This is a genomic window from Campylobacter sp. RM19073, assembly GCF_024723495.1.
GTDB classification, from domain to species: Bacteria; Campylobacterota; Campylobacteria; order Campylobacterales; family Campylobacteraceae; genus Campylobacter; species Campylobacter porcelli.
Genome location: NZ_JANQCT010000002.1, coordinates 56,685 through 114,355, shown reverse-complemented (window position 1 = coordinate 114,355; position 57,671 = coordinate 56,685). Strand labels below are relative to the sequence as shown.

Below are 57,671 nucleotides of genomic sequence, written 5' to 3'. Positions count from 1 at the left end.
CAAAAAATGATATAGATGGCAATAACGCAAAAGGCGATGTCAAAGCTATCGGAGGGGGATTTTATATATCTGGAGTGTTTGATAGTGGTTGGTATATAGATGCTATTGCAAAATATACTAGAAATAACCATAAAATGGATTATAACTTCCCAAATATGAGCTTAAGCTTTCTAAATACAGATTATAATACAAACTCACTCTATTTAGGTGGGGAATTTGGCTATAGGTTTGATTTTGATAATTTTTATTTTGAGCCACAAGCTGAGTTTGTATATCTAAATAATAGCGGAGCGACAATAAAAAATCAAAATGGCTTTGAGATGGATATTAAGGGGTCAGACTTGCTTGTAGGAAGGGCTGGATTTAACTTCGCAAGAGAGATTTGGCTAGGACATATCAGAGCTTACGCTCTTGGAGGGCTTAGCTATCAATGGGAGATGATGAAAAACTCAGAGATAGTTATAGATGGCGAGAGTGCTAAATATAACGACAAAGACTCTAGAATGCTTATGAATTTGGGTCTAAATATGATAGCTAGTGATAATCTAAGGATTGGCTTAACCTTGGAAAAATCAGCTTTTGGTGACTATGATACAGATTTAGCTGTGAATTTAAATGCTAGATATTCATTTTAATTTTAATAAGCGGAGTTGGATTTATTAACTCCGCTTGAGTTAAGAGCTAAAATAGTAATTATTAAGAAAAATTAAATTTTTAATAATTTTTGCTGGGTTGCCTACGACTATTTGGGACTTTGCAACAGAAGCGGCGGCTATTATGGCATTAACGCTGATATTTTTACCAAGCCTAATGTAGTGCCAAAATCTGTATAAAAGGGCAAATTTACAATCACACTCTCATCAACCTTAAGCTAGTTATGGCTGATAAATATGGCGTATCTTATCACGAGCAAGATACGCACCGCTTAGTTTTGCGACCTTTTCTCTATTTATTTTAACTAATTATTTAATATGATTAAAAAGCTCTGTGTTTGGCTTTATGATGCCATCAAATTTTATCATTTTACTACCTTTATCTCTACATTTTTTGAGTTTATAACTGCGTTGAAATCGCCATCAAATCTACCTAAGCGGATAATACCTTCATAAAAGGGCTGATTTTTGTAATAAATCACAAAATTACCCCACGGCGCAAAATACGAAATATCGCCCTTTTTCCCATCTGTGCTTGGCTCATCTCTTATATCAAGCGGTCTTGCTAATTTAGCGTATTTTTCAGCCACAGCGTAGTCTTTAAGCTCAATTTTTAATGGCAAAAGAGAGTAAAAATCCCTTGATATTTTGCTATCATTTAAAGTGGCAAAAACCTTGCCACTTTGGGTTATAAATACGATTTTCATCTCATTTGCTTTTAAATTTAGCACCAAAATCAACGCAAAAATTATGCGAAATATTACGAATTCATTTTAAAAAATTGCTCAAATTTATCAAATGGAATTTTGCCAGTAGTGTTATCATAAAGATCGGTATGAACGGCATTTGGGATAATTACAAGCTCTTTTTTATCGCCATTTATAGCACTAAAGGCATCTTGACTAAAATATAGAGAGTGAGCATTCTCTCCTGCTACGATTAAAGTAGGTGTATCAAGCTCAGAGATATAGCTTAAAATCGGCATATTTATAAATGGTAGTGAGTTTGTGATAGCCCATGCTCCATTTGAGTTTATTGAACGCTCGTGAAATCCACGCTTTGTTTTGTAAAACTGCGAATACTCAGCTACAAATTTTGGTGTTTTGTCAGTGATATTTTCTGGGCTAATTAGATGAGTTTCTTTATCTCCAAGTGCGATCACGCCTGTTTTTGTATCAATAAATCTTTGCTCATTCATCGCTTTTTTCATCTCTTTACGCTTATTTTTATCATCATTTGCGTCGTTATAACCTTTTGCCATAACTCTAGTCATATCATACATTACGCTTGTTGCAACTGCCTTTACTCTTGTATCTAAAATAGCAGCATTTAAGGCAAATCCGCCAAATCCACAAATACCCAAAATTCCGATTTTATCCCTATTTACGATATTTAAATTTCCAAGATAATCAACTGCTGCACTAAAATCTTCCGTGTTTATCTCTGGACTGCTGATATTTCGTGGTGTGCCACCGCTCTTTCCAGTAAAGCTAGGATCAAAAGCAAGTGTGATAAGACCACGCTCGGCTAGATTTTGGGCGTAAATTCCGCTTGATTGCTCTTTAACTGCACCATATGGACCGCTAATAGCTATCGCACCAGCCTTGCCATTTAAATTTTTAGGCACATAAAGGTTGCCGACTAAAACAATGCCATAGCGATTTTTAAATGTAACTTTTGCGTGATTAATCTTATTACTTTTAGTGAAAATTTTATCCCATTTTTGAGTTAAGGACACTGGCTCTAATGGGGATTTTTGTTCATATTTTTCATTTGCATTTGCTGAGATTAAAGAGGTGCTAAGCACGAAAGGCAAGGCTAGCTTTGTAAGTTTTTTATATTTTTTCCTTCAAATTTTGTATGATAATTTTACCTATTTTTATTCAAGAGATAGTAGCCTAATTTTATAAAATCCTTGCGATTTTAGGAATTTTGTGTGAGCTATCGGCGGCAAGCCATACATTCTAGCATACTCACGGCTAAATTGTGCCCAGCTCTCATAGCCCACCATCAAAGCCACGCTATGAGCATCAAGATTGCTATTTAGGAGTATATTTTTGGCCTCTTCAAGCCTTAAATGCTTTATAAACACAAGCGGGCTTACGCCTGTTATCTCTTTGAAATTTGAGTAAAAAGATGATGATGAGATATTAAAATTTCTTGCTAAATTTTCTATATTTATCTGATTTTTATAATTCATTTTTATCTCATTAATGGCTTTTAAAATAATATTTTTCATACTTCCATTTTGCGTATATGAGCGTAAAAAATCTCCCCCATCGCCACTTAAAAGCAGATATAAAATTTCTTTTTTTATTAAATTTGCTCTGAATTTATCGCTATTTTCAAGACTGATAAGTCTAAATATCGCATTAAGCAAATTTTTATCTAGCTCTCCAAAAAATAGCCCCAAATCTTTTGTATTGTTAAATTTATTAATGCCAATTTCTTTGATTATCTCTAAAATTTCATCTACACTAAATGCGATTTTAAGGGCAAGATATGGTGTTTTTGTGATTGCTGATTTGGCGCTTAGATACATTGGGGCTATTAAGTAGCGACTATTGTCATAATAAAATATCTGATTTTTTATCAAAACCTCCTTTTGTCCGCTTAAAATCACGCAAAATGATGGCTCATAAAATGTGTGGCTAAATTGGCTTTTTTATTAATTTTATAAAAATATAGCCACTCAAATTCACTACTAAATACGCCATTTTGCGGAAATTTATCATCTAAAATATTACAAATTTTATCCATCATTACAATGCCTTTAAACATAGATATATTTAAAATAATAAAATTACTTATACAATATATTGTAAATTGGTTTAATTCATTTAGTATTAAATTTATTTTGCTAGACTTATGGGTAAATTTTTATTGGAGGAAAAATGAGTTTATATAATAGAAATCTCTCATCACAACAAAATGAGTTTAGTCGCACTTATGAGAGTGAGCAGTCTATTAGTGCTAGAGCGACATTTGTTAAGCAGACTTATCAGCTTCTTAGTGCTTCGCTATTAGCTGCGACTGTGGGGGCATATATCGGCGTTGATTATGTTAAAAGCTTTAGCTGGATGCTTTTAATCCTTGAGCTTGGAATGCTTTTTGGTCTATTTTTCACACGCAAAAATCCAACTTTAGCTCTATTTTTGCTATTTGGATTTACTTTTGTAAGTGGTCTTACTTTAGGTCCAGTGCTTAATACCTATATAGGTGCTGGTATGGGGCATATCATCACTCAAGCATTTTTGATGACTACTGTGGCTTTTGGTGGGCTAACTCTTTTTGCTTTTAATACCAAAAGAGATTTTTCATCAATGGGTAAAATGCTATTTATCACACTAATTGTGATTGTGGTGGCTGGACTTTTAAATTTATTCTTTCAAAGTGCAGTTTTAGCCACTGTAATTTCAGCAGTTGGTGCGATACTATTTAGTGCTTATATCCTTTATGATACTCAGATGATTTTGCGTGGCGGATATGATAGTCCGGTGCTTGCGGCGGTTTCTTTGTATCTTGATATTTTAAATTTATTTATTTCACTTCTTAATCTTCTTGGTATATTTAATCGAGAATAAACTTAAGCTGCCTAGATGGCGGCTTAACTAAATTTTTAACTTTTTTTGCTATAATCACGGGCTAATTATACTATCAATCAAAGGATACTCGTGAGTTCAATTCTTCTTATTATTCAAGTTTTATTAGCGGTGATTTTGACTATTGTCATATTATTGCAAAAGAGTGCTTCTATGGGGCTTGGGGCTTATAGTGGGAGCAATGAGAGTTTATTTGGTGCTAAGGGGCCGGCTGGATTTTTAGCTAAATTTACATTTTTTATGGGCTTTTTATTTGTTATTAATACACTAGCTCTTGGTTATACCTATAATCAATCTTTGCGTGATTCGGTAGTAGATAGTGCTAAATTTGACTCGTTTAAATTGCCTGAGGCAGTGCCTACAGCACCATTAGCTCCAGTAATAGATAATAATACAACAGCCAACTAAAAGGATAGATATGCTAAATGAAATTTATAATAACCAAAAACAACACAACGATAAGGCTTTAGAGGCTTTAAAGCGTGATTTTACCACACTTCGCACCGGCAAGGTAAGTATTAATATTTTAGATCATATTCATGTGGATTACTATGGTAGTCCTACGGCGTTAAATCAAGTTGCTACTATCTTAACTACTGATGCAAGCACAATTACTATAACTCCATGGGAAAAGTCTATGCTAAAGACCATAGCCGCAGCTATCCAGGCTGCAAATATCGGAGTAAATCCAAACAATGATGGAGAGAGCGTTAAGCTATTTTTCCCTCCGATGACAACAGAGGATCGCCAAAAAAACGCTAAAGAGGCTAAAGCTATGGGCGAAAAAGCCAAGGTAGCCATCAGAAATATTCGCAAAGACGCAAATGATGATATTAAAAAGATAGAAAAAGATAAAACCCTAAGCGAAGATGAGATCAAAAAAGGCTATGATGAGGTGCAAAAAATCACCGATAATTACATCGCTAAAGTGGATCAAATAGTAAAAGATAAAGAAGCAGAGCTTTTAAAGGTTTAATATGAATTTAGAATCAATCTATAAAGAGGCTGGAGCATATCTACAAGGGCATTTTTTACTAAGTAGTGGAAATCACTCGCAGTTTTATCTCCAAAGTGCAAAGGTCTTAGAAGATCCGATTTTAACAGGTGTTTTGTGCGATAAATTATTTAACAAAATTTCTCAAGCTGGGGTTGAATTTGATAGTGTTTGCTCGCCTGCTCTTGGTGGAATTTTAGCCGGATATGAGCTAGCTAGAGCTGGTAAAAAGAGATTTATCTTTACTGAAAGAGTAGATAGCGTGATGACTCTTAGGCGTGGTTTTAGCGTGAAAAAGGGCGAAAAATTCATAATATGCGAAGATATAATCACAACTGGTGGTTCAGCCTTAGAGAGTGCTAAGATTATTGAGAGTTTAGGTGGTATTGTAGTGGGCTTTGCAGCGCTAGCTAATCGTGGATTTTGTGCGGTTAGTGGATTAAATAATGAGAAAAAAGATAGTTGTAAATTGCCAGATGATAAGCCGCTTTTTGCTCTTGGTAATTTTGAATTTGAGATTTACCCACCTGAGTCTTGTCCATTGTGTAAAGATGGCTCAAAAGCTATTAAACCAGGGAGCCGTGGCAACGCATGAGTAGGGCCATAGCCGCAAATATTTTTAGCAGAGTAAAGGCCTTTATCATGGATATGTTTTTTATCGCTGCTCCGCTTTTGTATATTATGACTTATGCTATTTTAAGTGGTAAAGATGAGTTTCAAAGCAATCAACTAGCCATCTTTTTAGTTTGGCTAGTTTTTGGTCTTATCCAATCTCTATTTTTTGCTTTTAAAGCACAAAGCCCAGGATATAAAGCCCAAGGGATCTATCTAGTTGGTTTAAATGGCAAGAAGGCGAATTTGATTATATACTTGCTTAGATATTTTTTCTTTATTACTACATTTATTTTTGGTGGATCGCTTTTTTGTTTTTTTAGAAAAGATAAGCGAAATTTGCACGATATATTAGCAGGGACAATCGTAGTTCAAAAGAGTTATTAAGAGTTTATTTATCTTAATTTGATATTATTGCACTTGCAAATTTAATTAAGGATTATGATATGTCAGTAACTTTCAAAGGTACAGCAGTAGAGTTAGAAGGAAAAGGTGTAAATGTAGGTCAAGTAGCTCCAGAAGTTGAGCTAGTAGGTAAAGATCTATCTACTATAAGCGTGGGCGGAGCAAGTGGCAAATATCAAGTATTAATAGTCGTTCCAAGCCTAGATACTGGAGTTTGTGCTACTGAAGCTAGAACATTTAATCAAAAAGTAGCTAGCAAAAGCAATGTAGAAGCTACAGTTATATCGCTCGATCTTCCATTTGCTATGGGGAGATTTTGCTCGACTGAAGGGATTGAAAATTTAAGAGTAGCTAGTGATTTTAAAGGTGCTAAATTTGGCAAAGAGTATGGCGTTTTACTAGCTAGTAGCCCACTTGCGGGGTTATTAACTCGCTCTATTTTCGTGCTTGATCCAAATGGCGTTGTGGTCTATAAAGAGCTAGTTAGCGAAATCACAACTGAGCCAAACTACGATGCAGCATTAAAAGCTATAGGCGGTGGCTGCGGCTGCGGTTGCTCTCATTAAGTAAATTTTAAGCGTGATTAAATTTATCATATCACGCTTTTTGGTGAAATTTTAAGTTGTGTATCGCTTTTAAATTTCACCATCTATCGCTATTTTTAAATCCATTTTCTACTATTTTGCTATTTAAAGATTTTTATTATTGTATAATTTTGACAATGAACTACCCTATAAAAGGAAAAAGATGAATTTAAGCCTTAAATTTAGACCAACTAAAATTGAGAATATGGTAGGTCATAAGGAGATTAGAGAGATTTTTGCTAAATTTATAGATAATAAAAATATCCCACATAGCCTATTTTACGGCACGGCTGGAAGCGGTAAGACCACTATGGCTAGGATCATTGCCAAGCAGATGGATTATGAATTTTTCGAGCTTGATGGGGCGAATTTAAAAAGCGAGGATATACGAAGGATTATAGCTAAATTTGACGGGTCGCTCTATTTGCCGCTTATATTTATCGATGAATTTCACCGCCTTAGCAAGACTCAGCAAGAGACTCTTTTGATCCCGATGGAAGAAAGAAAGTGTATAATAATAGGCGCCACAACTGAAAATCCAAAATTTATAGTAAGTAGCGGAATTCGCTCTAGAATGATGATATTTGAGTTTAAGCCGCTATCATACGCAGATTTAGAAGAGTTATTAAATGATATACAAAAAAATATCTATTTTACTATAGATGAAGGTGCTAAGGAGTATTTGATTAGCTCAAGCTCAGGCGATGCTAGAAGTATGTTAAATCTACTTGAATATGCCATAAGCGTGGATAAAAATATAAATTTAGATACTTTAAAAACATTGCGATGCTCTAGCTTTAGCGAAGGAAGTAGTAGCAAGGATACCCACTATAGCCTAATAAGTGCGATGATAAAAAGCTTAAGGGGTAGCGATGTTGATGCGTCGATATACTACCTTGCAAGGCTTATAGCAGCTGGTGAGGAGCCTGAATTTTTAGCTAGGAGAATGGTGATTTTCGCTAGTGAAGATATAGGAAATGCTAACCCAAATGCCCTAAATATCGCTACAAATGCTATGCTAGCAGTATCTAAAATAGGCTATCCAGAAGCTAGAATTATCCTAAGTCAATGTGCTGTTTATCTAGCTAGTTCGCCAAAATCAAACTCTAGCTATAAGGCTATAAATTTCGCACTTGATTATATAAGTAAAAATCCATCAATGCCGGTTTTACCATATCTTATCAATACAGATGTGGCTAAAAAAGATTATTTGTATCCGCATGATTTTGGTGGTTGGGTAGAGCAAAAATATATGCAAAAAGATATTAAATTTTATAATAGCAACTCTATTGGGTTTGAAAAAACCTTAGATGATTGGCTTTTAAAAATTAAAGGAAAAATTTAAATTCCAATAAAGATTAATAGGGTTTTTATAATCTTAATTTAAGTTTTGATTATGATTAAATTTGCTAGAATAGCCAGTTTGTAAATTAATTGGGGGGGGGTAGAGGTTGCATAGAGAGCTATTTTATATCGCTGGATTTGATCCTAGAAGTCCAAAATACTACTACTCCATCTTTAAAAATAATATAAATAAAACAAGCGCAATAGAGCAAGATCAACTAAATTTAGGCAAACTAAAAAAAGATGAGCTATTCTATTTTGATATAGAGTATAAAGGGTGTAAGACTAGATATAATTTTTTAGCTTGGAATGATATAGCTAGTAAGCATTTTTGTAAGGGATTTTTAGATATTTTTAATGCACTTTTTGCCTCTTTGGTTGGACATCTTTTTTCTGGTGTATCACGCATGGTGGCTAAGCATTCACGCACTCAATTAATCGCTGGATACTACCCTATACTCTCTATTTTATCTATATATTTTTTTATTGGATTGATCTGTTATGTGCTTAGCAATTTTATAGAAAGTGTGATTTTATGGCTAGTAATCTCTATTTTTATACTCTATTTTAGTAGTAAAGCGATATTCTATCTTGGTAATAAAGCTGGGATATTTTGGCTACTTAGTATATATAGATTTTGCTATAGATATGCTAAGGGCGAGATTGATGGCATTGAAGCAAGAAATGAGAGCTTTGCTAATGAGATTATAAAGAGTTTAAAAAATAGTCAAAATATTAGTAGCGAGATTATGGTTGTAGCTCATAGTGTTGGGAGTATTATAGCTATTAGTAGCGTAGCTAATGTGATAAGAAAGTGTAAAGCCCTTGGAGTGGATATATCAAATTTAAAGCTTGTATTAATCGGTGGTTGCACACCTTTGGCATCTTTTCATAACCATGGGGATAAATTTAAAAACGATCTTGAAGTAGTAGCAAACTCTGGTATTACCTGGCTAGATTTTAGCTCTAAGATTGATGGGGCGTGCTTTTTTATGGTTGATTATGTCAAGCTTTTAGATAGAAGTGTTAAAAATTCGCCAAATTTAATATCTGTAAGATTTTTTAAAATTTATGATAAACAAACATATAAAAATATAAGGTATAAGTGGTATGAAGTGCATTTTTTATATCTTAAGGCGACTCAAATTCGTGGTGGATATGACTATTTTTACTTAGTTGCAGATCCTAACAAACTTGAATATAAGAAATTTTAAAGGAGCTAATATGGGAGTATGTCCATTTCATCCAAAACCACATAATAATAAGGCTGGATTGATAACGACCTTTTTGCTTAAACGCAGATCATGGCTAGATGGGCTTTATGTCAAGAGCTATAAGATGAGATCTGGTAGAGTGAAGATGCCTGGATTTGATCTATTTGTAGTAAATGACCCAAATGAAGTTCGCAAAATTATGATTGATAATGTCAAGGAATTCCCAAAAAGCGATCTACTTCACGAGCTTTTAAAGCCACTTTTAGGCATGAGTATCTTTACTACCAATGGCGAAGTGTGGAAAAAGCAAAGAGAGCTTTTACGACCTAGCTTTGAGATGACTAGGATTAGCAAGGTTTTTGATCTTATGAGTAGTGCGGCTGCTGATATGATGGATAGATTTAGGAAGTATGAAGATGGCTCTATTATCGAAGTTGATGAGCATATGACTTTTGTAACTGCAGATGTTATATTTCGCACCATTATGAGTGCAAAGCTTGATGAAGAAAAAGGTAAAGAGATCTTACACGCATTTGTAACATTCCAAGAAGAGACCGCTAGAACGGCTATTAGGAAGTTTTTTTGTGTGCCACAATGGCTATCAAATATACTTGGAGAGAATAAAAGAATGAAAGCTGGAGAGATAATAAGGCAAAATCTCTCAAATATTATCAAGCCTAGATATGATAATTACGCTAATGATACGCATTGTGATATTTTATCATCGCTTTTACACACTATCGATGCTGATAGTAATCAAAGATTTAGCTTTGAAGAGATTTTAGATCAGGTTTCCATGCTATTTTTAGCAGGTCATGAGACTACAGCTAGTTCGCTTACATGGACGCTATACTGCTTAAGCCTTGATCAAGATGCACAGCAAAAGGCGTATAATGAGGTAATTAGCATTAATAAAGATGGCAAATTTAGCATCTCTGATATAAAAAATATGAGATATTTAACTAATGTTTTTAAAGAGGCACTTAGGCTATATCCGCCAGTTGGCTTTTTTGCTAGACAAAGCAAAAATGATACTAAAATTAGGGATAAGGTATTAAAAAAAGGCTCTGGCGTGGTTGTGGCACCATGGCTTATTCATAGGCATGAGGATTTTTGGGATGCTCCACATGAGTTTAGACCAGATAGGCATAATGATGATATTCCAAAAGAGAAGTATATGCCATTTGGGCTAGGTGAGCGAATTTGTATCGGACAAGGCTTTGCTATGCAAGAGGCGATTATAATTTTGGCTAATATTTTAAGAGAATTTAAATTGGAGTTAAAAGATGGCTTTATCCCTGATGTGGTTGGTAGGCTCACTGTGCGTTCGGCTAATGGCATGATGATTAAGATGACGCGAAGGCAGTGAATTTGAGATTAAAGGAGAAGATAGTTGGGACGGCACTTTTGTGTGTGCTTGTCCCGATGGCTATAATTGGGTATATTTATATTGTTATTGTTGGCACTTTTGGCGATCCAACTCGTGCTAGACAAGGCGTTAGAGCACTTGATCACTTCGTAAATGCTACTATATTTAATGGCTATGCTTGGGAGTCCGTATCTAGCCATGCGTGGAGAATGCGTCATAAAAGATGGGCTAAAATAGTGATATTTATCACAGATAAATTTCAAAAAAACCACTGCCAAAGAGCAAATAAAAGAGAGCAGCCAATTATCGATTTAATGCTAAGCAGAAGACTAAATGAGCAAACAATAGGTAAAAGAAAATTTGATAAAAGGCGTTGATTAGCCATTTATTAATCGATTTTAATGTAGAATTATAAACTACTCAAATTTGGAAAGATTATAAAATGAAAAGATTATTATTAATTTTAGCTATTTTTACAACTTCATCTATAGCTGCGGTGCAAACAGAATCTATAAACTCAGCAAATTCGGTAGTTTCATCTACTCAATCATTTACTACAAATACACAAGATTTAAACCAAACTACATATAATTTTCAGCCGGTACAAACCGTGTTTGGAGAGAATTTATTTAATGGCAATTTCACGATGGTTAGTCAGCATATCTATAATCCTGATTATATTTTAGCCATTGGAGATATGGTAAATGTGAAGCTTTGGGGGGCGTATGAGTTTGAAAAACAACTTACTATAGACTCTCAAGGAAATATATTTTTGCCAAAAGTTGGCGTTATCAAGCTTTTGGGCGTGAAAAACTCAAATTTAGTCGCGACAATCTCAAAAAGCGTAAAAAAGGTATTTAAAGAGAATGTCCATGTCTATGCTGATATGGGAATTTATCAAAATGTATCTGTATTTGTAACTGGCAATGTCAATAGACCTGGTCTTTATCAAGGGCTTAGCTCAGATTCACTTATCCAATTCATAGATAAAGCTGGTGGCATAAATCCGCAGTATGGTAGCTTTCGTGATATTATAGTTGTTCGTAATAATCAGCCTTATAAAAAAGTGGATTTATATGATTTTATGGTTGATGGCAAGATAGAGATGTTTGCGCTTAAAAATGGAGATGTGATATTAGTAGGTAGCGTTGGGGCGTATATGAGTGCTAGTGGCGAGGTGCTTCGCTCATATAGATTTGAGGCAAAAGATAAGACAATGAGCTTAAAAGAGTTAGCTAGATTAGCTGGTATTAAACCAGTTGTTACTCAAGCGATTGTAAGAAGTCATGCAGATAATAGTCAAATTCAAATCAATAGCTATCCACTAGCTAAATTCGATTCTATTAACTTAAGGGCTGGAGATGCGGTTGAGTTTATGACTGATCACTCTGCTAGTGAAGTGCGTGTAAATATAGATGGAGAGCATAGTGGCTCTCGTGCGATAGTTATGCCAAAGGGTGCTACTCTTGGAGATTTGATGGATAAGATCGGCTTTAATCCACAATCAAATATAGACGCACTTCAGCTATTTAGAAAAAGTGTGGCTAAAATGCAAAAAAATTTGATTGATTCACACCTAAGAGAGCTAGAATCCATAGCCCTTACTACCTCATCAGATACAACCCAAGAAGCGCAGATTAGAGCGACTGAGGCTAAGGCAATTTTGGATTTTATAGAGCGTGCTAGAATGGTTGAGCCTAAGGGTCAAGTGGTGATTAGCAATAAAGATGATATTTATCAAATTGTATTACAAGAAGATGATACCATCTATATACCAACAAAGGATAATATAGTAATTGTCCAAGGCGAGGTATCAATGCCAGGAGCATTTACTCATGTGGCTAACTCTGATATTGAAGATTATATCAAGATGGCTGGGGATTTAAGCTCTAGGGCTGATAGCAGTAGAGTTATACTAGTTTCAGCCAATGGTAAAGCTGGTAAATTCAAAGCCTCTAGCGGAGAGGATGTCTATCCTGGGGATTCGATTTTGGTTTTACCAAAGGTAGAGACCAAAATGCTACAAGCTACAAGTATTTTAACTCAAATTTTATACCAATTAGCCATAGCTGCTAAGGTGGTTATAGATTTGTAAAAACTATAAATAGAATAAATTTGATTTATTCTATTTAATTATCTTTATTATTCAGGATCATCTGTAAATGGGTTGTTTTTATATATTATAGTATATCTACCAACAAAGATTAAAAAGAGCAATCCAACTAATATAGCTGGAATTGTAATATAAAAAATATCCCAAATTTGGGCTAAAAATAGCTTTGATATAGTAGCGATGGCTAGTAGAATAATTCCTATTTTACCACAGATTGGTAGGTTTAAAGTTGCTTGTCCGCTATGTCTAAGCGATGATACATTAAATACAAAAAAGATAAATCCTATAGTGCTCCAAATGGTAATCCCATGTAATATTGTGCTGGTAAAATTAAGCCCAAATAGCAAATCAACCCCCAAAGCTAGATATATTAGCCCGCTTCCAAATAATAAAATATAGTATATAAATGTATAATGTGTGCTTAGAAATACTCTATGATGCCATTGTGATATTTGACTTAGGATAATTAATCCAGCTCCAGCACAGATAAATCCAGAAGTAGTATTATCTAATCTTAAAATATCGCACAAAGCAAGGGCTAAAAGAGAGATATAGGAGATATTTTTTAAAATTGGATTTGGGATAAATATATATGAATTATCTTTAAATTTTCTATCTAAAGCCAATCTAGCAAGCACAGTACTAATCCTAAATCCAATTAAAATAATTCCACCCATAAAGCAGTGTATTAATGCATAGGGCTTAGGCTCGTAAATAACCCCATAAAATTCAATAAAAGCAATAAAACAAAGAAGAAAAATCAAGCTAAAATTATCATAATTCTTAGCTTTTATCAGCCAAATTAAGGTCGTTATAGCTATAAAGCTCCATAAAAATGCTATAAAAATAGAGCCATTAAAGCCTAAAATTTGAGTTGATAAAGCTAGAATTAATAATATAAATCCAATTACGCTATAAGGCAACAAACTCCCCTTATAATCAGCCCAATCGCTCACAGCAGTAAGCAAAAAGCCCACAAAAGCACTAGAGACAAAAAGCTCTATAAATATAAATTTATGAAATGATATAAAATCGCCAATATTAAATATCAGTATAATTGTCCCAAAAATAGCAAATAATCCACTCATTATAAAAAATAGTCTCATAGGGTGGATAAAAAAATCATAAATTAACTCTTTTAAACTACTAATCAAAGTAAATTCTCCCTTTAAATTCGCTATTAAAAAGCTCTTTTATAAATTTTTCATCTCTATTTTTTTGATTTATTTTTAGAGTTTTTTCTATTTGCATTTGAGTTTGTGATAAAAAAATTATAATATCAGATAGCTTACAAGCCTCATAAGCATCATGAGTAACTAAAATAGCGGCTTTATTATTTGATTTTATGGCTGAATTTAATTTCTCCATTAATATTTGACGCATGGTAAAATCAATACCACTAAATGGCTCATCAAGCAATATCAAATCCCCATTATAAGCCAAAGCTCTAATAAAAGCTACCCTAGCTCTCATACCGCCACTTAGTTCATTGGGATATTTTTTAGCATCTATTTTGCTAAGACCTAAATCGCTAAGGTTATCATATATCCACTTTGGATCTGCTCTTTTCATCACTAAGGCGATATTTTCATAGACGCTTAAACTATCAAAAAGGCGGTGCTCTTGAAATATATATGAGATTTTGCCACTATGATTTATAATTCCATCTTTTGGTTTTAAAATAGAGCTAATTAGCCTTAAAAATGTGCTTTTTCCACATCCAGAAGGACCAAAAAGTGTTACAATCTGACCTAAATTTAGACTTAAGGAAAAATCTTTAATTATAGGCTTTTGAGCTATATAATAGCTTAAGTTTTCAACTCTTAAAATACTCATCAACTCTCCTTAAGCCAAGGCAGAAATATAATCTTTATAGGCTTTATAAAAAGAAAATTAAATAGCAAAATAAACCCAATCATAATCGTAACATAAGCTAAAACTTCAGTAGTATCTAGGTAAGTTCTAGCATCTGCGATTTTAGCCCCAACTCCATCGCTAGCACCAAGTAGCTCAGCCATAATCATAATCTTAATTCCCATAGCAGTTATGATATTTAGCGAATTTAAAAGATATGGCAAGATATGTGGCAGATAGTAGGCTTTTAATCTTTTGAATAAATTTAATTTATAAGCGATACAAACTTCATCTAGCCTATCATCAAGAGTAATCACACTAAGCATAGAATTTGCAAAGCTTAAAGGAAAAATTGCTATAAATACAGAAAAAATCACACTCACACTTCCAATCCCAAACCAAAACAAACTTATAACAATCCATATAATTGGTGGAATGGCTAAAAATATATCCATCAGTGGTTTAAATAATCTAGCTAATGTCTTAAAGCTTCCAGCTATTACGCCTAAAATCCAGCCAATAATAAAGGCAAAAACTATGCTAATAGTTGTTCTATATATTGTTAGTAAAATTTGATTATCACTACTTGCGATAATCTCAAGTGAGCGTTGAAGGACATTAAGCGGGGCTGGTAAGATAAATTCCCCACTAATCTTAGAGCCAATATGCCACACTCCTAAAAATAGAGCTATGATTCCAAGCCCACTAAGTCCTTCTATTAGGTAGTTGCTAATTTTATGAAAAGCGTTAAGTCTTATGGCGTTACCATCTTGTGTTATCATAAATATATCTCTTTGCTAGGCATTTTTCCACCTATGAGTTTTGGATTTATATCATAGATTATGCTAAAAAATCTATCTAAATTATCAGAAATATCTTTACATCTATCCACTCTCAAATTGGCATAAGCTATAGCCTCTTTTATCGCTGGTTGTGGTACAAGTAGGTATTTAGAGCCAAATTGTGCTGCTAGGTCAGGACTAGAGTTTATCCATATTAAAGCATCTTTTAAATCTTGATGAAAAGTATTGAAAAATTCTATATTTTTTTGATAAAAGCTACCATTTACTATCAATCCAGCTTGCGGAATTATAGGGGCTTGCTTAAATGTATCAGCCCATATTTTTTGTATATCTAAAGCTCGTTTTATATCAACTCCATTTTTCTTAGCTGCTAAACCCATTGCCGATCCCATAGGCTCAGATATAAGGATATTATCAAAATCTTTTTTTAAAAACATCATCATCGCTTCAGGTGGAGTTTGGACATATGTGATATTGATTTTGTCTAAATTTATGTTATTTTTTATACATAATGATCTAAAAACAATATCTGGCAAATCATTTTTAAATGCCATAATTAGTTTTTTACCCTCTAAATCCTTTAATGAGCTTAAATTTTTATCCTTGCTAAATATGTAGTTTAATCCATTTGTTAAGATATTTAGCATCTTAATATCAAGTCCTTGATTTGCCAAATTTAGTCCTACATTTACAGGTGAGCTTGATAGCAAAAACGAATCACTTGCAAATCCAGCTCTTAATTGATCAGGATTTCTCCACTCTTTATAGTTTAGGTTTATTAAATCTTTTGCCATTCCTTGCTTTATTGCTACAGCCACAATAAGCGATATAATCGCAGGCGCATTCCAAATATCAACTCTATTTTTATTACCAAAGAGTAAATTTGGAATACTCAAAACACCCAAAGACCCAAGAGCTAAAATCGAACTTTTTTGTAAAAAATCTCTTCTATTATTCATCATTATCTCCTAAAATTTGCCATTAAATGAAACATAAAATCCCCTACCTGGTGCATCCACTGCAGATGGCTCTATGGCTTCTACATGCGAACCGCTAATATATTCACTATATTTTTTATTAAAAATATTATTAACACCAAATCTGGCTTCCCAATTACCCTTAATAGCAATACTTGCATATAGATCAAATATAGCAAATCCGCCTGTTTTATTATCTATACCAAGACCGCTATTTTTATCAAAATCACCTCTATTTTGACTAGCCACAGCTCTCATGGCAGCACCTATAGAGTATTTGCCAAATTTGGTATAATTTTGATAATCTAAATTTAAAGTCATCTCAAGTGGTGCTATTTGATAAAGAGGTCTATTATCGCTTTTATTTTCTCCGTAATTATAATATATATTTGTTTTAAAACCAAAATTTTCTAAAAAATTATAGCTTAGATTTCCATTAAGGCTATATAGCCTCGCATCGATATTCCTAGATATTACATTGCCTTTTGTGGCTATGGATTTACTGCGATCTAAAATTATAAAATCATTAGCCCAATCAGCGATAAAATGCCCTCCAATTTGCCAAGAATCATTATCAAATTTAGAACTCATATAGTCTATGAAATTGCTATTTTTTAGTTTAAATTCAGTTTTTATTCTATTTCTACGCTCTGGATTTAAATTTGGGTTTGATGCCCAGCCTTGAGCGTTTGCGCCATTTAAGGAGACAAATCTCTCATCATTGCTAGGAATTCTCTCAATGCTTTCTAAACTCAAAGAGTAAATTTGAGTATCATCAGGGGTAAAATCATATCTAGTAGCCATACTTAAAGCGTCTTGATTTATATCTCCATCAAATATATCTCCATAGTGGTTTTTCCATATAATTTGTGGAGTTATATTAATCACACCATTACTTTGGACTACATCATTTAAGGCTTTGATTTTTGCTTTATTATAATCATATTCTAATCCAATTGATATAGCGTGAGCTGGCGAAATACTATATTTTATTGTATCAAATAGATTAAACTCATCTACTTCTATATCTGGAAATCTATAGCCGTTAAATTTAAATTCACTCCGATTATTTGCTTTGGCGTATCGTTTTGCTATGTGATTATCATGCGTGTAGCCAATTCCAATTAGATTATGAAAGCTTAAAATATCTTTATCATATTTTACACTAGTATTAAAAATATCCCTATCTACTCTCATCTTTACTTGATTTGCGTTATTTTGACGATTTGAGAAGTTATCAGCTTCTCGATCTAATTTAATATAAGAAAGATCAAAATTTAAAGTATCAGATAGATCATTAAACCCAAATCTATAATTAATCTTAGAAACATAACGCCTTGTATATAGTAGATCCATCGTATGTTGAGGTTGTTTATCATTTTTTATATTATCTTCTAAAAAGCTAAATTTAATCTCATTAAATGGATCAAACACATAGCCTAATATTAAATTTACTCCATCTCGATTATAACCAAAATTAATCTTATCTCCATTAGCACTTCTATATGGGGTGGCATTGGTTGTGTGAGCATTTAATGTAGTATAGAGATTAGACTCTCTAGCTCTTAATAATATGGTGCTATAATTTTTTATGATCAAAATACCCGCCACTTATATGAAATAGATCTAAGGATTTATCAATTATATCTGTAACTCGGTAATATGAAGTGCGAAAAGTTCTATCAAATCGATTCTCTAGATAGTAGCCAAGAGTGATATTTGGATTGATTAATGGCGGTGGAGAGAATTGCTTTAAAGGTGTTATTTCTTTAGGATTAGCTAAATTTTCTGCTTGTAAATTTAAATTTGCAATCATAGTTAAAGCCAAGCAAGAATAGCCTAAATTTTTACTCATTTTTATACCTTGAGAATTAATATTAAAATCAAATTCTAGCTTAGTTAAACTTAATTTAATATAAAAATTTAGATATTTCATCAAAGAAATTTAATAATATCTTAAAAAAAAGAATTTATATTTTTATTAAATTATAAATTTAATTTTTATTCTTATTATGCTAGAATTTAGCAATCAAATTTATAATTAGGCGATCAAATGTCCTCTAAACAACTCTCACTCAAAGCTCTTAGCGTTCCTATATTTTTTGAATTATTTTTGCGGTATTTGTCGCTTATTATCAATACCTTAATGGTCGCAGCATACTCAAATTTCTTAGTTGGGGCTATGGGTGCTGGAAATCAAATTTTAGATATTTTTATCACGATTTTTACATTTTTAAGTATTGGTTGTTCGGTTGTAATATCTCAAGCTATCGGTGCTAAAAACAGCTATTTAGCCTCTAAGGCGATACATCAAAGTTTATTTTTAAATTTCATTTTAGGTTTAGTATGTGGGGCTGGGATATTGTGGCATGGGGAGTGGATTTTAGAGCTTATGAATGTCCCACAAGAGCTAATGAGACAAAGCACAATTTATCTATATATGCTTGGAATTTGCCTATTTTTTGATGCAGTTGGGATCGTGCTAGCTTCTATAATTCGTGTTTATAATAGAGCTTATAGTGTTATGTTTGTGACTGTTTTTATGGATGGAGTTACATTAATTGGGAACTTTTATGTATTAAATTTTACTCAAAGTGAGCTTTTTGGCGTAGGGCTATCTACTATAATAGGGCGAGTTTTGGCTATATTAATTTTGATATTTATACTCATTTATATAGTTAAATTTAAGCTAAAATTAATCGAATTTGTCACAATTGAACGAGAAGTAATAGCCAAAATTATGAAAATTGGCGGCTGGTCAGCTGGCGAAAATCTGCTTTGGATCGTGCAATATACAATAGCTTTTGGCTTTGTAGCTAGTCTTGGCAAGGAGAATTTAAGCGTCCAAACCATATATTTTCAAATTTCCTTATTTATAATGTTAATTGGTCAAGCAATCAGCGTCGCAAATGAGATAATAATTGGCAAATTAGTAGGTGCTAAAAAACTCCAAATCGCATATAAACACACTTGGAGAGCGTTATATATCAGCCTTTTAGCCTCATTTTTAGTAGCTCTTAGCAGCTATTTAGCACAAAATCAAACTATGAGTATCTTAAATTTAAATGATATTTTAAAAGAGATTATGATACCTCTATTTGCTCTTTCTATATTTCTTGAAGTCGCTAGAACATTTAATATTATAATGGTAAATTCACTTCGTGCTAGTGGCGATGCTAGATTTTGCTTTTTTAGTGGGGTGATATTTATGTTTGGGATTTCTTTGCCTGTTGGATATGTTTTATGTTTTTATTTTGGACTTGGAATTGTGGGTGTTTGGATTGGATTTTGTGCTGATGAGGCCTTGCGTGGTATGACAAACGCATTAAGATGGAAGAGCAAAAAGTGGCAAAATAAGGCCGTAGTATAAAATAAGATAAAAATTATATTAATCAAATTTAAACTAAATCTGCGTAAAAATATGCTTGAAAGATTGCTTTCAAAATATGATAAAATCGAAGTTTAAGTTTAATTTTATTGACAAAAAAATTAAAATTCATTACAATTTCATTTAACATTTTTATCTTTTTGGGAAGGAGGATAAAGTGCAAGGTAATAGTAATAACTCTACATTTATGTGGTTTTTAGTTGTTGTAGCGATCATTATTGTGGCTGCTGGATATACTTTTTACAATGCTAAGGGTATGTCTTATTTTAGCGATGATAGTGCAGCCTGTAATAACTGCCATGTTATGAATGATGTATATGCTAGCTGGCGTAAAAGTGCCCACTCAAGAGAGATAAACGGCAAGCCATTAGCAAGCTGTAATGACTGCCATTTACCTAATGAATTTGTGGATAAATGGATAGCTAAAGCTCAAAGTGGTATATCACACGCTTATGCATTTACCTTTAAATTAGATGATTTACCTCAAAATTTCACTGCAACTAAAATGAGTAAAAATATGGTACAAGCAAACTGCGTTCGCTGCCACTCTCAAATGGTATCAGTAGTGGTAAATCCAACAACAACTATAAATCACGCTAATGAACAGCTAAGCTGCGTTAAATGTCACGCTAGCGTAGGCCACACTCGTGGGTTCTAAGATTGATTTTAGTAATAGAGTAAATTTAACTTTTATAGAAAGGATAGGAGTATGAAAAAGGCTCTTTTGGCGGTATTAGCCATCATTGTTTTGATCGGCTTTGTTTTATTTAACAAAGACATTTCAAACAAAAAAGCTCAGCCTGATATGGCTGGTGTAGTCTCTAAAGATGTGGTGAATATGAGCGATGATGATCCACGCTTTAATGTTTGGGGTAAAAATTTCCCTGAATATATAGATATGTATCAAACAGTTGAAACTGAAGCTCCGTTTGAGACTGAATTTGGTGGAAATCACTCATATTCTAAATTGATTAGATACCCACAACTTACGGTTTTATGGGCTGGTTATCCATTCTCTATAGATGCAAATGAAGAGCGTGGCCACTTCTGGATTCAAGTAGATCAAATGGATACAGCAAGAAACAATAAAGATTTCTTAAATTCACATGGTTTTCCTGCTTTTAACGGTCAGCCAGCTGCCTGTATGAATTGCCATAGCGGTTGGACAAAATGGCTAGAAAATAACGCTGCTTTAGGCGATACGCCTCGTGAAAAATGGGTCTCATTTAATAGTGCTAAATACTGGACAATGATCAAAAATGTCCCAGCATTAGAAGGCATCACAGAAAATAGCCCAGAACACAGTGGCCCTCATGGCGGTAAAAGAATGGGTGTTGCCTGTGCTGATTGCCATGTGCCAAATACAATGGAACTTCGTGTAACTCGCACCGCTTTAATCAATGCTTTGACAAAATGGAGAGGCTATGAGCCAGATCCTGTAACAGGTGTGAAAGCTACTAGAAGTGAGATGAGAAGCTTAGTTTGTGCGCAATGCCATGTTGAGTACTATTTCCGCCCAACAGGTGAAAAAGTCAAAACTATCGGTGAATCAATCGCTAATGATACAGATAAAAAATGGTGGAACGGCACTCAAAAAACTTATGATGAATTTGATAGCTGGAGAGATGGTAATAAAGCTACTGAAATTGAAGTTGATGGTATTGAGCTAGTATTCCCATGGAAACAATGGGGCAAAAATAAACCATTTAGAATTGAGATGTTTGATGAGTATTACGATGAAGATGTAACTCGCTCTATATTCCCACAAGATTGGGCTCACAAAATTACAAAAGCACCAATGCTAAAAATCCAGCACCCTGAAACAGAGCTATACTCAAGCTCAGTCCATGCTGCAAATGGTGTAAGCTGTGCTGATTGTCATATGCCATATGTGAGAAAAGGCTCAAGCAAAATGACAAATCACAATGTAACATCTCCGCTTAAAGATATTAACGCTGCTTGTAAAAGCTGCCATACTCAAAGCGAAGAGGAGCTAAAAGCACAAATCAAAGATATACAAAGATCAATCGCATTTGATCTAAGATCAGTAGAGTATGCTACAGTAAGCCTAATAAACGATATTAAAAATATGCGTGATAGACTAGGCGCACTTCCTGAGTTTCAAACAGATGGCAAAGCAGATGACAAAAAAATCTCTGCAGTGTTAAAAGAAGTTTTAGAATTACATAGAAAAGGTCAAATGAGAGGCGACTTTGTGGGTGCTGAAAACTCAACTGGCTTCCATAGCCCAAGAGAAGCTAGTAGAATGCTACTTCAAGCTTTAGAAATGGCTAGAATGGGTCAAACCAAACTAAGCGAAATAGCTCTTGAATATGGATTTAGTGATTTTAAAACTAGCAATTTAGGTTTTGAGGATATTCAAAAATTAAATCCAGGTGAAATTCGCTATAAAGTGGATCTAAATGACGCTCGTCAAAGCACAGGTAAAAACCATAAAGCTGGCGATCGCTATTATGAACACAGCAATATAAATGATAACCCAGATGCTAAACTTCTAGAATTAGATAAAAATAACAAACCTTATAACCATAAGGTTCTTGACTAATCCTAGATTTACAAGGTGGGGCTTACGCCCTACCTTTAATATTATCTCTTAGATACAAATATTTAAAATTACTTTTATCCAATTAATATACTTTTAAGTACTATAAATTTAGGTTAATACTTAATTTATAATTTAGCTTTCACTATCTTACCCTTAGTTATTATAACTTTTTAGCGATATTTTAGGCTCTGACACAAGGAGATATACGGTTTAAAAAGGCGGAGTGGTGATTTACGATTTTATTAAATGATAGCTAGTATTGTGTGATTATCGCACTTTATCTTATAGTATATTATGCTAAATAAAAATATCTATTAGCTAAATTTGATGAGAATTTATGTTTATATCTATAAATTTGCTATTATTTTATTTTTAACCAATTGATATATAAGCAAACTGCCTTGTCGCTTTAATTTAGTTATTATCAAATTAACAAGAAGTTAGGCAAATTATATGTAAGTTTAATTTATACTAAAGTGACTAAGCGTGGCGAGACAATTTATTTTAAATAAAAATTAAAATATTAAAAATTATAAGATTATAAAGTATAATTGCTAATTTTAATCAAAATAGTAAGTAAAATCATTTGATTAGTTAAGATTATAAAATAGGGGGGGGATAAATATAAAGTGGCTCCGGATGCTGGATTCGAACCAGCGACCAATCGGTTAACAGCCGACTACTCTACCGCTGAGCTAATCCGGAATATTGTATAAATGAGCTGGAATTATATCTAATAATTTAATATTTGTCAATTAAATTTAGCTTAAATATAAGATATTTATTAAATTCTATAAAATTTCATTCCCGCTAAATCGCATTCTATCACTTTGCCTTGATTTATTAGGTTTTGTAAATTTATTTTTGCATTTTGCGTGAAATTATTTTCTATATCATATAGGCTTTGAGGGCGTAATTTAAGAAGCTTTTCTAGCTCATCTTGACTATAATCAAATTTAGATTTTAAGGGCATTTTAGAAGCGATATTTACCGGTGCTGCGTCTATGAAAGTAGATAGATGGTGTAGCTTTTGGCTACTTACGCCACTAGCGTTATGAGCTGGTGGGCGATCTATGGTGCTTATATCTATTCTATGGGGTGAGATCTTTTTAAAGGCTTTATTTAATGCTATAAACTCATCATCGCTATCATTATAACCAGCCACAACCAAAACTTCCATAATCAGCTCACCTTTAAATTTCATCCTAAATTCGCTCATTAGCTCTATTAGATTATCTGTATCGATCTTATCGATGCTCCTATCTATTTTGCGAAATGTCTTTGGATTAGCACTATCAAGGCTGAATTTAACAATGTCAAGCTCTAAAAGGGTGTTTGATATTTTAGGGTTTAAAACGGCACTTCCATTGCTAAGAATTAATGATTTTTGCGTAGTTTTAAGTAGATTTATTTGAGCAATTAAATTTGATAAATCGCTATATAGACTAGGCTCTCCATTAGCCGTAATAGTGATAACATCAATATCTTTAAATTCGCTAAGGGCGTCTTTTAGCTCATTTATTATCTCGCTAGTGCTTGGCTCATTTGCTATGGTGCGGACAACCTTGGCTTTAGCTAATTCGCAGTATAAGCAGTCAAAATTACAACTTTTTTGCTCTGGGCTTAAGTCAATCCCAAGTGAGCTACCAAATCTGCGGCTACTCACTGGGCCAAATATGAATTTATACTTCATTATTTTGCATATTTTGCGGATTTTTCTTGGACAGATTTGATAAAGTATTTGGCATTTTCAACTGGAATATCAGGCAAAATACCATGGCCTAGGTTAAAAATATGCCTTTTGCCACCCATAATTGATAAAATTTCATCTACGCCATCATCTATCGCATCTTTGCTATATAGTCTTGCTGGTTCCATATTGCCTTGTAGGACATATTTTTTACCTAGTGAGTTTTTGACGCTTTTAAGCGGAGTACTCCAATCCACACCCAGCACATCAAAATTACCGCTAATATCTTCTAAAAATCCGCCAATCCCTTTAGGAAAGACAATCACAGCTATATCAGGAAAATTGCTTTTTAAGTAATCTACAATCTCATTAATATAGCTAAATCCAAATTCCATATAAGCACTTTTTTCTAATGCTCCAGCCCAGCTATCAAATATCTGAACGGCATTGACCCCAGCTTTAATCTGCTCTGATAGATATAGTTTGAGTGCGTTAGTTACTTTACGCAAAATAGCGTGTAAAAATTGCGGATTATCATATACCATTTTTTTGCAGATATTATAGGTTTTGGTGCTACCGCCTTCGATCATATATGTAGCTATAGTCCATGGAGCACCGCAAAAGCCTATTAGAGCTTTATCTTGTGGTAATTTTTCTCTAGTTAGTTTAATGGTATCATATACATAGCTTAAATTTTTAATAGCTTTATCGCTACTTAATCTATCTAAATCCTCCATCGTGGCAATTGGTTTAGGAAATAGCGGCCCTTCGCCTTTTACAAATTTAAGCTCCATACCCATCTCCATAGGAACAACCAAAATATCGCTAAAAAGAATCGCCGCATCTACGCCTAAAATATCCACAGGCTGAAGTGTAACCTCACTAGCTTTTTTATAATCTTTACAAAGTGATAAAAAATCCCCCGCTTCAGACCTTACTTTCATATATTCAGGAAGGTATCTACCAGCTTGACGCATCATCCAAACTGGAGTATAAGGTGTTGGCTTACCAAAACACGCATCTATAAAAATCATAAATATCCTTTATCCTAATGTTTTGAGCTTTTATGTAAGAAATATAGACCCAAGCAAAGAGCTAAAATCGATAATGCTAAATATACCATTTCAAGCGGTGTGGTAAATTTAGCATGTAATACACGCTGAAAGAAATTTACCACTAAAACCATCACAATAACCTTACCAATCTTATCTTTGAGCTGGTCTAAACTATGAACTTCAAGCACTCTAGCCTGTCTGGAGTTTTTAATTGTATCGATTTGACTAATGAAAAGCTCATAAATTCCAAAGCTAAATATAAAAAATACAAGCGCCATCAAATATAGATCTATCGCACCGATGATAAGCCCCACGCCATCACTATGTAAATCTATACTATGATCGCCTAATACTAGGTAATTCCAAGCATAGATAAATACTTTTATAATATCATAACTAGCTACAATAAACATTACAAAAGCTCCTAGTAATCCAAATATCACAGGAAGCAAGGTAACCATTCTAGACTTCCATAAAAGCCCTTCAAATAGCCTTTCTATCTTGTTTTTTACACTATCCATTTTGCTCTTGTAGCTCTATCCATTTTTGTGCTATTCTAACCGCATTTGTAGCAGCGCCAACTCTGATTTGATCAGCTACGCACCATAGGTGAAGTATGCTCTCATCGTAATTATCACGTCTAATCCTACCCACATAAGTATCATTTGTATCACTAGCGTGGATTGGCATTGGGTATAGATTATCTTTTGGGCTATCTTGGACTACTACGCTTGGAGCGTTTTTTAGAATTTGAGTTGCTTTTTGTGCGTCAATTGCTGTTTGAAATCTGATAGTGATACTCTCGCTATGACTTCTAAGGACTGGCACACGAACGCAAGTAGCACTAACTTGTATATTTTTGTGAAGGATTTTTTGGGTTTCATTAACCATTTTCATCTCTTCTTTTGTGTAGTCATTTTCTAAAAATATATCAATATGTGGGATTACATTTAGAGCGATTTGATGCTTAAAAGCACTTGGCTCACACTCATCAAGCTTGAATTCAAAAAACTTTTGCATCTGTAAAACTAGCTCCTCCATACCCTTTTTACCAGCTCCGCTTGTAGCTTGATATGTGCTTACATCCACCCTTTGGATACCAAAGGCATCATCAAGAGGTTTTAGGATTTGAACCATTTGGATTGTGGAGCAATTTGGGTTGGCTATTATACCTTTATTATGCCACTGAGAAATATCCTCTGGATTACACTCTGGCACCACTAAAGGCACTTCTGGATCCATTCTAAAGTGGCTAGTATTATCGATAACTACAGCCCCGCTAGCCGCAGCCAGCGGTGCAAAATGAGCAGATATACTTCCACCAGCACTAAAGAATGCTATATCTATCTCATGCTCTTCAAATACAGTATCAGTAAGCTCGACAATAGGATAGCTCTTGCTTTTAAATTCAATCTCTTTCCCAACGCTTCTAGCACTTGCAAGTGGCAATATATCGCCAACTGGAAAATTCATCTCTTCTAAAACACGAAAAATCTCTTCGCCTACAGCCCCAGTAGCTCCGACTACTGCTATACTATACTTTCTCATACTACGCCTTAGATTTAAATTTAACTCGCAATTTTATCTAAATTTAACTTAATATAAGGCAAATTTAGATAGCAAGGTTATTTTTTAGCATAGATGAATAGATCTTCTTTGCTAATGTTTTTTTCTTCGCTTAATATCGCAGCACGCTCGACAATGCTAATAAGCTCTCTTATGTTTCCAGGATAATTGTAATCTAAAAGCTCTTTAATGGCCTCTTTGCTAAACTCTTTTTGGCCTAGTTCATACTCAGCACAAACTCTTTTTAAAGTCGCAGCGGCTATCCCTTCGATCTCATCTTTACGCTCTCTAAGCGGTGGAATTTTAAGCGGAATGGTATTTAATCTATAAAATAGATCTTCTCTAAACTCTCCATTAGCTACCTTTTGCTCTAAATTTGCATTTGTAGCACTAATTATCCTTACATCTATTTTGATAGGCTTACTAGCTCCTACGCGGACTATTTCACGCTCTTGAATAGCTCGTAGTAGCTTTGGTTGTAAATTTAGTGGCATTTCGCCTATTTCATCTAAAAATAGCGTTCCGCCACTAGCAAGTTCAAAAAGCCCCTTTTTAGTCGTTGTAGCATCAGTGAAGGCACCCTTTTCATACCCATATAGCTCACTTTCTAGCAGATTTTCAGGAATGGCTGCCATATTTATAGCCATTAGTGGATTATCTTTTCGTTTTGAATTTTCATGGATATATCTGCTAAATAGCTCCTTACCAACTCCACTCTCTCCCATTATCATTACGCTTACATCTGTTTGAGCTGCCTTTTTGGCGATATTTAAGGTTTTATCTAAATTTGCAGACGCTGATAAGAAATTGCTATTTTTAATCTGTGTTGTGATATTTGGCTTTTTGGTTTTTTGAGTGATTAAAGTTGTTCTTTTAATAGCTGTAGCTAAAGTGTCAATATCAAATGGCTTGGTTAAAAAGTCCTTTACTCCAAGTCTAACGCTCTCAATAGCTCTATTTAAGGTAGCATTTCCAGTCATAATTATAACATCATATTTTCCATTTAACTCTTTGATAAACTCTAGCCCATCCATGCCAGGCATATTTATATCAGTTACGATTATATCAGTATCACTACTTAACTTTTTAAGGGCTTCTGTGGCACTTTTGTATGATTTTACGCTAAATTCTTCATAATCTCCAAGAGCTATTTCAAGAGATTTTCGCATATTTATATCATCTTCTACAATTACAACATTCATGATTTACCTTATGATTTTGCTTATTGTAGCACTACCTGGCTTAAATTCCACTATAAAGCGAAGTGGAATGATGGTTAATTCTGTGGTGTAATTAGCAGAATTTAAATTAGTTATTGAATTTTCTAAGATTTTAACTTGCTCTTTGATAAAGCACTCAAATAGCTCATCTTTATGTAAATTTAAATACTCTAATGAGCTTAAATTTGATGGTTTATCAGATTTAATGGTGCAGATAATTTGCTTACTATCATAGCCCTTTACCATAGAGCTTGAGATAGCGATATTATCACTACTAATAACCCCATTGGAGACGATGAGCTTAGCCCAAAAGATAAACTCATCACTTCCAAATAGAGTATTTAGAGTAATTATTAATAAGCAAAGAGCTCTTGCCACTTTTCTTGATCTATTTTTAGCTCCATTTCAACCCTGTATAGACCATCTTTAAAATCTTGGTTGATTACTGAAGCATTTTTAATTAGTCCTAATACTCTAGCTTCGATCACAGAGCTTTGTAGCATTGCGTCTTTTACGGTCTCTTTAGCGTTGATTTTAACGCCATATAGTTTGCCAGCAAGCTGTCTATAACCATCTGTTATAGCTGAACGCTTAGCTAGAGCTCTAGCTTGAGCTGGGCTAACTGTATCCATAGGCGGAATTCCTTCTCCTACAGCCGTAAATACAGCTTCACTATCTAAATCCATAGTAGGAAGCATCTTGTCGTTTTTGATAATATCTCTAATATCATCTTTATCCACTTTTTGCACTACTACCTCTGTTGGCTGCTGATTTAAGCTAGAGATAGTATTTGCACAACCACTAAGCACCAATCCTACAATTAATACTGATAAAACTCTTTTCATACCTTACAACCTTTTAAATTGAATTCTAAATTGATTAAAGCAAATCTCATTCCACTTCTGTGATTTTAGCCATCTGTTCGGCTATAAAATCATCATCAATGATGTCAAAATCCTCATCATCGCTATCTTCTTTTGGGCATCTTGCTATGCTTACTACATCATCGCCATCTACATTTACAACGATTACGCCACTTGTATTGCGACCTGCTTTCCTAATGCTTTGCATATCTACTCTAATCATCTTGCCACTACTTGTTAGAGCCATCAAATCCATACTCTCATCTACCATTACTACGCCGACTAGATCTTTGGTTTTTGATGTTAGCTTCATACAGATTACGCCTTTACCGCCACGGCTTTGGAGTCTATATTCATCTGCGGTAGTGCGTTTGCCTATACCTTTTTGACTTACGCTTAGTATCTCTTGAGTATCATTTTCTATCACTACAGCACCTACGACTTCATCGCCTTTTTCTTTAAATCTAATGGCAGTTACACCACGAGCTACGCGACCAATTTGCCTTACCTTGCTTAATGGGAATTTGATACACATACCTTTTTTAGTAACTACAAATAGCATTTTTTCATCATTTGACTCAGGCAGCTCATCAATACTATCTAAGATATGCTCTATCTCGCTCTCTTTAAGCTCAGATATGGCTTCTATATCGCTATCAACTACCTCTTCTAAGGCGTAATATCCGCTCTCTTCAACCTCATTTTCTACTACAATATCTGGATTGTTATTTAAATTTGAGCTTTCATAATCTTGGCTTGTAGCGATCACAGCAGTTACTAACTCATCATTTTCATCTAAATTTATAGCCTTTACACCAATACTTCGTATATTTTGGTATTCGCTTAAATTTGTCCTTTTTACTAATCCATTTTTGGTGAAAAATGCTAAAGATTTGGTTTGTGAAAAATCCGTAGTCGGGATAATAGCTTTTATCTTCTCATCTGGTTGGAGATTGATTAGATTGACTACTGCTTTTCCTTTGGCGGTGCGACTTCCTTCTGGGATTTTATAGACTTTTAGCCAGTATAATTGACCGCGGTCAGTTACAAACATCAGCGTATCATGACTCATACAAGTAAAGAAACTCTCTATAAAGTCATCATCATATGTAGTTACTGCTACTTTGCCCTTGCCACCACGCTTTTGCTTTTCATAATTTTTGCTTGGGACGCGTTTGATATAGCCTCTATGTGTGATTGTAACTACCATATTTTCATTTGGTATAAGATCTTCAATATCGATATCATCGTAATCATCGACTATCTCAGTAATTCTAGGGCATTTAAATTTAGACTTAATCTCTAAAAGTTCATCTCTAATGATATTTTCTATTAGTTCTTCGCTTTTTAAGATCGCATCTAATCTCTCTATAAGCTCTAAAATTTCTTTTAATTCAGCTTCTAGCTTTTCACGCTCTAAGCCTGTAAGCTTGCTTAATCTCATATCCAAGATTGCATTGCTTTGTAACTCACTTAAGCCAAATTTGCTCATCAAGCCATCTCTAGCACTATTTGTATCGGCACTTGTTTTGATTAAAGCGATTACATCATCTATATTATCTAAAGCTATTTTCAGCCCTTCTAAGATGTGAGCCCTAGCTCTTGCTTTTTGCAAATCAAAGATAGTTCTTCTGATAATTACCGTTTTTCTATGATTTAAGAATAATTTTAATAGCTCAATTAGCGAAAATATCTTTGGTTCTTTATTATTAATCGCTAGCATAATCACCCCAAATGTAACCTCCATTTGGGTAGATTTAAATAGATTATTTAATACAATATCGCTCATCGCATCACGCTTAAGCTCGATAACAAGGCGAATTCCATCTCTATCACTCTCATCACGGACTTCGCTGATGCCTTCTATTTGCTTATCTTTGACTAAATCAGCTATATCAGAGTGGAGTTTGCTTTTATTTACTTGATATGGCAATTCATCTACGACTATTACATCTTTATTTGGCTTTTTTTCTATATGTGTTTTAGCTCTTAATTTTATCCTACCCCTACCGGTGCGGTAAGCCTCCATTATCCCTTTTTTACCAAAGATTATGCCGCCAGTTGGAAAGTCTGGCCCTTTGATATGCGCCATTACATCTTCTAATGTAGCACTTTTATCATCTAATAAAACCAAAAGACCATCTACTAGCTCATCTAGACTATGTGGCGGAATATTTGTCGCCATACCCACTGCTATACCGCTTGAGCCATTTAGTAGTAAATTTGGCACTCTAGCTGGCAATACATCTGGCTCTACCATGCTATCATCGTAGTTTGGGATAAAATCAACCGTATCTTTATCTAGATCTTTTAGTAGCTCTTCAGCTAAGATTGTCATTCTAGCCTCAGTATAACGCATCGCAGCAGCATTATCACCATCTACTGAGCCGAAGTTTCCTTGTCCATCTACTGCTGGAACTCTCATAGAGAAGCTCTGAGCCATTCTAACAAGTGCGTCATACACAGCTGTATCGCCGTGTGGGTGGTATTTACCGATTACATCACCTACTATACGGGCTGACTTTTTATATGGGCTGCGACTTCCTACGCCTAAATCATTCATAGCATATAAAATTCTTCTATGGACTGGCTTTAATCCATCTCTAGCATCTGGTAATGCACGACCTATGATAACGCTCATAGAGTAGTCTAGGTAACTAGCCTTTATGGAGTCTTCTACATCTATAGCCGTAACATCTTGATTTGAGTTAAAAATATTATCTTCCATTGTTTTCCTTAGAAAGTCTGGGTATTATTTTAGCTTAAATTTAATAAATATTAGCTAAAAAGGAGATATTTACTCAATTTATCTATATTTTAAAATCCTTCAAGCAAGATTAAATATAACGATTTTATAGTGTTATCATCTAAGTGGGCCGTAGATCCTGTAGATAGGAATTTCATAATATCATCTTTGTTTAATATGTATTTATTAATGCATATTGGGTGAGCGGCTAAAAATGCCCTACCAAGGCTAATCTCATCGCTTAAAGGATTATCGCAGATAAAGCAGTAGTTATCTAGATGCAACCGACCTTCGAATTTCAAAATCTTAGCATATGCCTCAAGTATCACTCTAATAGGGTTTTGGCGATGAAATTTCTTCGCACAACTCTCAACTAATTCAAAATAAAACTCATCGCTATCTTCCACATCACGCAGATGATCGGCTAAAAGCCTCATAAAATTTTGCCAAATCAAGAGCTTTTCTCTATCGATTAACCAGCTAAATCCCAAATGCATAGTCGAGCGAAGGTGCGGTAAGAATGCCTTACTCTCAATTAGCTCAAAATCAAGCTTGAAGCCTTGAGTGATAATAGAGTGTCTAGCCCCATAAAATCTATAGCATTTTATCTGTTTGTGTGATGATAAAATCGTAACTAGACAATCCTCATCTTTGACTTTTTGAACCTTTAAGATATAGCCTTGCATGGATCAAAAAACTGCTCAATTTGCTCTTTCATCATATCTATTGATTGAATTTGATTTACACTAGATCTAAACTCACTAGCGCCACTAATCCCTTTGGAGTATTCGTGTAAATGCTTACGAAATATGCTAATAGCGTGTTTGCCGTAAGTTTTTACCATTAATTCAAAATGCTCTTTTACTATCTCTTTTTTCTCATATGGGCTTATGCTTTGATTATTTTTTATCTCTTGAAATATCCAAGGTGAGCCGATACTAGCACGACCGATCATCAAGCCATCGCAATTAGTTATCTTTAAAACCTCTTTATAATTATTTATATTAATATCGCCATTAGCAATAACTGGGATATTAGTAGATGATTTAACCATTGCTATGGCCTCATAATCAACCAAAGCACTATATCCACCAGCCCTTGTGCGACCATGAACGCAGATGAAATCAGCCCCAGCATTAGCTAGATCTTGTGCTATCTCATGAGCCATTTTGGTATTAAATCCTAGGCGAATTTTAACTGAAGTGTAGCGTTTATTTGATCTATTTTTGATCGTTTCTACAAGGGTGCAAAGCAGTTTTGAGTCATTTAAAAGAGCTGAGCCGGCATTTTGCTTGACTACTTTTGGCACAGGACATCCGCAGTTTAAATCTATCCCATCTATCCCATCAAATTCATTTAAAATATCCACAGCCTTCGCGATTATATCCTTTTGGCTTCCAGCAATTTGGATAATATATGGGGATTCTAGTGGGGATTTTTCGATCATTGATAGGGTCTTATCATGCTCATATACAAGGGCATTAGAGCTAATCATCTCACTAACAGTACAATCACACCCAAATCTCTTAGCTAGAGTGCGAAGTGGCAGATCAGAAAATCCAGCTAATGGAGCTAAAAATAGCGGTTTAGAGCTAAAATCTATCATTAATAAAATAGATCCGCTCTAGTGATTTTGCCGTGATCTCTTAAAAATATTAAGGTTTCTATGCGTTCAAATTTGCTATTTTCACTTGCTATAATCTCTCTTAATTGATCTATCATTCCAAAGTCATAAAGTAGATATAAATACGCTTCAAGCGCAGATGGCTCTTCATTTCTTAAGCGATCAAACATTGATATTAAAAGATCAGGCTCAATTTTGCTTTTTAAAATTTTAGCAATTTGAATATACTCATCTGAGGTAAATTTAACCTTGCTAATAGTAGCAAAAATATCATTTGTACTAATCTCAAAATTATCCTTAACATATCTATTTATTAATATAAAAATATCGCTATTTGTGTAGGTTGGATTAAATTTAGATAGCTCTAAAAATGTGCCATTTTCAATCAAAGCATTAGAAGCTGCTGATATGAGCTCATCATTTGTCTCTTTACTAGAAAGCACACTAATAGCGTATTTATAATCAGCTTTGATCTTATTTTTCTCATTTTGGATATAAAGCGGATTTGTCTTTAAAAGCTTAAATTTCTTTAATTCACAAACCTTGCCACTTTTAACATCGCAATAAAGCTCATAAGCAAGTCTTAAATCATCATTTTGTAAATTTGGCTTACCTAAATTTAGCCATGGAGATAGCGATTTTGTAACTTCGCTAGAGGCGTTGAAAATATCTGTTTTAAAATCCTTATTTGACTCTAAACCAAGATAAATCTCTTTTGCTAAAGTGTTATAAATTTGTGCGTCATTTCTCATTGCTCTACCATCTAAATAGATCTTAAATCCATAATAACTCATATGGAAAAGAGCTAAAATAGCAAATAGCACTAAAGGCAAAATCACCCAAGTTGCAATAGGAATATCAAGATTGTATCCAAACAAATTTACGGCGTAATTTTGATTAACAAATGAAAAAACAGCTAGCCAAATCAGTCCAATATAGATAATCGAATATAGAAAAAATCGCCTAGTTTTCATATTATAGCTCCTATTTTATTATCGTTTTTTCAGCAATTTCACGACATGTGATACAATATCTAGCATGTGGTTTGACCTTTAGACGCTCAATATCAATATCATCTTCACACATATCGCAAATTCCATAAACGCCAGATTCTATTTTGTTTAAAGATTGCTCTATCTCGTTTAACTCTTGTTGTTGCTTGATTGATATAGAGTGCTCTAGCTCCTCATCAGCACTAATACTAGCAAAATCAAACTCATCAGTAGCACCGCTTTGTCTAAGCCCATCAATCTCATTTGCTGCATCATTGATGTTTTTTTGAATTTGCTCTTTTCTTGCTAAAAGCAGCTCTTTAAAATAATTTAACTCGCTTTGTTTCATATAACTCCTTTATTTATGATAAGGGTGGTTGAAATTTATACACAGAGCACGAAAAATCTGCTCATATAAAACAAGCTTAGCAATCTTATGGGCTAAAGTTAGCCTAGAGAGACTTACAAGCTTATCCATTTTATCCCTTAAATTATCGCCCAGACCATAAGCCCCACCGATAAAAAATGAAATTTGAGTTTTGTCTTTTAAGAGTTTGGCAAACTCAAAACTATCAAGCATATCCCCACGCTCATCTAACCCAACGCAATAGCCATTTAAATGTGGAGTATAAGCATCTTCATAGGCTTTATATGACGCCATTTGACCTTGAGTTTGAGCTTTGGCAATTTGAGAATTAAATTTATTAATCTCTTTGATATTAGCCCATTTGCTACTCATTTTTATATAATCTTTTAATGAATTATCATCATCAAGTTTTTGCAGGCAATGGACTAAAATTTGCACTAAATAGCCTCATTAATCGGATTATAAAAGCTATCATTTTTCATAAAAAATCTTATCATATCGCTAAGATATTTTTTAAGCTCATCTCTAGGGACAATAGCATCAATTAACCCATGCTCAAGTAGGAATTCCGCCCTTTGAAAGCCCTCTGGCAAACTAGCTTTAATGGTTTGTTCTATCACCCTTTGACCAGCAAAGCCAATGAGCGCCTTTGGCTCAGCAATTATCAAATCTCCAAGCCAAGCAAAAGAGGCCGAAACTCCACCCATCGTAGGATCTGTAAGCACTGAAATATATGGCAGTCTATTATCGCTTAAGAGCTTTAAGGCCGCACTAGTTTTACTCATTTGCATAAGACTAAATGTGCTCTCTTGCATTCTAGCTCCACCACTAGCACTTACTATGATTAGCGGATTTCTTTTTTCTATGGCTCTGCGAACTGCACGAGTAATCTTCTCCCCTTCAACAGAGCTTAAGCTCCCACCCATAAAGCTAAAGTCAAACACCACAAGTTGAATTTTTTGTCCATCAATGGTAGCTTCTCCTGATATGACTGAGCTTGTTTTGCCGTTTTTGCTTTGGCTCTCTTCAATTCTCTTTTTATAAGATTTTTTATCTACGAAATTTAGTGGATCAATAGGCTTTAAATCTGCATCAAATTCAATAAAACTTCCAACATCGCTTATTAATTCTACTCTTTTTTGAGCGCTAAGTCTCATATGATACCCACATTTTGGGCATACATTATAGCAAGCTTCAACCTCTTTAAAATACATCAAAGAGCTACAGCTATTACACTTTACCCAGTGGCTTGGTGCCTCGCTTGGGTGGGATTGCTTTTTACGCATTTTTGAAAAAAAATCACCTAGCATTTTTTTCCTTTGATAAAAAATTGGGCGATTATATCAAATTTTTCTTTAAATTTATATTTTTCTTAATCATTGTATATTATTTTATCCGCATTTAATTATAGTTAAATTTACAAAGATACAATTTCGCAATTCATAAAAATTATTAAGGAGATTTAGTATGATAGTTACTAATAAAGCACCACAATTAAGTGGTACAGCAGTTCTAGGCAATGGTCAAATTGAAGAGAATTTCGACCTATATAAAAACATTGGACCAAAAGGTGCGGTTGTATTTTTCTATCCAAAAGATTTTACATTTGTTTGCCCAAGCGAAATTATAGCTTTTGATCACAGATATAGAGAATTCAAAGAAAGAGGCATTGAAGTAATCGGCGTTAGCACTGATAATGAATATTGCCACTTTGCTTGGAGAGAGACTGATGTAAAACAAGGCGGTATCGGTAGAGTGCAATTCCCTCTAGTAGCTGACCTTAAAAAAGAGTGGGCAAGAGGATTTGATGTATTATTTGATGAAGCAGTTGCTCTAAGAGGTAGCTTCTTATTAGATAAAGATGGTACAGTTCGCCACGCTGTTATAAATGACCTTCCACTTGGTAGAAATATCGATGAAATGGTAAGAATGGTAGATACAATGCTATTTACAAATGAGCACGGCGAAGTTTGCCCAGCTGGCTGGAATAAAGGCGATAAAGGTATGAAACCTACAACCGAAGGTGTAGCTAGCTATCTATCAACTGATGGTGATAAACTATAATTTATCTAAAGCTCCATTTGGAGCTTTAAAACTTCTTTAAATTTAAATATTTATTCCGATATTAGTAAATTAATATAGGAGTAATAGATGCAAATCAATCCAATAGGTATAACTTCGCAAGATTTTAGCAATACAAAAAAGATTTCAATTAATAAAAAAGATGGTAATATGGATACTCAAGAAAGTAAAGGTCCAACTGCTATGATTCAAGAGACTATAGAGCTTTTAGAGGAGCAACTAGAGAGATTAAAAAAGCAATTATCTAAGGTTGAAGGAAAAATAAAAGCTCTATCTAGTATTCCAAATGAGTATGCTAAAAATATGCTAATGAGTTTAACAGAGCAAGCTACTGATTTGATAACCAAAATCACAACTATAAGTGCTAGGATTTTAGAGTTACAAAAAGCGCTTGCTTAGGGTAGTTTATCCGTGTGTTCTTTGGAATTCTTTCATAAACTCACATAGGGTTTGGACGCTTTGTATGGTTAGGGCATTATATATAGAAGCCCTTAGACCACCTAAGATTCTATGACCTTTTAGGCCTATCATCGCATTTTCTTCAGCTAATTTGACAAATTTCATATCTAGCTCAGCGCTAGGCGTAGCAAAGCTAACATTCATTATACTTCTTGAGCCTGGTTTAGCAAATGCGGTGTAAAAATCAGAGCTATCGATCAAATCATACAATATGGCGGCTTTTTTCTGATTTATGCTATTTATAGTATCCAATCCACCTTGATCTTTTATCCAATCCAAAACCAAATCAAACATATAAATCCCAAATGTCGGCGGGGTATTTGATAGCGAATTTGCCTCGATTTGTGTAGTATAGCGAAGTGGTGTTGGGACGCTATCTTTGACACGATTAGCTAACTCTTTTTTGATAATTACTATTGTAATTCCAGCTGGGCCAGCATTCTTTTGCGCTCCACCATAAAATAGCCCAATATTATGTGCTTTAAAATCAATATTGCGACTTAAAAGATCAGAGCTACTATCGACCACCAAAGGGCATTTAGGGCTTGGTAGTGTGGCGTATTGAGTGCCATAAATTGTATTATTTGAGCAGATATAGCCATAATCAGCATCATCGCTAAAATTAAAATTTGGAATGTGGTCAAATCTGCTATCTTCGCTACTTGCTACGACCTTATAATTGATATTTTGGATTTTTGCTTCTTTTATTGCTTTTTGCGTCCAAACGCCTGTATTTACATACTCAGCCACGCCGCCAGTGTATAAATTCATAGGAATTTGAGCAAACTGCAAAGTTGCCCCACCTTGTAAAAATAGCACCGCATAATCATCGCCAATATTGTAAAATTCTTTTACCTTAGCAATTGCATTATTGTGCAACTCTTCAAAAACCTTGCCTCTATGGCTTACTTCCATAATGCTATATCCAAAGCCGTGATAATCGGTAAATTCAGCCTTAGCTCGTTCTAATACAGGTAGTGGAATCGCACTTGGTCCAGCACTGAAATTTAAAACTCTACTCATTTTATCCCCTTATTTTATGATTGCTTCTTTGTATAAATCTTGTGAAATAATAGTGATTTCATCTTTGCTTTTAAGCTTAGATAGTGAAACTATTTTTGAATCTTTTACTATTTGTGCCATATTTTTTGTTACTTTATAAAAGTGCTCTTGTTTTTTTAAAATCAACTCAAATTTCTCAATTTTCGACTGAGCTAAATTTAACTTTTTATATAAAAAATTATCCAAATTTGACTTAAATTTATCTAAAGTCAAAGTAGCTAGATTGAGTTTTTGCTCTATGGCTTTGGATTTTATCTGTGCTTTGGATAGATTTAAAAAGCCCTCATATCTACTAAATTTGGCTGATATTAAAGATATTAAGCTATTTTGGATAATATCAAATTTTTGATAAAGCTCATTACTATCAGGAAGTAGATCGACCATCGCAGCAGTAGGAGTAAGTGATCTATGATCAGCTACAAAATCGCTAATGCTACAATCAATCTCATGCCCAATAGCTGAAATAATAGGAGTTTTGGCCTCATAAATTGCATAAGCCAACTTCTCATCATTAAAGCACCAAAGATCCTCTCTTGATCCGCCGCCCCTAGCAATTACAATCGCATCAAGATTCATATTATCAGCGATATTTAGCATTTTAATGATATTATCTGCGGCTTTATTTCCTTGAACTAGGGAATTAAATAGATAAAATTTAGGCAATATATATCTATTGCTAATTACCCTTTGCATATCAGCAAATGCCGCAGAGCTCGCACTTGTGATAATCCCAACTCTATTTGGATATTTTGGTAGTTGCTTTTTATGTGCTGGGTCAAAAAGTGGCGATAGACGCTCTTTTAGCTGATTAAAAGCAAGCTCTAACTCTCCAACTCCAATTGGCATTATGCGATTAGCGATAAATTGATAGCTCCCATTTGGGCTATAAATTGATAATTTACCAATTAGAGTAACCTCCATTCCATCTTTGATATCAAATTTAATATTTTGATTAGAGAATTTATAAATCACAACGCTAATGGCTGATTTTTCATCTTTTAAGGTAAAATACCAATGACCGCTACTATGCTTAGTAAGGCGGCTAATCTCGCCTTGAACCTCTATAGAGTTAAAGTGGGATTCTAATAGAGCCTTAGCTGATTCATTTAGATCGCTTACGGTCATATATTTTTTACCTTTTTAGCAATAAACATTGTGCTAATATTCATGCTAAATCCCTTAACCATAACGATCTCAAAGCCGCTATTTTTAATCTCAGAGCAAAACTCATTAGAGTCCAAAAAGCCATCAATACTTCTTGGCAGATACTCATATGCTTCTTTATTTTTACTTATCATTCCGCCGATTGTAGGTAAAATTTTATGGAGATAAAAATCCCTAATTTTGGCTATTAGACCACTTTTTTGTCTTTTGGTAAATTCTAAAACTACCAAATATCCCCCAATTTTCAACACTCTATTAAACTCACGCAAAGCATGTGTCCTAGCTACTACATTTCTGATGCCATAGCTAATGCTAAGTATATCTTGAGTGCTTGATGGGATATTCATTTTATCAGCTTTAGACTCTATAAATTCGCAATTTTTAATCTTCTCTTTGGCTACTTTTAGCATTTCAACACTTGGGTCTATGCCAGTGATTTTGTTAATAGTTAAATTGGCTTTTTTAGCGCTATTTATCCAAGCCTTAATCATATCTCCAGTCCCACAAGCCACATCGATAATATTTAACGAAGAGTTGTAATTCTTTAGCACTAAATCACACGCTGTGCTTCTCCAAGAGGCATCTATCCCAAAGCTTAAAATTTTATTAGCCTTATCATATGTAGGGGCAATTTCATTAAACATATCTATAATTTTCTCTTGATTTTGCACTTATATTTCCTTTTTGTAGTGTGGTTTTAGCTTTTTAGACATTTTTGATAATTTTTTATCAAATTTTTTAACTTTTTTCTCTAATTCTTTTTTTAAAGCCACCTTAATATCTCTTTGATTAGCGTTTTGATATTTGGATTTTAGATTTATAATTTTGGTTAATTTCAACTCAAATTTACCCATATTAAAAAGCTCTAAAAATATGCGAGTAAGAGTTAAAAGCTCTTGGAATAAATCTGATTTTATGCTATCTCTAATGCTTTGCCTTAAATTCACAATCTTTTTACGAATCGCATATGCAGCACAACTGGGTATTAAATCATCTAAAACGCAGTAAAATGAGTGCGTATCATACAAAAAAATCTCAAATTCAAAGCAAAGCGATTCAAATTTTTTATCAAAATAGCCTTCGATTTGAGTTAAAAGCTCTTTAAATTTAATATCTTGTTGATTTTCACTGCTCTTAATCTGGCCAAGTAGTGATAAAATCTCACTTAAAAGCTTACTAAATTTAGCCACAATGAGCTTATCAAAGATAAAATCAAAGCTATTAATGAGTAGATTTATGGTTATTAGGTTCTCATTAATTTTGATTAATAATCCTATATCTCTATCTTTTAAATATAGCTTTCTAAGATTATCTATCAAAAATAGTCTTTGCAAAATCAGCAATCTAATGCCATCATAAGCAGTAATATCCACGCCGAAATATAGCTTTTTACTGCCTAGCTTGGGGAGTTTAGAAGTTATCTCTAAGTAGCTGATATTTTGCAAAATTTATCCTTAAATAAAAGTGGTAAATTTTACACTAAAACTACTAAAATATAGCTTTAAAACCCCTATATTAAAACTTTTAAATTTAACAACACTTCGAGCAATTTGAGATATTTGCTACAATATTTAATCTATTAATTAAGTTGCCAATCTTTTGCTCTAGGTGGGTTTGGTATGAGAGCATTTGTGCGTCATTAGCACTAATATCTTCAATATTTCCACAATTGCTACACACTAGATGGATATGCGGACGCTCGTAAATATCGTATTTTGCCTTTTGATTTGGGCTATTTACCTCTATTACTAAATTTTCATTTATAAGAGTATTTAAATTTTTATACACAGTCGCAAGAGATATAGATGGATATTCGACTTTTATCTGCTCATATAGCTCTTCTATAGTTGGATGTGTGTGGTTGCTTAATATCTTTAGGACGCAAAGTCTTTGTGGGGTAGCTTTTAGCTTGGCTTGTTTTAAAAGTTCTATGCAATTCATACTTTTTTCCTCTTAATTCAAATGGGATAATTTTATCAAAAAAATATTTAAATTTAACTTTATTAATTAATATTTTTTATCTTTTAAACTATTTTCAAGTGTAATTTTTTCAGCAATCTTTTGAACGCTGATATCAAGGCTATCTTCTACTAAATTTGTAGCTCCGTGCGTGATAAATTTATCTTCATACTCAAAGCTAGTAATGCTAATGCCATTAATGCCATTTTCTTGTAAAAATCCAGCCAAAATCTCACCCACTCCACCACGCTTAGCACTATCGCTAAAGATATACCACTTTTTATGCGTTTTGGCAAGATTTAAAAGCATATCTTTATCAAGCGGTTTGATGAATATAAGATCTATAATTGTAGGATTGATATTTAAAATTTCAGCCGTTTTAAACGCTTTTGCTACTGCGTTGCCATACCCGATAAATGCTATATCACTATCATTTTGCGATAGAATTTGAGATTTTCCAAGCTCTATTTTAACTGGCTCAAACTCATCACAAAGCCCAAAATTGCCCCTAGGATACCTAATAGCAAGAGGGGAGTTAAAATTATATGAGAATTCCATAATCTGTCTAAACATCGCCTCATCTCTTGGGGCAACTAAGCTAAAATTTGGCACGGCATTTAAAAAGCTAATATCAAAAGCCCCTTGATGAGTTTCCCCATCTTCGCCGACAATCCCAGCCCTATCCATACACAATACAACAGGCAAATTTAAAATCGCACAATCATGGATAACCTGGTCATAAGCCCTTTGCATGAATGTAGAGTATATGGCGATATATGGCTTAAATCCCTCTTTTGCCATTGCTGCCATAGATGTAACTGCGTGTTGCTCTGCAATGGCCGTATCCCAAAATCTATCTGGAAATCTCTCTATCAACGCTCCAAGCCCCGTCCCACTAGGCATCGCAGCAGTTACACCAACGATATTATCATACCTACTAGCAAACTCTAAGAGTAGATTGCTAAAAATTTCAGTAGCACTCTTTTGGGTGGATTTTTTCAAAGATATTCCATTTTGTGGATTAAAAGGACTTACTCCGTGCCATTTCTCTTGCGGGCCTTCAGCGATTTCATAGCCTTTGCCTTTTATCGTTTGGACATGCACTATTACTGGTTTTTTCATATTTTTGGCTACATTAAAAGCTGAGATTAAATCCTTGATATTATGCCCATTTACTGGTCCGATATACTCAAGTCCAAGCTCTTCAAAGAACATTCCAGGGGTTATAAGCCTAATTCCTTCTTCTAATCTTTTAGCCATATATGCTGCTGAGTCTGGCATAAGCTCTAAAAACTGATTAATCCTGCTTTTAAATTTTTGATAAAATGGCCCAGCCATCATCTGTGATAGGTATTTACTCATCGCACCAATTGGTTTTGAGATACTCATTTCATTATCATTTAAGATAATAACGCATGGGTATTTAAGATCTCCTAGCTCATTTAATGCCTCATAAGCCATGCCAGCACTTAGGGCGCCATCGCCGATTAGAGCTACTGGGAGGCGATCTTCATTTTTTAGCTTAATAGCCTTCGCAGCTCCAACAGCAAGGCTAATAGAAGTAGAGCTATGACCGGCGATGAAGTAGTCATACTCACTCTCACTAGGCTTTGTATATCCGCTAATACCGCCAAATTTACGCAAACTATCAAATTTATCCCAACGCCCACTTAGGAGTTTGTGAGTGTAGCTTTGGTGGCTTACATCAAAAATAAATGGATCGCTTGGGGGATTAAAAACATGATGCATCGCAATGCTAAGCTCCACAGCTCCCAAATTTGAGCTTAAATGCCCGCCATTAGTGCTTACAACGCTTAATATTTTCTTTCTAATATCATCTGCTAGAGTCTCTAACTGGCTTAGTGTGAAAGACTTTATATCCATGTTATTCGCTCAATATTTTTTTGATTTTATTAAATCTAGCCATCACGCTACCATCTATATTGCCTATATCGCTTAATACTATTACCCCACCAGCCAAAACCGCATCATCGCTAGTAATCTTAATGTGAGATTTTTGAGTGAAATTTGATTTTAAAAACTCATAATCTTTTGGGCTAACCTTAATCTCTATAGAGGTGGCTTGACTTAGTTCGTCTATTAGGCTTTTGGCGATATTTGAAGCGATTTGAGCGGAGCTATCTTTGATCTCTTTTAATACCACCTCTTTGGCAATATCAATTGCTGTAGCAGCTATCTCGCCTTGGCTTGAGCTTAAAAGAGATTCAAGCTTTGAGGTCTCTTCATCAAGCTTTTGAATTGATGAAGTGTAGTTTTTGCTATTTTCATTTAGTAGGGTTTCATATTGAGCTTTGGCTTGTTCTAGCCCCTCTCTTAACCCCTCTTCTTTGGCTCTTATAATCTCATTTTCTAAGCGAATTTTAAACTCATTTTCTTGATTTTCTATTTGCATTTGGAGTTTAACAATATTACCGCTTAAATCATCAGTTTTTTTCAAAAGCTCTTCTATAAATGTGGATTCTACGCTATTTGGTGCTTCATTGACTGGATTTATTTGTGGCTCTAAATTTACTTGATCGATCACTTCATCATCGCTATTTGACTCTATAGGCGTTGATATTTCTTTGGTTATCTCTTTTGGTTCAACCGAGTGAAGTGCTAAGACTTTAAATCTATATGGCTCTACTGTGTGTTCGCCTTTTGTCTTGTCTATTATGCTACTTAGTATCATTCTATCATCTCATCGCTTACGCCTACTTGGAATACCCCATCTTCGGCTAATTTTTGGACTAATTCTACAACCTTTCTTTGTGCATCTTCAACCTCTTTTACACGCACCGCACCTAAAAACTGCATCTCTTCTACAAATGCTTCGCTTGCTCTTTGGCTCATATTGGATAAGAATTTGCGTTTTAGCTCCTCTCCGCTGCCCTTTAAACCAACCATCAAAACCTTTTTATCAACAACTTTGATAATCTCTCTAATAGCGTTATTATCAAGTGAATTTATATCTTCAAAGGTAAACATAAGCTCTTTAATCATTGTAGCAAGGCTTGGGTCATTTTTCTCAATAATATCAATTGTGGATTTACTAGCTTTTTGACCAAGGCGGTTTAGCACCTCTGCAACAGCCCTTGGACCGCCGACTTCGACTTTATAGCTTGTAAGGCTCTCTAGCTTGGATTCAAGCACGGTTGATACCCGTTTAACCACCGAAGGGCTTATATCGCCTAAATTTGCCATACGGATTATAACTTCGCTTCTTATATCATCTGGGAAATAAACCAAAGTTTCAGCTGCGCTAGTTGCGTCCATATGAGCTACTATTAAGGCGATGGTTTGAGGGTGCTCTTTTACGATAAAATCAGCAAGTTGTTGAGGTCTAACCTGACCTAGATAGCCAAATGACTTGGTAGTCTCCATAGATTTTTGTAGCTTATCCATAATCTTTTGCGCTATCTCTGGGCCAAAAGTTCTAAATAAAATCTCTTTAGCATACTCAATACCGCCACTTCGTAGATATTGATTGGATTGGCTAACTGCGTAAAATTCCTCCAAAACAGCAGCCGCTACGCTCTTATCGATTGTTTTGGCCGTGGCTATGTATTTTGAAATTTCAGTGATGACATCAATCTCCATATGAGAAAATAGCAAAGTGGTAATATCTTCGCCTAATTGAATAAGCAATATAGCTACCTTTTCAGCCATACTAAGATCATCAAAAATCATCTTTTGTTGTTCATTTAATTTCATTAAAAATCCTTACCGGAGTTATATCCGCTATCATTTTTAAGCATAGTTTGTAATAAAGTAGCGATCTCTTCGCTCTTTTCGCTTGCGATTAATTTGAGTTTTTCTAGCATAACTTCATATTTAAGCTCACTCTCATCGAAGTTATCTCCAATGCCAAGCTCATCTTCAACCCTTTTTCTAGCAGCTTTAAATTTCTCTAGTGTATCCTCTGCTTCTTCTTGAATATTTGGCTCATCTGCTATAGGCTCAAGATCATCATCTTTGGCATCTTCGAGCATTTTATTAAGAAATGGAGTAATAACTTTTTTATAAAATAGGTATAAGATAAGTAGAACTATTAGATATTTTAAAATTGGCATAATTGGCTTAAAGTATGTATCTACCACTCTTTGGAATGGGCTTAATTGTATGATTGTGCCAGTATTTCTAAATTCAAAATTACTTACTGTAACCTCATCTCCTCTATTTGCATTATAGCCAATGGCTTGTTGGACTAGGCTTTTGATGGAGTTTATTTCATTTTCATTTAGTGGAATGTAGGTTAGAATATCAGATTTTGAGCCATCTTCAAGTGTTTGAAACTCATATTTTCCATCTACGACTACAGCTGCGGTTACTCTTTTTATCGTGGCGTATTGGTCTTTGACTTTTATAGTCTGTTTTGAAATTTCATAGTTAGTATTGGCTACATTTTTGGAGTATAGCTCAGTTGGTTTATTATCTTCTATACCTTGAACTGGACCAATATTGCTAACAGCCCCAGGCACTCCACCTACATCTTTTGGCTCTTTTCCTTCTCGTTTTTCTTCGATATTTTGCTCACTTCTAATAACTGAGTTTGGATCATAAATTTCATTTATACTATCTTTAGTTGAAAAGTCAAACTCAATACTAACTTTAGCCGTAACCTTATCTTTACCGCCGATAAATTTGCCGATCATATCGATAATTTTTTGCTCATATGAGTCTTCAAATTCACTTCTATATTTAATCTGTGCTGCTACAAGCTCATTTTCTAATGCTATATCATCATCGCCTAAAGATACTCCATCTTGAGTAACTATCTTGACATCTTCTAATTTTAAATTTGGCACAGATCCAGATACTATTCGTTTTATCCCTTCAATTTGTCTGCGATTTAGCTTTGAGCCATCTTTTATTTTTACAACGACTGAAGCAGTAGGAGGGACTTGACGCTCGGTAAATACGCTATCTTTTGGGAATGCGATATATACACTAGCCCTTTCTATCGGCTCTAGGCTCTCTATGGTTTTTGATAATTCACCTTGAATAGCTCTTTGAAATTTGACTCTTTGCTCATTTTCAGTAGCACCAAAGTCTTGAGTATCGTAAATTTCAAAGCCCTTTTTATTATCCATTATGCCAAGGCTTGCTATTGCGATTCTTTGGCGATAAACATCATTAGTTGGCACTAATATTGTGCCTTCATTTGCTAATTTATACGCAATTCCTTGCGTCTCAAGCTCATTTATGATTTGAGCTGATGTGGCTGGGTCTATATTACGAAATAATACGCTATAGCCTTCAAATTGTGCCTCTGGGTCTTTGTTGCTGCTATATAGTGTCAAAAATACCAAAAATCCAATCACTAAAACAATAGAACTAGCAACTACTATTTTTTGCTTTAGGCTTAGATTTTGGACTACTTGACTGATTTGCTGAAATAGAGCTTTAAAATCCATAATCTATCAAATTTCCTTTTTAAGTGCTTCTAAGACTTTTGTATTTTGCATACTTGTGCCAATTGTGATGCGAATAGCGTTTAAGCCATAGCTTTGCAAGTTACGCAAGATTATCCCCTTTTTTAGGAGATTATCGCAAATTTGAGTTGAATTTTTGCTATTATCAAATATAAATGTTATGAAATTTGTATAGCTTGGGATAAACTCTATATCATTATCTTTAGCAAATTTCTCATATACGCTCATCTCTTTTAGATTGTTTTTTAGAGTTTGAGCTATGAAGTCTTGATCTTTTATAGCTGCTATAGCCGCAGCTAGGCTTGGGGTTGTGATATTAAATGGTGCTCTAAGCTTACTAATTGCGGTGATTATTAGCTCATTTGCAATCCCATATCCAACTCTCATTCCACCAAGTCCATAAGCTTTAGAGAATGTGCCTAGGTAGATCGCATTTGGCAAGGATACTATATCTTTTGGATTTATGGCTTTTTTGCTATCTTTGAATTTAGCAAATTCCATATAAGCCCCATCGATTACTACTAGCGTATCCTTATCCACGCTAGAGATAAACTCATAGACATCACTAGCATCTAAGCACTCTCCAAGTGGATTATTTGGTAAGCATAAAAATATAACTTTAATCTCATCTTTATGCTGATTATATAGCTCTTTTAGCTCATTTATATCGTGTTTGTGGCTTTGAGTTTTATATATTTTTGCTCCTATATGTTTAGCATAAATTTCATACATTGCAAAGGTAATTCCAGCGCACAGCATAGCAAGGTTAGGGTTTAATTTAGCATGCATTATAAACTCTATTACTTGATCGCTTCCGCTTCCTATGACGATATTTTTGCTATTTATATTATATAAATTTGCTAAAGAGTCCTTTAACTCATAGTAGCTATCATCTGGATATAAATTTGCTTTTTGTATCGATTTTTCCATAGCTTCTAAGGCAAGTGGCGAGCAGCCTAGTGGATTTTCATTACTTGCTAATTTGATTATATCCTTTGGATTTATACCAAATTCTCTAATGACTAACTCAATTGGCTTTCCAGCTTCATATATTGGTAAATTTGATATTTGTGGGTTGAAATTCATTCTTGTCCTTCTTGATTTAAGTAGCTACCTAGCCAGGTGATCTCATGGCCGTTTTTACTAGCATTTTTTAAAACAGAATTTACATTATCATCATCTATATGACCTTCAAAATCGATATAAAATATGGTTTTAAAATCCTTTTGCTTTATCGGTCTGCTCTCAAGCTTAGTTAGATTTATTCCGCCATCTTTAAACATATTTAAAAGCTCTACAAGTCCGCCTGGGCGATGAGCCGTGAGTGCTAAAATGCTGGTTTTATCGCACCTACTTTTAATGTTTTTAAAATCACTTAATACAAAAAATCTTGTTTTATTTGCTAGATTATCTTCAATTTTTTCAAACATTATTGGTATTTTGTTTATATAAGCAGCTATTTTGGAGCAAATGGCGGCTGAATTTGGATCTTGCGAGGCTAAAAGTGCCGCTTGAGCCGTTGATTTAGTCGGTATAAACTCAACTGAAGTTAGAGTATGATCATCTAAAAAATTGTGGCATTGATTGTAGCCTTGCGGATGGGAGTAGATTTTATTTATACTGCTTAAATTTTGGCTTAAACTAGCAAAACTATGGTGAATATCCATATAAATTTCAGCTACAATCTTGACATTTTCATACTTTCTAAGGCAATCAAGGGTAGCTCCTACTGCGCCTTCGGTGTTATTTTCTATCGGCACAACTCCATATTTTGCCTCTTTATTGCTAAGCTCTCTAAAAACCCCTTCAATGGAGCTGATAGCCACATAGCTACTAGTTGCCCCAAATCTGCTTTGAGCTGCTTGATGAGTGTAGGTTCCAACTGGGCCTAGGAAGGCTACCTTTTGAGGTAGCTCAAGATTTCTACTAACAGAGAAAATCTCTAGATATATAGCATCAATTGCCTTGTGGCTTAGGTTGTTTTGGGGGTTAGATTTTAGCCTTGTTAGTATGGCTTTTTCACGCTCTGGGCGGTAGATTGGTGTGTTTGAGTTGATTTTTAATTCACCTATTTTTTTTACAAATTCCATTCTTTGATTTAATAAGCTTAAAATTTCATCATCTATCTTATCAATACTAACTCTTAAATCATCGATACTCATCGCACAATCTCCAAAATTTGGCTTACATCATCATAGATATTATCGATTTTATCACGATTTAAATTTGATATATTATCTTTGCTTATCTTACCACTTAATACTAGGCTAGTTTTCATATTAAGCTCTTTAGCCCCATATAAATCCCCAGTTGCGTCATCGCTTATTATAGTGATATTTTTAAATTCTGCTTTGCTATTTTGTGCTTTTAGTAGCTTAAGTGCAGCTGTATAAAATCCCAAGCTTGGCTTACCAATACTATCAAAATTAGCCCCAGTAGCATAAGAGACCATAGCAGCAATGGCTCCAACACCAGGATATAATCTCCCATTTTTCTTATAAATGCTAGTTTCATGCATTGCAATGATTTTAATGCCTTTTAAGGCAAGTTCATTAATAGTAGCAAAATCATCAAAGCTAAATTTATCCCAACTAGCAATCAAAATCGCTTTTGGGCTATTTTTATCTTGAGTGTAGCCTAGATTTTGCATAGTATCTATAAATTCCATAGCGCCAAATAAAGCGACATTACAAGGCGATATACTCTCATTTAGCACGCAAAATGGATCTAGATAGGCGCCATCTTTTATAGCTAAGCCTTTAGCTCTTAATGAGCCTAAAAACTCATCGCTTTTAACTTTAGTATTATTTGTGATAACGACATATGGAATTTGATTTAAATTCAAACTCTCAATCAGCTTACAAGCACCATTAATAGGGCTTTTATCGCTATCGCTAATTAATGTACCTTGCACATCTATAAAATACATTATATAAATTCCTTCTCACTTCTTATCATATCTTCAAAGCTCTCTCTTTTGCCTATTAAGCGATCTATGCCATTTTCTATAGCAATTTGTGCGGCACGACCTCTTGTGTTGTAGTTGCTAGACATTGAGTATCCATATGCTCCAGCTGATTTGATAACTAATAAATCGCCGTGCTGTAACTTTGGAAGTTCTATATCCTTAGCTAGAAAATCCCCGCTTTCACAAATTGGGCCTACCACATCATAAACTCTCTTTTCTCCATCTTTTAAGGCTACTATCTCGTGATAAGCATCATATAGACTTGGGCGGAGTAGATCATTCATCGCAGCATCTACGATGAGAAAATTTTTATCTACATTGCTTTTTTCATATAATACGCTAGTGAGTAATTCGCCGCTATTTCCTACTATAAATCTACCTGGTTCGCAGATTATTGTGGTATCTTGTCCTTTTAAAGCGGCTAAAATCCCTTGAGCGTATTCATATAAATTTGGCTCATTTTCATCTTTATATCTTATTCCTATCCCTCCACCAATATCAAAAAATTTAATATCTATTTGAGCTACTCTTAACTCGCTAAGCAAGCTGCTAACGATATTTGCCGCTTCTATAACAGGGCTTATATCACTTAACTGACTTCCTATATGGCAGTGGATACCAACTGGGTCTAAATGATCGCTTTTATGGGAGTGTAAGTAGATTTTTCTAGCTTCATCTATGCTAACGCCAAATTTATTTTTATTTAATCCTGTGGAGATATATGGGTGGGTTTTTGGATCTACATTTGGATTTACTCGCACTGAAATTCTAGCCTTTTTATTTAACTCTTTAGCTATTATCTCCACCCTTTGCATCTCTGCGTAACTCTCTAAATTTATCATTAAAATATCTAAATTTAAAGCCTCTTTGATCTCTTCATCGCTCTTGCCAACGCCACTATAGATTATCTTATAGTTACTAGCACCTGCTAATAAGGCTCTTTTTACTTCTCCGATACTTACGCAGTCAAATCCGCCCCCAAGGGTGGCAATATGCTTTAAAATACTTAAATTTGAATTAGCCTTTACAGCGTAGCAAATGAGCGACTTTCTAGCGTTAAATTCCCTTTTTAGCTTATTATATTGAGCGGTAATATGATCAAAATCATATATATAAAGTGGAGTTTTATACTTTTTAGCTAGTGCCAAATAATCCATATCTAATCCCTTGGAAATTTTAGAATTTACAATATTATCTAATCTTGGCTTAAATTTAAGACCAAATCTAATATATAATTGTAAAAAATTAATCTTTTTAAATCAAATGTGGATTTTGGCTTAAATTTACCATCTCTTTAAATGAAATTAAGATTTTAAAATTAATATTATAAGCAATCAATTATCTAAATTTAGCTAAAATGCAAAATATAAATTTTCAAGGAAAATTATGGCAGTTAAATTTTATTTTATTTCGCAAATATCGCTTAAATAGATGTATTTAAATTTGCTAACTACCATAGTCGTTTTTGCTTTGCAAACGGCTATTAATTTCTTTTTAACCCCGTATATTTTAAAGGTTTTAGGCGATGAGGCGTATGGATTTTTAGCTTTGGCAAATTCGCTTGTAAATTACGGATTTATCCTTACTCTTGTAATCAACTCCGTAGCTAGTAGATTTATCGCTTGTGAATATCATAAGGGCAACTTCATCAAAGCTTCTAAATTTTATAGCTCTGTTTTGATGGCTAATTTTGGATTTAGTCTTATTATAGCTTTTATATCAATTATATTTTTGATTGAAATTCAATCCATAATAAATATCTCAAATGCTCTTTTAAGCGATGTTAGAATGACTATGGCGATATATTTTGTCAATTTTAGTATTGGGTTATTTAATGCTATTTTTAGCGTTCATGCCTTTATCAAAAATCAGATGTATCTAATCTCGATTAGAAATGCGATCTCTACGGCTATATACGCCGTTTTTGTTCTTGGGCTATTTTGGCTATTTGATGCGATGATATATTATACTGCGGTGGCGGCTTTAATATCATCGATTTTTGTATTTTTTAGCGCTCTATTTTTAAACCGCAAATTTGGATTAAATCTGAAATTTGCCCCTAAATATTTTAGGATTAAATTCATCAAAGTTCTAGCTAGAAGTGGGCTATTTAATAGCTTAAATATGCTTAGTCAGGTGCTATTAAGCGGGGTTAGTTTGCTTTTAGTTAATATCTTTATTAGTGCTATTAGTATGGGGATTTTGGCTCTATCAAGGTCTGTAACTATGATTATTGAGAGCTTTGTCATCACAACAGCAGTGGCTTGGAATCCACGATTTATTAAGCTACACTCAGATAATAAACCGCTTAGAGATGAGGTGATTTTAGCCCTTAAAAGCATAAGTTTTATAGCGTTGCCACCGATTGCGGTTTTTATGGTTTTGGCTGATGAGTTTTATAAGCTTTGGCTACCTTTTAAGAGTTTAAGCCAGATAGAGTATATCTATGAGCTGGTATTAATATCGCTTTTACCATCTATTGTTTTTGCTAGTTCTAGACCACTAATTAGTATAAATTTAATCACAGATAAGCTTAAGCGACCAGCTTTAGTAACGCTATTTATGGCTATTTGTGTATTTTGCATTCAAATTATTGGATTAATATTTTTTGAGTTTGGGTTAAAGGAGATAGCTATATCTATTAGTGTTGGAATTGTGCTTAAGATTACGCTATTTGACATTGCTAATGCTGGGGCAAATTTAGGTCTTAAGCTAGGCTCATTTTATCCTATTTATTTTAAAAATCTTATGGTATTTGCTTTGATTGTAGCTATTATCTATCCGGTTTCAAATATGATAAATATCGCTAATTGGTTTGATTTTTTACTATATTTTGGTTTTATTTTGATTTTTGGATATTTAATCGCTTTTGTGATGATACTTAGTAGCAAGGAAAGGGCGAGTTTGATAAGCAAGATTAGGGGGAGATTTTGAGAGTTGGATTTGTTATAACTACGCTTGGATTTGGCGGTGCTGAGAGGGTGCTTAGCCTAATAGCAAATCGCTTAAGCTATGAGTATAGCGTGGATATTATTAAATTTGATAATCAAAAGCCATTTTATGAGATTGAAAAAAGTATTAAAATTATAAATTTACCCGCTTTAAATGGCGGATTTTTGGTAAATTTAAAAAAGCGATTTAGCAAGATTTTTGCTCTTAGAAAGATTTTTAAAAGTAGTAAGTATGATATTATAATAAGCTTTATGGATAGCACAAATTTGCTTTGTTTGATGGCAAATTTAGGCTCAAAGCAAAGATTAATAATCACCGAGCATAGCCATCATAGCCTTTTGTCTTGGAAGTGGAAAATAGCTAAAAGACTCTTATATCCGCTTTGCGATGGGCTATCTGTGCTTAGTAGGAGTGATTATCAATATTATAGCTATGTGAAAAATAGATCTGTGATATATAATCCATTTTTTGGCGATATTGATGGGAAAAGTCAAGATAGAAAGGAGAATTTAATACTATTTGTAGGGAGATTGGAAAATATAAAGGGGTGCGATATATTTTTAAATTCGCTTAAATATTGTAATTTGGGCAATTACGCAGTTGAGATTTGTGGCGATGGCGGTGAGTTTAAGAGATTAAAAGATGAGTTTAGTAGTGATAAAATTAAATTTTTAGGTAGAATTAGCGATATTCAAAGCCACTATAAACGAGCTAAAATCATAGTATCTAGCTCACGAAATGAAGGACTTGGCAATGCTTTGATAGAGGCTTGTTTTTATAAAGTTGCTAGAGTTGCTACGCCTACAATCGGGGCTTGTGAGCTAATTTGCGATGGCGAAGATGGATTGATAAGTGATGATTTTAGCCCTAAAAGCTTAGCTAAGAAGTTAAATTTGGTTATAAATGATGAGAATTTAAGAGATAAATTAGCAAAAAATGGCTTTAATAGTAGGGCGAAATTTGGCTTAGAAAATATCTATCAAGATTGGCTAAATCTCATAAATAAGGCGATAAAGTGAAAATAATGCTAGTAATATCAGCTCTTAGAAATGGCGGTGCTGAGAGGGTGGTGGAGCTTTTAAGCTGTGAGCTTGGCAAAAATCATCAAATAGAGACTATTTATTTTGAAGAGAACTTAAATTTATATAAAATTAGCGGTAAATTAACGCATTTAAATATCTATGAAAATAGAAGTTATCTAAGCAAATTTAGCAAATTTTTAAAAATCCGAGCCTATGTAAAAAAGAGCAATCCTGATATAATCATCTCATTTATGGATCAAACAAATATAAATTTGATTATCTCAACTATCTTTTTAAAGCCTAAAATTATAGCTACTGAGCATGTTAGTTATAATCTGCTAAAATCACGAATTTGGCGTAAAATACGAGATATTAGCTATAGATTTTGCGATGCTTTAGTAGTGCTTAGCAAGGTAGATAAGGAGTATTATAATTTTGTTAAAAATTGCAAAATTATATATAATCCGCTATATCTCAAAGCTCAAAATAGCATTAAAAAGGAGAAACTAATCCTAAGCGTGGGAAGGCTTGAGCCTGTAAAGGGGTATGATTTATATTTAGAAGCACTTGCTTTAATAGATAAAAATCTTTTAAATGGGTATAAGATTATAATCGCTGGAGATGGTAGTGAGCGTAAAAAGCTTGAGCTAAAGGCTAAAAATTTGGGGCTAGATATTGAATTTTTAGGGCATATTAGCAAGATAGAAGAGCTATATCAAAGAGCAGAGATTTTGGTTTTGCCTAGCCTTAGCGAGGCATTTGGTAATGTATTAAATGAGGCTGGAGCTTATGGAGTAGTTAGGATTAGCACTCCAACGGCTGGGGCTTTAGAGATATTGCGTGATAACATAGATGCTTTAATAGCTAAAGATTTTAGCCCAAAGGCACTAAGCAACTCTATCATAAGGGCGATTAAAGATGAAAATTTAAGAGAAAATTTAGTAAAAAATATAAATTTAGATAGGTTTTCCTCACAAAGCATAGTCCTTAAATGGGAGGAGCTAATCAAAGAGTTAAAAGGAAAATAATGAAAAAAATCTCTCTATTTATCTACTCAATGGCTGGCGGTGGGGCTGAAAGAGTGGTCTCAAATCTACTTAATGAGCTTATAAAGCGATATGAGGTATATCTGGTTTTGATGAATAATACAATATCATATAAAATTCCTCACTCTGTTAAAATCTGTTATTTGGAGAATTCAAAGCCATTTGAAAATGGATTTTTGAAATTTGCTAAACTTCCATTTTTGGCTTTAAAATATAAAAAATTATGCGATGAGCTTGGGACTAACTTGCACTTTGTATGGATGAATCGCCCCTGCTATGTAGCGGCTTTGGCTAGGATTTTTGGGGATAAAAAGCCCTTGGTATTAAATGAGTGCTCCACCCCATCTGTGTTGTATGCGAGTAATACTCTAAAGTCTAAAATAAGCAAATTTTTACTTAGATGGCTATATCCAAAGGCGGATTTCATCTATCCAAATAGCCTTGGGAATTTAAGCGATTTAAGCGATAATTTTGGCATTAGCAAGGATAAGATGAAAGTGCTTTATAACGCAATTGACATTGAAGATATTCAAAAAAAAGCTAGTGAGTTAGTTGAGTTTAAGGAGGAGTTTTTCCTAAGTGTGGGAAGATTAGATAGTGGGAAAAATCATGAGCTTTTAATCAAAGCTTATGCGGGATTAAAAAACTGCGATAAATCGCTAATTATCTTAGGCGATGGAGTTTTACGGGGTAAATTAGAAGCGTTGATAAGGGAGTTGAATTTAGAAAATAGAGTATTTTTGCTAGGATTTGATAACAATCCATATAAATATATGGCAAAATGCTATGCTTTTGTCTTTGTAAGCTTATTTGAAGGATTTTCAAATGCTTTAATAGAAGCCTTAGCGTGTGAAAAATTAGTAATTTCAAGCGATCATAAAAGCGGTGCTAGAGAGCTAATTGGGGATAATCAATGGGGCTATCTTGTGCCTACTGGCGATCAAAAAGCAACGCAAGAGGCTATGCAAAGGGCGATCGATGAGCCAGATTTTGTCAAATATTATGAAAAAAACGCTATTATAAGGGCTAGAGAATTTGATAAAAAGATAGTAGCAAAAAATCTTATAGATGAGTTAGAGGCAATATATGCAAATTTTAAATAGATACCAAATTACAATATTTATTTTAATAGCCTATTTCTTTGCTTTATTATGCAGAATGGAGTGGGTGATATGGGCAAGTAGCTATAGCGATTTTATATGGAATAACCAATTAATGATAAGCACAAATGATGGCTACGCTTATGCTGAGGGTGCTAGGGATATGATAGCTGGTTTTCATCAGCCAAATGACCTTAGCTACTATGGAGCACCGCTTTCTACCTTGACTTTTTTATTAGCTAAAATTTTGCCATTTAGCCTAGAGACAATTATATTGTATTTAAGTATATTTTTATCTTCACTTATTGTAATTCCGATGATATTAATAGGTAGGGAATTTGGCTATGCTAAGGCGTTTTTTGTCGCTAGTTTGCTTGGCTCTATCGCAAATAGCTACTATAATCGCACAATGGCTGGGTATTATGATACGGATATGCTTGTTATCGTTTTACCGCTTTTTACTATTTGGGGGTTAATTAGGCTACACTTTAAAGGGGATTTAATATCTTTTTTAATCATCGCTTTTTCAATGCTAGTGTATAATTGGTGGTATCCATCTAGCTATACTTTATGCGTTGGTATGAGTATATTTTATGCTATTTATACTCTGATTTTTGAGCGTAAAAATTTGCGTAATTACCAGGCTATTTTATTTATGATTTTAGCTATTAGTGCGGCTTGGTATATGCTTAGATTGGCTTTGATTTTGGGGCTATTTGGGCTTATATATTTTAGGTCAAATTTGCTAAATTTTAGGGTGATGAGCTTGCTTTTTGTGCTGGTTTTATCGCTTTTTGTGATCTTTGGTGGATTAAATCCTATATGGTTTCAAGCTAAATTTTATCTATTTAGAAGTCTTGGAGATAGTAGTTCGGTTGAATTTTATTTTTATAATGTCAATCAGACTATTATGGAATCAGGTAGAATAGATTTAGGGCTATTTACTCAAAGGATTAGCGGACATTGGATTATATTTATCGCTGGGGTGATAGGGTATATACTTCTTTGTAGGAAATTTAAGATTTTTTTAGTAGCTATTCCTATGGTTGGACTTGGCTTTTTAGCTCTTAAGGGTGGGTTGAGATTTACTATTTATGCGGTTCCGATTATAGCTATGGGATTTGGATTTTTGCTTTTTTATATGCTTGAGAGATTAAAAGTTAAAAGATTAAATTTAATAGCTGGGATTATAAGCGTTTTAGCCCTAATCCCATCGCTTATACACATATATTATTATAAGCCATCAAGTGTGCTATTTAATACAGAAGTAAGCGTTTTAGATAGATTAGGCAAGGTAGCTGATAGGGAGGATTATACCTTAGCTTGGTGGGATTATGGATATGTGATTAGATATTATAGCGATACAAAGACGCTAATTGATGGTGGAAAGCATTTAGGCAGGGAGAATTACGCAGTTAGTTATGCTCTAACTATGCCACCAAGTAGCTCAGCCAATATGGCTAGACTTGAGGTAGAATATACACAAATGGGCTATGAGAAGGATTATGGTGGCAAAAATTTAGAGCAAATCTTAAAAGATTATAACTATAGTGATTTAACTAAATTTTTAAGCGATATTAAAAGTGATAAATTTAATCTACCACAAAAAAGTCGTGATATATACTACTTTTTGCCAGATAGAATGCTAGGAATATTCCCTATAGTTAGCAAATTTTCTCGTTTGGATCTATTAAATGGCAAGGAGTGGGCCGATCCGTTCTTTGTAGTGGCTACAAATTTCACTCAAATAAAAGATGGAATTGCTCTAAATAATGGGATAATAATCTCAAATGACGCCACCTATATCGATTTAAATGGTCA

At 34.0% G+C, this 57,671-nt stretch carries 59 protein-coding genes and 1 tRNA gene (2 of these 60 cut by a window edge); 22 read left to right on the top strand and 38 right to left on the bottom strand.

From position 1 onward, the window contains the following. Nucleotides 1-635: part of an autotransporter outer membrane beta-barrel domain-containing protein coding region (locus CSUIS19073_RS01905; RefSeq protein ID WP_337214374.1), annotated on the top strand (this coding region is incomplete at its 5' end). The annotated region extends 587 nt beyond the left edge of the window; the window shows 635 of its 1,222 annotated nt. A 383-nt stretch (nt 636-1,018) separates the two neighbouring features. Here the strand turns inward: CSUIS19073_RS01905 and CSUIS19073_RS01900 are convergent. From CSUIS19073_RS01900 to CSUIS19073_RS01885, 4 genes are all read right to left on the bottom strand, one after another. Next, a complete protein-coding gene (locus CSUIS19073_RS01900) occupies nt 1,019-1,360 on the bottom strand; it encodes a cyclophilin-like fold protein (protein WP_086242376.1) in 342 nt (113 codons plus the stop codon). Nucleotides 1,361-1,413: 53 nt separating this feature from the next. Further along, complete coding sequence (locus CSUIS19073_RS01895) at nt 1,414-2,391, bottom strand: alpha/beta hydrolase (protein WP_236845281.1); 978 nt, start codon at nt 2,389-2,391, stop codon at nt 1,414-1,416. Between the two features lie 141 nt (nt 2,392-2,532). Then, nucleotides 2,533-3,276 carry an AraC family transcriptional regulator gene (locus tag CSUIS19073_RS01890; RefSeq protein ID WP_086242330.1) on the bottom strand — a complete coding sequence of 248 codons (744 nt, stop codon included), beginning with the start codon at nt 3,274-3,276 and terminating at the stop codon, nt 2,533-2,535. Continuing rightward, entirely contained in the window at nt 3,273-3,416 is a 144-nt protein-coding gene (locus CSUIS19073_RS01885) for a hypothetical protein (protein ID WP_180379373.1), read from the bottom strand. Before CSUIS19073_RS01885 ends, CSUIS19073_RS01890 begins: the two co-directional genes overlap by 4 nt. Nucleotides 3,417-3,547: 131 nt before the next feature. Here CSUIS19073_RS01885 and CSUIS19073_RS01880 point away from each other — a divergent pair, with 131 nt between their 5' ends. The 11 genes from CSUIS19073_RS01880 (at nt 3,548) to CSUIS19073_RS01830 (ending at nt 12,872) form a co-directional block, all read left to right on the top strand. Further along, nucleotides 3,548-4,237 (top strand): Bax inhibitor-1/YccA family protein, encoded by a 690-nt coding sequence (locus CSUIS19073_RS01880; RefSeq protein WP_086237081.1) that lies wholly within the window; start codon nt 3,548-3,550, stop codon nt 4,235-4,237. 90 nt (nt 4,238-4,327) lie between these two features. After that, the gene (secG, locus tag CSUIS19073_RS01875) at nt 4,328-4,663 is read left to right on the top strand and encodes a preprotein translocase subunit SecG (protein ID WP_086242331.1); all 336 of its coding nucleotides are present in this window, start codon (nt 4,328-4,330) and stop codon (nt 4,661-4,663) included. 10 nt (nt 4,664-4,673) lie between these two features. Beyond that, nucleotides 4,674-5,231, top strand: coding sequence for a ribosome recycling factor (gene frr, locus CSUIS19073_RS01870; RefSeq protein WP_086242332.1), 558 nt, complete (start codon nt 4,674-4,676; stop codon nt 5,229-5,231). Nucleotide 5,232: 1 nt separating this feature from the next. Next, a complete protein-coding gene (pyrE, locus tag CSUIS19073_RS01865; protein ID WP_086242333.1) occupies nt 5,233-5,844 on the top strand; it encodes an orotate phosphoribosyltransferase in 612 nt (203 codons plus the stop codon). Continuing rightward, a complete protein-coding gene (locus tag CSUIS19073_RS01860) occupies nt 5,841-6,248 on the top strand; it encodes an RDD family protein (protein WP_086242334.1) in 408 nt (135 codons plus the stop codon). The genes pyrE and CSUIS19073_RS01860 overlap by 4 nt, the downstream gene beginning before the upstream one ends. Before the next feature lie 59 nt (nt 6,249-6,307). Beyond that, nucleotides 6,308-6,832 (top strand): thiol peroxidase, encoded by a 525-nt coding sequence (gene tpx / locus CSUIS19073_RS01855; RefSeq protein WP_086237076.1) that lies wholly within the window; start codon nt 6,308-6,310, stop codon nt 6,830-6,832. Nucleotides 6,833-7,013: 181 nt separating this feature from the next. Further along, nucleotides 7,014-8,195: a replication-associated recombination protein A gene (locus CSUIS19073_RS01850; RefSeq protein ID WP_086242335.1), complete on the top strand. Its 1,182-nt coding sequence runs from the start codon at nt 7,014-7,016 to the stop codon at nt 8,193-8,195. 106 nt (nt 8,196-8,301) lie between these two features. Next, complete coding sequence (locus tag CSUIS19073_RS01845) at nt 8,302-9,408, top strand: alpha/beta hydrolase (RefSeq protein WP_086237074.1); 1,107 nt, start codon at nt 8,302-8,304, stop codon at nt 9,406-9,408. Between the two features lie 10 nt (nt 9,409-9,418). Further along, nucleotides 9,419-10,777: a cytochrome P450 gene (locus CSUIS19073_RS01840; RefSeq protein WP_086242336.1), complete on the top strand. Its 1,359-nt coding sequence runs from the start codon at nt 9,419-9,421 to the stop codon at nt 10,775-10,777. A 56-nt stretch (nt 10,778-10,833) separates the two neighbouring features. Then, entirely contained in the window at nt 10,834-11,154 is a 321-nt protein-coding gene (locus CSUIS19073_RS01835; RefSeq protein WP_086237275.1) for a hypothetical protein, read from the top strand. Between the two features lie 65 nt (nt 11,155-11,219). Beyond that, the gene (locus CSUIS19073_RS01830; RefSeq protein WP_086242337.1) at nt 11,220-12,872 is read left to right on the top strand and encodes a polysaccharide biosynthesis/export family protein; all 1,653 of its coding nucleotides are present in this window, start codon (nt 11,220-11,222) and stop codon (nt 12,870-12,872) included. 47 nt (nt 12,873-12,919) lie between these two features. Here the strand turns inward: CSUIS19073_RS01830 and CSUIS19073_RS01825 are convergent, their stop codons facing one another. Genes CSUIS19073_RS01825 through CSUIS19073_RS01800 form a run of 6 tightly spaced genes read right to left on the bottom strand, consistent with a single transcriptional unit; the run spans nt 12,920 to nt 18,379 of the window. Next, nucleotides 12,920-14,044, bottom strand: coding sequence for an NnrS family protein (locus CSUIS19073_RS01825; protein WP_086237071.1), 1,125 nt, complete (start codon nt 14,042-14,044; stop codon nt 12,920-12,922). Then, nucleotides 14,037-14,726 (bottom strand): ATP-binding cassette domain-containing protein, encoded by a 690-nt coding sequence (locus CSUIS19073_RS01820; protein ID WP_086237070.1) that lies wholly within the window; start codon nt 14,724-14,726, stop codon nt 14,037-14,039. The genes CSUIS19073_RS01825 and CSUIS19073_RS01820 overlap by 8 nt, the downstream gene beginning before the upstream one ends. Next, a complete protein-coding gene (locus CSUIS19073_RS01815) occupies nt 14,726-15,526 on the bottom strand; it encodes an ABC transporter permease (protein WP_086237069.1) in 801 nt (266 codons plus the stop codon). The genes CSUIS19073_RS01820 and CSUIS19073_RS01815 overlap by 1 nt, the downstream gene beginning before the upstream one ends. Further along, the gene (locus CSUIS19073_RS01810; protein ID WP_086242338.1) at nt 15,523-16,506 is read right to left on the bottom strand and encodes an ABC transporter substrate-binding protein; all 984 of its coding nucleotides are present in this window, start codon (nt 16,504-16,506) and stop codon (nt 15,523-15,525) included. The genes CSUIS19073_RS01815 and CSUIS19073_RS01810 overlap by 4 nt, the downstream gene beginning before the upstream one ends. Nucleotides 16,507-16,515: 9 nt before the next feature. Continuing rightward, a complete protein-coding gene (locus CSUIS19073_RS01805; RefSeq protein ID WP_086242339.1) occupies nt 16,516-18,123 on the bottom strand; it encodes a TonB-dependent receptor domain-containing protein in 1,608 nt (535 codons plus the stop codon). Further along, a complete protein-coding gene (locus CSUIS19073_RS01800; protein WP_086293411.1) occupies nt 18,104-18,379 on the bottom strand; it encodes a hypothetical protein in 276 nt (91 codons plus the stop codon). Before CSUIS19073_RS01800 ends, CSUIS19073_RS01805 begins: the two co-directional genes overlap by 20 nt. A gap of 198 nt (nt 18,380-18,577) precedes the next feature. On the opposite strand from CSUIS19073_RS01800, the gene CSUIS19073_RS01795 reads away from it, so the two are divergent. The 3 genes from CSUIS19073_RS01795 (at nt 18,578) to CSUIS19073_RS01785 (ending at nt 22,478) form a co-directional block, all read left to right on the top strand. Next, a complete protein-coding gene (locus CSUIS19073_RS01795) occupies nt 18,578-19,894 on the top strand; it encodes an MATE family efflux transporter (protein WP_086237065.1) in 1,317 nt (438 codons plus the stop codon). 205 nt (nt 19,895-20,099) lie between these two features. After that, nucleotides 20,100-20,570, top strand: coding sequence for a cytochrome c nitrite reductase small subunit (gene nrfH, locus CSUIS19073_RS01790; RefSeq protein ID WP_086237274.1), 471 nt, complete (start codon nt 20,100-20,102; stop codon nt 20,568-20,570). Between the two features lie 51 nt (nt 20,571-20,621). Next, a complete protein-coding gene (locus CSUIS19073_RS01785; RefSeq protein WP_086242341.1) occupies nt 20,622-22,478 on the top strand; it encodes an ammonia-forming cytochrome c nitrite reductase subunit c552 in 1,857 nt (618 codons plus the stop codon). A 630-nt stretch (nt 22,479-23,108) separates the two neighbouring features. Here CSUIS19073_RS01785 and CSUIS19073_RS01780 read toward each other — a convergent pair. The 15 genes from CSUIS19073_RS01780 to accD form a co-directional block, all read right to left on the bottom strand. Next, nucleotides 23,109-23,183, bottom strand: a tRNA-Asn gene (locus tag CSUIS19073_RS01780). A 79-nt stretch (nt 23,184-23,262) separates the two neighbouring features. Continuing rightward, nucleotides 23,263-24,171 carry a radical SAM protein gene (locus CSUIS19073_RS01775; RefSeq protein ID WP_086237063.1) on the bottom strand — a complete coding sequence of 303 codons (909 nt, stop codon included), beginning with the start codon at nt 24,169-24,171 and terminating at the stop codon, nt 23,263-23,265. Beyond that, the gene (gene hemE, locus CSUIS19073_RS01770; protein ID WP_086237062.1) at nt 24,171-25,202 is read right to left on the bottom strand and encodes a uroporphyrinogen decarboxylase; all 1,032 of its coding nucleotides are present in this window, start codon (nt 25,200-25,202) and stop codon (nt 24,171-24,173) included. Before hemE ends, CSUIS19073_RS01775 begins: the two co-directional genes overlap by 1 nt. Before the next feature lie 14 nt (nt 25,203-25,216). Next, complete coding sequence (locus tag CSUIS19073_RS01765; protein WP_086242342.1) at nt 25,217-25,744, bottom strand: YqhA family protein; 528 nt, start codon at nt 25,742-25,744, stop codon at nt 25,217-25,219. Next, nucleotides 25,737-26,771: an aspartate-semialdehyde dehydrogenase gene (locus CSUIS19073_RS01760; RefSeq protein ID WP_086242343.1), complete on the bottom strand. Its 1,035-nt coding sequence runs from the start codon at nt 26,769-26,771 to the stop codon at nt 25,737-25,739. Before CSUIS19073_RS01760 ends, CSUIS19073_RS01765 begins: the two co-directional genes overlap by 8 nt. A 77-nt stretch (nt 26,772-26,848) precedes the next feature. Further along, a complete protein-coding gene (locus tag CSUIS19073_RS01755) occupies nt 26,849-27,991 on the bottom strand; it encodes a sigma-54-dependent transcriptional regulator (protein ID WP_086242344.1) in 1,143 nt (380 codons plus the stop codon). Between the two features lie 3 nt (nt 27,992-27,994). Further along, the gene (locus CSUIS19073_RS01750) at nt 27,995-28,387 is read right to left on the bottom strand and encodes a hypothetical protein (RefSeq protein ID WP_086237058.1); all 393 of its coding nucleotides are present in this window, start codon (nt 28,385-28,387) and stop codon (nt 27,995-27,997) included. Further along, nucleotides 28,363-28,854 (bottom strand): LPP20 family lipoprotein, encoded by a 492-nt coding sequence (locus CSUIS19073_RS01745; protein WP_086237057.1) that lies wholly within the window; start codon nt 28,852-28,854, stop codon nt 28,363-28,365. Before CSUIS19073_RS01745 ends, CSUIS19073_RS01750 begins: the two co-directional genes overlap by 25 nt. A gap of 46 nt (nt 28,855-28,900) precedes the next feature. Next, the gene (gene gyrA / locus CSUIS19073_RS01740) at nt 28,901-31,600 is read right to left on the bottom strand and encodes a DNA gyrase subunit A (protein ID WP_086237056.1); all 2,700 of its coding nucleotides are present in this window, start codon (nt 31,598-31,600) and stop codon (nt 28,901-28,903) included. Between the two features lie 89 nt (nt 31,601-31,689). Further along, on the bottom strand, nt 31,690-32,304 hold the full coding sequence (gene recO / locus CSUIS19073_RS01735) for a recombination protein RecO (protein ID WP_086237055.1): 615 nt from the start codon (nt 32,302-32,304) through the stop codon (nt 31,690-31,692). After that, nucleotides 32,286-33,224, bottom strand: coding sequence for a tRNA dihydrouridine synthase (locus CSUIS19073_RS01730; RefSeq protein WP_086242345.1), 939 nt, complete (start codon nt 33,222-33,224; stop codon nt 32,286-32,288). Before CSUIS19073_RS01730 ends, recO begins: the two co-directional genes overlap by 19 nt. Continuing rightward, nucleotides 33,224-34,216, bottom strand: coding sequence for a hypothetical protein (locus CSUIS19073_RS01725; RefSeq protein ID WP_086237053.1), 993 nt, complete (start codon nt 34,214-34,216; stop codon nt 33,224-33,226). The genes CSUIS19073_RS01730 and CSUIS19073_RS01725 overlap by 1 nt, the downstream gene beginning before the upstream one ends. Before the next feature lie 10 nt (nt 34,217-34,226). Continuing rightward, nucleotides 34,227-34,583, bottom strand: coding sequence for an RNA polymerase-binding protein DksA (gene dksA / locus CSUIS19073_RS01720; protein ID WP_086237052.1), 357 nt, complete (start codon nt 34,581-34,583; stop codon nt 34,227-34,229). 9 nt (nt 34,584-34,592) lie between these two features. Next, nucleotides 34,593-35,039, bottom strand: coding sequence for a 23S rRNA (pseudouridine(1915)-N(3))-methyltransferase RlmH (locus CSUIS19073_RS01715; RefSeq protein ID WP_086237051.1), 447 nt, complete (start codon nt 35,037-35,039; stop codon nt 34,593-34,595). Further along, nucleotides 35,039-35,911: an acetyl-CoA carboxylase, carboxyltransferase subunit beta gene (accD, locus tag CSUIS19073_RS01710; RefSeq protein WP_086237050.1), complete on the bottom strand. Its 873-nt coding sequence runs from the start codon at nt 35,909-35,911 to the stop codon at nt 35,039-35,041. The genes CSUIS19073_RS01715 and accD overlap by 1 nt, the downstream gene beginning before the upstream one ends. Before the next feature lie 157 nt (nt 35,912-36,068). Here accD and CSUIS19073_RS01705 point away from each other — a divergent pair, with 157 nt between their 5' ends. Then, complete coding sequence (locus CSUIS19073_RS01705) at nt 36,069-36,665, top strand: peroxiredoxin (protein ID WP_086237049.1); 597 nt, start codon at nt 36,069-36,071, stop codon at nt 36,663-36,665. 87 nt (nt 36,666-36,752) lie between these two features. Beyond that, a complete protein-coding gene (locus CSUIS19073_RS01700; RefSeq protein ID WP_086237048.1) occupies nt 36,753-37,082 on the top strand; it encodes a hypothetical protein in 330 nt (109 codons plus the stop codon). Between the two features lie 6 nt (nt 37,083-37,088). Here CSUIS19073_RS01700 and serC read toward each other — a convergent pair whose 3' ends face one another. The 13 genes from serC to lysA all read right to left on the bottom strand — a co-directional run bounded on the left by serC (nt 37,089) and on the right by lysA (nt 50,887). Continuing rightward, on the bottom strand, nt 37,089-38,165 hold the full coding sequence (gene serC, locus CSUIS19073_RS01695) for a 3-phosphoserine/phosphohydroxythreonine transaminase (protein WP_086237047.1): 1,077 nt from the start codon (nt 38,163-38,165) through the stop codon (nt 37,089-37,091). A gap of 9 nt (nt 38,166-38,174) precedes the next feature. Beyond that, on the bottom strand, nt 38,175-39,329 hold the full coding sequence (gene xseA / locus CSUIS19073_RS01690; RefSeq protein WP_086237046.1) for an exodeoxyribonuclease VII large subunit: 1,155 nt from the start codon (nt 39,327-39,329) through the stop codon (nt 38,175-38,177). After that, complete coding sequence (gene ubiE, locus CSUIS19073_RS01685) at nt 39,326-40,039, bottom strand: bifunctional demethylmenaquinone methyltransferase/2-methoxy-6-polyprenyl-1,4-benzoquinol methylase UbiE (RefSeq protein WP_086237045.1); 714 nt, start codon at nt 40,037-40,039, stop codon at nt 39,326-39,328. Before ubiE ends, xseA begins: the two co-directional genes overlap by 4 nt. After that, the gene (locus tag CSUIS19073_RS01680) at nt 40,040-40,813 is read right to left on the bottom strand and encodes a hypothetical protein (protein ID WP_086237044.1); all 774 of its coding nucleotides are present in this window, start codon (nt 40,811-40,813) and stop codon (nt 40,040-40,042) included. Nucleotides 40,814-40,898: 85 nt separating this feature from the next. After that, nucleotides 40,899-41,309, bottom strand: coding sequence for a Fur family transcriptional regulator (locus CSUIS19073_RS01675; protein ID WP_086237043.1), 411 nt, complete (start codon nt 41,307-41,309; stop codon nt 40,899-40,901). A gap of 66 nt (nt 41,310-41,375) precedes the next feature. Next, nucleotides 41,376-43,211: a 1-deoxy-D-xylulose-5-phosphate synthase gene (gene dxs / locus CSUIS19073_RS01670; protein ID WP_086237042.1), complete on the bottom strand. Its 1,836-nt coding sequence runs from the start codon at nt 43,209-43,211 to the stop codon at nt 41,376-41,378. A 1-nt stretch (nt 43,212) separates the two neighbouring features. Beyond that, complete coding sequence (gene fliH, locus CSUIS19073_RS01665) at nt 43,213-44,019, bottom strand: flagellar assembly protein FliH (protein ID WP_086237041.1); 807 nt, start codon at nt 44,017-44,019, stop codon at nt 43,213-43,215. Next, nucleotides 44,016-45,041, bottom strand: coding sequence for a flagellar motor switch protein FliG (gene fliG, locus CSUIS19073_RS01660; RefSeq protein WP_086237040.1), 1,026 nt, complete (start codon nt 45,039-45,041; stop codon nt 44,016-44,018). Before fliG ends, fliH begins: the two co-directional genes overlap by 4 nt. Then, entirely contained in the window at nt 45,041-46,744 is a 1,704-nt protein-coding gene (gene fliF / locus CSUIS19073_RS01655) for a flagellar basal-body MS-ring/collar protein FliF (RefSeq protein WP_086237039.1), read from the bottom strand. Before fliF ends, fliG begins: the two co-directional genes overlap by 1 nt. A gap of 6 nt (nt 46,745-46,750) precedes the next feature. Next, entirely contained in the window at nt 46,751-47,848 is a 1,098-nt protein-coding gene (gene hisC, locus CSUIS19073_RS01650; protein ID WP_086242346.1) for a histidinol-phosphate transaminase, read from the bottom strand. After that, the gene (gene pheA / locus CSUIS19073_RS01645; protein ID WP_086242347.1) at nt 47,845-48,924 is read right to left on the bottom strand and encodes a prephenate dehydratase; all 1,080 of its coding nucleotides are present in this window, start codon (nt 48,922-48,924) and stop codon (nt 47,845-47,847) included. Before pheA ends, hisC begins: the two co-directional genes overlap by 4 nt. Further along, entirely contained in the window at nt 48,921-49,691 is a 771-nt protein-coding gene (locus CSUIS19073_RS01640; protein WP_086242348.1) for an HAD-IIA family hydrolase, read from the bottom strand. The genes pheA and CSUIS19073_RS01640 overlap by 4 nt, the downstream gene beginning before the upstream one ends. Beyond that, a complete protein-coding gene (gene lysA, locus CSUIS19073_RS01635) occupies nt 49,691-50,887 on the bottom strand; it encodes a diaminopimelate decarboxylase (protein WP_086242349.1) in 1,197 nt (398 codons plus the stop codon). The genes CSUIS19073_RS01640 and lysA overlap by 1 nt, the downstream gene beginning before the upstream one ends. A gap of 274 nt (nt 50,888-51,161) precedes the next feature. Between lysA and CSUIS19073_RS01630 the strand changes: the two genes are divergently transcribed. The 5 genes in view from CSUIS19073_RS01630 to CSUIS19073_RS01610 are tightly spaced (at most 5 nt apart) and all read left to right on the top strand, a layout consistent with a single transcriptional unit that may run on beyond the window. Next, nucleotides 51,162-52,664 (top strand): polysaccharide biosynthesis protein, encoded by a 1,503-nt coding sequence (locus CSUIS19073_RS01630; RefSeq protein WP_086242350.1) that lies wholly within the window; start codon nt 51,162-51,164, stop codon nt 52,662-52,664. Then, entirely contained in the window at nt 52,661-53,701 is a 1,041-nt protein-coding gene (locus CSUIS19073_RS01625; protein WP_086237033.1) for a glycosyltransferase, read from the top strand. The genes CSUIS19073_RS01630 and CSUIS19073_RS01625 overlap by 4 nt, the downstream gene beginning before the upstream one ends. Nucleotides 53,702-53,706: 5 nt before the next feature. Further along, entirely contained in the window at nt 53,707-54,732 is a 1,026-nt protein-coding gene (locus CSUIS19073_RS01620) for a glycosyltransferase (RefSeq protein WP_236845283.1), read from the top strand. Next, nucleotides 54,732-55,853: an N-acetylgalactosamine-N,N'-diacetylbacillosaminyl-diphospho-undecaprenol 4-alpha-N-acetylgalactosaminyltransferase gene (pglJ, locus tag CSUIS19073_RS01615; RefSeq protein WP_086237031.1), complete on the top strand. Its 1,122-nt coding sequence runs from the start codon at nt 54,732-54,734 to the stop codon at nt 55,851-55,853. The genes CSUIS19073_RS01620 and pglJ overlap by 1 nt, the downstream gene beginning before the upstream one ends. Next, on the top strand, nt 55,837-57,671 hold the 5' portion of the coding sequence (locus tag CSUIS19073_RS01610; RefSeq protein WP_086242351.1) for an STT3 domain-containing protein. It continues 256 nt past the right edge of the window; only the first 1,835 of its 2,091 coding nucleotides appear in the window; the start codon lies at nt 55,837-55,839; its stop codon lies off the right edge, out of view. Before pglJ ends, CSUIS19073_RS01610 begins: the two co-directional genes overlap by 17 nt.

Bases quoted from the DNA above. Each gene is read 5' to 3' on its own strand.
- CSUIS19073_RS01810 (WP_086242338.1), bottom strand. From the start codon at position 16,506: ATGAATAATAGAAGAGATTTTTTACAAAAAAGTTCGATTTTAGCTCTT.
- CSUIS19073_RS01820 (WP_086237070.1), bottom strand. From the start codon at position 14,726: ATGAGTATTTTAAGAGTTGAAAACTTAAGCTATTATATAGCTCAAAAG.
- CSUIS19073_RS01830 (WP_086242337.1), top strand. From the start codon at position 11,220: ATGAAAAGATTATTATTAATTTTAGCTATTTTTACAACTTCATCTATA.
- CSUIS19073_RS01860 (WP_086242334.1), top strand. From the start codon at position 5,841: ATGAGTAGGGCCATAGCCGCAAATATTTTTAGCAGAGTAAAGGCCTTT.
- CSUIS19073_RS01795 (WP_086237065.1), top strand. From the start codon at position 18,578: ATGTCCTCTAAACAACTCTCACTCAAAGCTCTTAGCGTTCCTATATTT.
- CSUIS19073_RS01620 (WP_236845283.1), top strand. From the start codon at position 53,707: ATGCTAGTAATATCAGCTCTTAGAAATGGCGGTGCTGAGAGGGTGGTG.
- pheA (WP_086242347.1), bottom strand. From the start codon at position 48,924: ATGAGTATCGATGATTTAAGAGTTAGTATTGATAAGATAGATGATGAA.
- CSUIS19073_RS01785 (WP_086242341.1), top strand. From the start codon at position 20,622: ATGAAAAAGGCTCTTTTGGCGGTATTAGCCATCATTGTTTTGATCGGC.
- fliF (WP_086237039.1), bottom strand. From the start codon at position 46,744: ATGGATTTTAAAGCTCTATTTCAGCAAATCAGTCAAGTAGTCCAAAAT.
- pyrE (WP_086242333.1), top strand. From the start codon at position 5,233: ATGAATTTAGAATCAATCTATAAAGAGGCTGGAGCATATCTACAAGGG.
- CSUIS19073_RS01885 (WP_180379373.1), bottom strand. From the start codon at position 3,416: ATGATGGATAAAATTTGTAATATTTTAGATGATAAATTTCCGCAAAAT.
- CSUIS19073_RS01755 (WP_086242344.1), bottom strand. From the start codon at position 27,991: ATGAATGTTGTAATTGTAGAAGATGATATAAATATGCGAAAATCTCTT.
- hisC (WP_086242346.1), bottom strand. From the start codon at position 47,848: ATGAATTTCAACCCACAAATATCAAATTTACCAATATATGAAGCTGGA.
- CSUIS19073_RS01745 (WP_086237057.1), bottom strand. From the start codon at position 28,854: ATGAAAAGAGTTTTATCAGTATTAATTGTAGGATTGGTGCTTAGTGGT.
- fliH (WP_086237041.1), bottom strand. From the start codon at position 44,019: ATGATACTAAGTAGCATAATAGACAAGACAAAAGGCGAACACACAGTA.
- gyrA (WP_086237056.1), bottom strand. From the start codon at position 31,600: ATGGAAGATAATATTTTTAACTCAAATCAAGATGTTACGGCTATAGAT.
- nrfH (WP_086237274.1), top strand. From the start codon at position 20,100: ATGTGGTTTTTAGTTGTTGTAGCGATCATTATTGTGGCTGCTGGATAT.
- CSUIS19073_RS01705 (WP_086237049.1), top strand. From the start codon at position 36,069: ATGATAGTTACTAATAAAGCACCACAATTAAGTGGTACAGCAGTTCTA.
- dksA (WP_086237052.1), bottom strand. From the start codon at position 34,583: ATGAAACAAAGCGAGTTAAATTATTTTAAAGAGCTGCTTTTAGCAAGA.
- CSUIS19073_RS01880 (WP_086237081.1), top strand. From the start codon at position 3,548: ATGAGTTTATATAATAGAAATCTCTCATCACAACAAAATGAGTTTAGT.
- lysA (WP_086242349.1), bottom strand. From the start codon at position 50,887: ATGGATTATTTGGCACTAGCTAAAAAGTATAAAACTCCACTTTATATA.
- CSUIS19073_RS01730 (WP_086242345.1), bottom strand. From the start codon at position 33,224: ATGATAGATTTTAGCTCTAAACCGCTATTTTTAGCTCCATTAGCTGGA.
- CSUIS19073_RS01775 (WP_086237063.1), bottom strand. From the start codon at position 24,171: ATGAAGTATAAATTCATATTTGGCCCAGTGAGTAGCCGCAGATTTGGT.
- hemE (WP_086237062.1), bottom strand. From the start codon at position 25,202: ATGATTTTTATAGATGCGTGTTTTGGTAAGCCAACACCTTATACTCCA.
- CSUIS19073_RS01850 (WP_086242335.1), top strand. From the start codon at position 7,014: ATGAATTTAAGCCTTAAATTTAGACCAACTAAAATTGAGAATATGGTA.
- CSUIS19073_RS01675 (WP_086237043.1), bottom strand. From the start codon at position 41,309: ATGAATTGCATAGAACTTTTAAAACAAGCCAAGCTAAAAGCTACCCCA.
- frr (WP_086242332.1), top strand. From the start codon at position 4,674: ATGCTAAATGAAATTTATAATAACCAAAAACAACACAACGATAAGGCT.
- recO (WP_086237055.1), bottom strand. From the start codon at position 32,304: ATGCAAGGCTATATCTTAAAGGTTCAAAAAGTCAAAGATGAGGATTGT.
- xseA (WP_086237046.1), bottom strand. From the start codon at position 39,329: ATGACCGTAAGCGATCTAAATGAATCAGCTAAGGCTCTATTAGAATCC.
- serC (WP_086237047.1), bottom strand. From the start codon at position 38,165: ATGAGTAGAGTTTTAAATTTCAGTGCTGGACCAAGTGCGATTCCACTA.
- pglJ (WP_086237031.1), top strand. From the start codon at position 54,732: ATGAAAAAAATCTCTCTATTTATCTACTCAATGGCTGGCGGTGGGGCT.
- accD (WP_086237050.1), bottom strand. From the start codon at position 35,911: ATGCTAGGTGATTTTTTTTCAAAAATGCGTAAAAAGCAATCCCACCCA.
- CSUIS19073_RS01700 (WP_086237048.1), top strand. From the start codon at position 36,753: ATGCAAATCAATCCAATAGGTATAACTTCGCAAGATTTTAGCAATACA.
- CSUIS19073_RS01725 (WP_086237053.1), bottom strand. From the start codon at position 34,216: ATGAAAACTAGGCGATTTTTTCTATATTCGATTATCTATATTGGACTG.
- CSUIS19073_RS01900 (WP_086242376.1), bottom strand. From the start codon at position 1,360: ATGAAAATCGTATTTATAACCCAAAGTGGCAAGGTTTTTGCCACTTTA.
- CSUIS19073_RS01835 (WP_086237275.1), top strand. From the start codon at position 10,834: ATGGCTATAATTGGGTATATTTATATTGTTATTGTTGGCACTTTTGGC.
- CSUIS19073_RS01765 (WP_086242342.1), bottom strand. From the start codon at position 25,744: ATGGATAGTGTAAAAAACAAGATAGAAAGGCTATTTGAAGGGCTTTTA.
- CSUIS19073_RS01815 (WP_086237069.1), bottom strand. From the start codon at position 15,526: ATGATAACACAAGATGGTAACGCCATAAGACTTAACGCTTTTCATAAA.
- CSUIS19073_RS01800 (WP_086293411.1), bottom strand. From the start codon at position 18,379: ATGAGTAAAAATTTAGGCTATTCTTGCTTGGCTTTAACTATGATTGCA.
- CSUIS19073_RS01840 (WP_086242336.1), top strand. From the start codon at position 9,419: ATGGGAGTATGTCCATTTCATCCAAAACCACATAATAATAAGGCTGGA.
- CSUIS19073_RS01640 (WP_086242348.1), bottom strand. From the start codon at position 49,691: ATGTATTTTATAGATGTGCAAGGTACATTAATTAGCGATAGCGATAAA.
- CSUIS19073_RS01760 (WP_086242343.1), bottom strand. From the start codon at position 26,771: ATGAGAAAGTATAGTATAGCAGTAGTCGGAGCTACTGGGGCTGTAGGC.
- tpx (WP_086237076.1), top strand. From the start codon at position 6,308: ATGTCAGTAACTTTCAAAGGTACAGCAGTAGAGTTAGAAGGAAAAGGT.
- CSUIS19073_RS01630 (WP_086242350.1), top strand. From the start codon at position 51,162: ATGTATTTAAATTTGCTAACTACCATAGTCGTTTTTGCTTTGCAAACG.
- dxs (WP_086237042.1), bottom strand. From the start codon at position 43,211: ATGGATATAAAGTCTTTCACACTAAGCCAGTTAGAGACTCTAGCAGAT.
- fliG (WP_086237040.1), bottom strand. From the start codon at position 45,041: ATGAAATTAAATGAACAACAAAAGATGATTTTTGATGATCTTAGTATG.